Source organism: Corynebacterium sp. HMSC034H07, from assembly GCF_001815175.1.
Classification (GTDB): Bacteria; Actinomycetota; Actinomycetes; order Mycobacteriales; family Mycobacteriaceae; genus Corynebacterium; species Corynebacterium hiratae.
In genome coordinates this window covers 1-54937 of the sequence record NZ_KV819537.1, presented here as the reverse complement: position 1 = coordinate 54937, position 54937 = coordinate 1, and the positions used below count along the sequence as shown (strand labels likewise).

The window sequence follows — 54937 nt, the reverse complement described above, 5'->3', positions numbered from 1 at the left end:
GTACCACTGCGTGGTGATGGTGGCGGTGGAGCGCTGCGACTCATCGTAGGAGCCCATGACCGGGACCTTCGTGTAATCCAGGTTGAAGGGCAGGTGCATCTCGGAGCCGTTGACGCCCAAGGTTCCGCGCACGCCGCCGGCGGAAGAGTCGGTGACCTCGGTGGCCTTCTCCTCGCTCTCGGTGAGCTCCTTTTGCTCGTTAGAAGACGCAGAGGAATCACCGGTGGTGTTGGCAATGGCGCCTACCGACGCCGAGTTGAGGTTCTCCGGTTCAATATCCTCCTTGATCATGTTTGGGCCGAAGCCGAAATTGTCTTCCTTCGGATCCACCAGGGAATCTTTGAGTTCGCCTGTAACCGGAGTGAGGAAGGCATCGTTGGTGTTGGTTTCCACCAGCGTGGCATCCGCGAGCGAGCAGACATCGCCGCGTAGGGAGGCCAGGTTGCCCTTGCCCACGGAGTAAGAATCCGCCTGGGCCACGTAGCCCTTGGCAAAGGAGGCGCAGGAGAAGGCGACGATGAGGATGCAGGCCACTGCGATTGGTGCGGACATGGCGCCTGCCCAGCGGGACACCTCAGCCTTCCGGCTGTTGTGAGTAAGTGATTGATAGAGGCCAATCGCCAGCACCACCATGCCGATGGCGAGCACCACGGTATTGGCCTCAATAGCCTTGAATTGCACCGTGCGGTCCCACCACGGGATGCCGAAGGAAGACACGTACCACCAGGCGTTCCAGCCGCCCAGGGAGATGGCCATGAGGAAAATCACCGCGGCGATGGAGAAGGTGCGGGCGCGCGGGGAGCGCATGGCGATCTGGGAAAGGACCACCGAGCCGAGCGCGGCGATAACGCCGGCGACACCGGCGTAGATGCCGAAGTGGTGCGTCCACTTCGTCGGCGTGAACATGAGGAAGAAGGCCGACAGCGCCATGATGGCTAGCAGGCGCTTGGTGGGATCTGCCTCCGCGCCCACGACGCGGTGGTCCTTAATGAAAGCGTAGATAATGAGCGCCAGGCAGAAGAGCATGGTGAACATGGCGAAGCGGCGCGTCAGGGAGCCATCCACGGAGGGCTCAAACAGCGTGGAGTAGCGCACGAACTCCGAGTACCACGGCAGGGACGGGCCGACCGCGGAACGAACGCGAGTGGACTCGAGCACGGACGCTAACGTTTGATCCCCGAAGGCGGCAACCATGACCGCAGTGCCGCAGGCCAGGAACGGGGCGATGAGAGCTGTCCAGCCGACCTGGGAAGCGCGCGTGCCCATGATGCGGAACAGCGAGGGCAGGCAGACCAGGAAGATGCCCACCGCGGTAAGACCAGTGGGGCCTGCGGCCAGGGTAATGGCGGCGATGATGGTGCCTACGGCCGCTGGTAGGAGGCGCTGGTTGGAGATGGCGCGCTCAAAGGAGGCCCACGTCAGCATGACGCCGAGGGCCACGATGGGTTCCGGGCGGATGCCGTTGTTATACGGCAGCCAGAAAGCCAAGAACATGAAGGCCGCGGTCCAGTGCGCCAAGCGGCGCTCGTTGACGCGGGCACCGAAGCGCGGGAGCATCTCGCGCGACAACACGAACCAGATGATGAGCGCCGAGATGAGGGAGGGCAGGCGCACGATGATGGAGGCGCTGGAGAACTGCGCCAGCCATGCTACGAGGTCGTAGTAGGGAGCACCGAACGGGGCCTCGGGGACGCCGTACCAGCGGTAGTAGTTCGCCATGTAGGTCGCGTGATCGGAAACGCGGCCCATGGTGAGGATGAAGCCATCATCGGAGGTGTTGGCGCCGAAGATATACCACCAGCCGAGTACGGCAGCCACGACGCCATCGAGCGGGCGGATCTGCTTCCAGGTCTCGGGCATGAAGCCGAAACGTTTGCCATCGAGGCGGTCAATTCGCCACAAACACACCAGGCTGATGACCACCATGGCCAAGCCCAGCCACATGGCGATGAGCTTGAGCGGTGTCGGGGAGGAGGTGAAGCGCGAGTTGATCTCGACGTGGATACGGAGGTCATCGCCCAGCTCTGTGAGGTTTTCTGGGGTGTCGTCGATTTCGGTGTAGACGCCGGTGACCTGCGGGCGCAGATCCTCATCGGAAGTTTTCTTGTGCTTGCCCAGGGTCACCGTGGTGCCGTCACCGGTGGACTGGATGCGGAGGGTGGCGTCGTCAGGCAGCTTCGCCACTTGCTCGGCCGTGAGCGAGAAAATGACCTCATCGAGGCTGGTGACCGAGAGACCACCCTCGCCGGCACGGACAAACATGCCGCGGTTGGAGGCCTTCTTGGACTCCGGGGGCACGGTGCCGTAGAGCAGGTCCTGGCCATCGCGCAGCTTGTCGACGGCGCTCAGGGGGATCTCTGCATCAATTTCTTCCGGCGCCACCGAGATGAGCGGGGCGTTGATGGACTGCAGGGAGCCCTGCTGGGGCCAATCGAAGGAGGACTGGGTTTGGTTCACCGGCAGCAGCGGCGTGGCCACAAAGCAGAGGAACCCGATGAGTCCAGCGATGATGGCGGTGAGCCGCAGGGACTGCGGTGCACGTAATGAAGAGGTTTTCCGATCTGACACGGCGATCAGTGTACGTCACCGACGTGCCTTTTTAAGATCTGGCCGCGACGACGAAGGGGCCGATTTGTTTGACTTCCCAGCCCTTCTCAAAGACTTCCGGGTTGAAGAACACCGCGCGGTAGCGCACGTTGGGCTGGTTGGGGTAGATGTCCTCCGCCAAGTGAGTCTTGTAACCGTCACCGGGTTCTTCCATGTCGCCGCGGAAGATGAGAACGTCGGGCCCGCGCCACGGCGCGGACTCGAGGGACTGCGCGAACTCCTCCGGAGTCTGTTCCCAGGACTTCGAGGCCCACTCCTCGATTTGCAGGTTGCGGGTGCTGAACTCTCCCAGCGGGTTGGCGTAGTTGCTGGTGAAGGCGTTGAACCCGTAGTAGGGGTTATACGCCATGAAGAGCTTTTCATCCGTCAGGACAACTGTGTCGGTGGCGTCGTAGCCCTGGGAGTCGATGAACTCACGGATCTTGGCGTAGTTGGCGGAGGAATCGCTGGTGTAGCGGTCCGCGCGCTCACCGTAGCCGTCGGTATCGGTATAGGCGTGGTCCAGGGCGGTCACGTTCGTCGCCGGGATCTGCTGGGCATAGTAAATACCACCAAGGCCCATGATGATGGCGAATACCAAGGTTATGCGCTTGCTCGTGGTCTCGGTGAAGCGCGCCGGGTAGAGCGTGGGAAGGCCCATGAGGCGGACGTCGGCCAGCGCGAGAATGCCAGCAGTGGCGAAGAGCACCGCGACGATCAGCTCGAGGCGGAAGCCCAGCAGCGTGCTGCCGGCGAGGGTCATGACCATAGAAGCCAAGATCCACAGGTAGGTGCCGACGATCGCGGTGCCCATTGACCTGATGTCGGGCTCGTCGATGCGTAGGACGAGGTAGATCAAGCCGATGAGGCTGAGAATGCCGATGACGGACAAGGAGAGGAAGGGGGCCGGGATCTGGGTGCCCTCCTCCGGCAGGTAATGCTGCGCGGTGGATTCCAGCGGGGCGGTGGCATGCAGAACCGCGTGCAGGTATGGCGCCCAGGCGATCGCGGCGATGGCCAGAGAACCGGCCGCGATAGTAGCGAGGTGTATCAGGGGAGTCCATGTACGTTCGGCCACGCAGGTGACGAGCGCAATGAGGCTGACGATGGTCAATGCCACGGCACCGGTATAGAGCGTGTAGAAGCAGGCGGAAACCCCCAGGTAGATGGCAATTCCGGCGGTGGAGAACCAGGAAGAATTATGGAAAGCATGCGAGCACAGCACGGCCACGGCCGGCACGCCCATAGCGATGACCGCGGAATAGGGCTCCTCAGCGCCGATGGCCAACGTCACCGCTGTGGTGGTGAGGGCAATGGCGGTGGCAACCGGCAGGGAACCGGACAGCCGTTGCCACAGGGGAACCAGGATGCACCCGGATACGGCCAGGGAGATGAGGCTCCACGGTTGGTATACCTCCCAGCCGGGCATGTTGAGGAGGTTTGCGAGGCGCCCGCCCATCCAGAACCAGCCCAGTGGGTAGAAGGTGGGCAGGCCCTCGTAGTTCATGTCCGCATAGGAACCGGCTTCCGTGGCGCGGGTCAGGAATTGGGTGCGGAAAACCTGGTCTACCTGGACGCCGTCGAGCCACAGGCGGGAGGCCGAAAGGGGGAGGCCGATACTGGTCAGCGTGAGCAGCGCTGGGGAGATATAACACACAGCGGTGGTGAGCCACGACCGCCAGCGGGGGCGCGGGGAGGCGCCAATCACCCACCACACGCATAACGCGCCCACTAGGAGAACGGTGAGCGCAGTTCCCGCAGTGCTCAATGCGCGGGTCACCATCGACGTGCTGAACGCCGGAAGGGAGACCGTCTTGAAGGCGAAGAAACCAATGAGCGTGATAAGGCCGCCACCTACAGCGGCGGCGGCCATTCCCACGAGAGTGGCGCGACGCGTCAAGCGGTCGACGTTATATTCCACGGTGGGGGACATAGACGACGTGGCGGGAGACTCAGTCATGCACTTAGTCTCCCACACGCCGTGGACATAGCGGAACTTTAGAAAGGCAGCTTCCGGAAGATGGCCTGCGGGATGAACTTGAATCCCAAGGACACGTACTCAAAGAGCGGGTGCACGAAGATGGACTGCTTGCCGTCGAGCACTGCCTTGACGGTGGCCTTGGCCACGTCGGAGACGTTAACGGTCAGCGGTGCCTCGCCGGCCTCCGCCGACATCTTGGTGCGCACCTGACCCGGGCGAACCACCAGCACCTTGGCGCCGGAGCCGCGCAGGGCTTCGCCGAGGTTGATGAAGAAGCCGTCCACGCCGGCCTTGGAGGCGCCGTAGACGAAGTTGGAGCGGCGCACGCGCATGCCGGCGACAGACGAGAGCGCCACGATGGTGCCGTGGCCCTGCTGCTGGAACTTCTGGCCGAGTAAGACTCCGAGGGAGACCGGTGCGGTGAAGTTGGTCTGGGCCGAGGCAACTGCCTTAGCCTGGTCCTGCCAGAGTTCCTCCTGGTCACCGAGGGTGCCGAAGGCGATGATGGCGACGTCGACATCGCCACGTTCAAACGCGCGCTGGACGACGTCCGGGTGGCCCTCGAAGTCAGTCGCGTCAAAGTCCAGGACCTCGACGTCGCCACCGCGGGACTCGATGGTGGCGCGGGCCTCCGCGATACGCGGGGAGTCGGCACGAGCAGCCAAAGTGACCTTGGCCGGGCCGCGCTCGAGGAATTCCTCGACGATGCCGAGGCCGATCTCGGAGGTGCCGCCGAGAAGGAGGATGTGTTGTGCTTGGCCTACTGCATTCAGCATGAGGTTAATCCTTTCTAGTGCAGCTCGAGGCGGCGGGACATATCGGAGGCGAAGACGCCGGTCGGGTCGATGTTGTTGCGGGTCTTGAGCCATCCCTCGAGGCCCGGGTACATCTTGTGGAAGTTCTCCGCCGAGGTGCGGGACTCCTTGGCCAGGTAGAGGCGGCCACCAAATTCCATGACGCGCTTGTCCAGATCGTCGAGGAAGGTGCCCAGGCCCGGCTTGATGGGGAAGTCTACGCAGACATTCCAGCCCGGCATCGGGTAGGACAGCGGGGCCTTGTTACCCGGGCCGAAGAGCTTGAACACGTTGAGCGCGGAGTAGTGGCCGGAGCGCTGCATGTCGCGGATGATGTCCTTGAAGGGCTCGACGGCATCAGTCGGCACCACGAACTGGTACTGCAGGAAGCCGTTGGAACCGTAGCCGCGGTTCCACTCGCCGATGAGATCCAGCGGCTGGTAGAACTGCGTGAGGTTCTTGACCTGGTTACGCGCCGGGGCGCCCATGAGGTAGTAGGCCTCACCGATAGCCATGAGGGACAGCTTGTTCATGGTGAAGTTCGGGAAGATATCCGGAACCGTCATCAGCTGCGGGGCATTGAACTTCAGCGGGTCCTTTGCCAGCTTCGGGGCGAGCTCCTCCAGCTGCTCCAGCGTGGCCAGGGAGCCGCGGGAAATGGTGGAGCGGCCCAGCTTCGGCTCCGGGGAGATGACGTCGAACCACGCGGAGGAATACGTGTAATTGTGCTCGGAGCCATCGGAGTGGAAGGCGATGGTTTCCTCGAGGTTATCCGTGCGGTCGGTATCCGCGATGAAGTAGGCGGTTTCCGTCTTCGTCATCTTGATCTTGGCGCGCAGGATGATGCCGGTCAGGCCCATGCCGCCGACGGTGGCCCAGAAAAGATCGCTGTGCTCTCCCTCCGGGGTCAGGTGCAGCACGCGGCCATCGGCGACGAGCAACTCCATGGAGGTGACGTGGTTACCAAAGGAACCGGCGGAGTGGTGGTTCTTGCCGTGGATATCCGGGCCGATAGCACCACCGATGGTGACCTGGCGGGTGCCCGGCAGAACCGGAACCCACAGGCCATAAGGCAGGGCGGCCTTCATGAGCTGGTCGAGGGTGACTCCACCGTCGACGTCGACGATGCCCGACTCTGGGTCGATGGAGTGGATGTTGTTGAGCGGTTGCATGTCGATGACGAGGCCGCCGGCGTTCTGCGCGGGGTCACCGTAGGAGCGGCCCATACCGCGGGCGATGACGCCGCGGCGCAGGTGGGAAGGCTTATCAGCGTTGTCCTCGGCCACCTGGGCGACGGCGGTCTTGATGACGTCGACGTCCGGGGTGGATAAAACATGGGCGGTTGTCGCCGCCGTGCGGCCCCAACCGTAGAGGGACTTCTCAGTAGTATGCAGTTCCATCTCTTACTCTTTAAATCGATGTGATGGGTCGGTTTTCTACACTACCTAGGCGGCAGTGGCTGTGGCGGGAGTGAAAACGTGAGATTAGGTACAAAAGCCAAGCAAACGGAACATTTGTGCCGTCCGGTTGTATGGTTTTCTATGGCTAGTACAGATCCATGATCTGCCGGATTTCCTCGGGAAGTTCATCCTGCGAGGTGATCTCAGGGCCTTCATAAGAACGCAGGATTTCATAGACACGGCCGCGCGAGGTGGAGTCAAGGATGGGCAGTTCCTCGGCGATGAGCCGCGTCATAAAACCATTGAGTGGCAGTGAGGTGTGCTCGGTGGCGAGGAAGTGACCGTGGCGCTTGTCGTCCTCGGCGCGCTCATCTTGCGCCGCGCGCTGTGCCGGAGTGAGGTGCTCTTTTTTGGAGGAGTACATGCACGGTAGCCTACCGCCCGCCTAAAGTGGTGCGGTATGACTTCTCCCAAGCAAGATAATTATGCGTTGGATGACACCCTCGCCGGACGTATCACCCAAGCTGCGGCCGTGGCGATCATGACTTCTTATCCAGATTGGATCAAGAACAAGACTGCGCTCGTGTCCGCCTATGTCCTGTCTTTCTTAGGCTTTGGTGCACTCGTGGCCATTACTAATGCCGAGAGCCACGAGGGGCAACCGGAGCCGGAGAAGCCGGAGGTGCCGCTGTGGGCGCTTCCGGTTGGCCTTGGTGCGCTCGTGGTTGGCGGCTGGTTGGGGATTAAGGCACAGCGGGGAATCGTTGGCTTTATCCGCCGCCGCGGCGTGGCAAAACCGTGGACGGTGTGGGGCGGAATCGGGGCCGCCATCGTGTTCATCCTCAGCGAGCTCGAAGCGCGCGAGAACGCCGCCCGCAACTAAAAGTGCGTATGGTGGGGCACATGAGCTCACAGGTCACAGATTTGGCGCAGGTCCGCGCCAAACGTGGTGATTCTGCTCGAACCCTGCTGTGCCAGGTGTCCAACGTCCGCGCGGAAGCCGAGGTGCACCGCCAGATTGGTTTCTCGGATGCACTCACGCTGGAAGAGCTTCACCATATTCTCGAGGTCTGCTTCGGCCTGCCTCAAGAGAATTCGCCGTGGCACTTTTTTGAACATACCGATGCCCGCGGCCAACGAATCGATCCGAGCCATACCGTGCGCGAATTCTTAAGCCGCGAAGGCGAGCAGATTGATTATGCCTGGGGGCTGTGGGATTTCGAGATAGTCGTGGTGGAGACCTATCCGCGCGATAACGGCACGCCGGAGGCTCTGTGCGTGGGTGGCTCCGGATCTTTTCAGACACCGTTTGATCTCACCGCCGTGAATGCTGAGCTCACAGGCCAGGAAACCATTGATGAAGTTCTGGATCTGGTGGTTAGTCCCGTCCGCGCGCTCATTGAACGAACCCGGCTCTATGACTTCGTTCCGCTCCTCCAAGCTTTGGATTTGAATCGCGAAGTCAACATTGATGCTCAGGCGTACCGCCAACTGCGTACCCTGCCGCGAGAAGTAACAAACGAAGGCAAGGACGCCTTTTGGTCGATGGCGCTGGCGCTGTCCTGCATGGGCGGGCGCGAGCTGACGGATTCCGTGGTGGAGACCGCCATGGCGGCGTTGGGCTGGGTCGACGATGACGGCGAGGAGCTTCGCGGTGCCGAGATTCGGGAGCTGTGCACGGCGTCGCTTAAGGTTTTGTCATCCCTCGGCGCCTATGGTGAAGACGCCGTCGCACCCGTGGATCGCCTGGACATTTACCGCGCCCTCATCCGCGGGTAGAGTATTCCGCCGTGACTGAACCTACTTCCACCCTGAAGACGCAGCTCGTGCGCTTTGTCTCCGTCGGTGTTTTCACCGCGGCCATCGACTATGGCCTCACCCTCTTCCTGACGTACCTGGGCCTGCACCGCTCCCTGGCCAAGGCGATAGGCTGGGTTTTCGGTACCATCGCCGCGTATGTAGCCAATGCTCGCTGGACTTTCGGTGCACAAGTATCTGGTCGTACCGCCGGTGCCGTGGGCATGCTGTACCTGTCTACCTTCGCCGTGCAGAACTTCCTGTATTGGGTGCTCAACGCTCCGCTGATCAGTCTGGGCTTCGAGGGCGCGCTGAAGGACACTATCGCTTTCGTCATTGCGCAGGGCGTGGCCACGGTGACTAACTTCGCCATTCAGCGCGTATTCATTTTTAAAGGCAAGTAACTATGGCTGGTCGCGCCGAACGCCTCTCACGATCGAATTCCCTGCACGCGCAGGGCGCGAAGTTCGCCATTACGGGAGCCATTGCCGCGCTTATCGACGTCTCCCTGACCTGGCTTTTTCAAATTGGTTTAGGGGTGTTCGGGGACGTGGGCTCCCGAACTGTCGGCTTTGCTGTGGGCACCTTCGTGGCTTATTTATTGAATCGGCGGTGGACCTTCAACGCTCGGGCATCGAAGCGCCGCTTTGCCGCGGTGTTTGCCACCTATGCCATGACCTATGCGATCAATATTTTGTTATACCGCTGGGCCTTCCCCTTTTTCGACCACAACCTGGAGTGGCCCTCGTCCTGGGCACTGGCGGTGGCGTTTGTGATTGCGCAAGGCACGGCAACACTCATCAACTTCTTCGTGCAGCGGTGGGTCATTTTCCGCAGCACGCGCAAGTCCTTTGAGGTTTAGGGCCTGCGGAAGTCTTCCTTGCGGCCACGGTTGTGCAGGCGCAGCCATTCCATGAATCCCTTCACGTCATGCTGCTGCACGATGAAGAACCAGCCGAAACGTGCGAATTCCTGCGGCAGCAGCTTGCGCATGCCGCGCTGCCATAGAAGGTAGCCGCGGTTGCGGTAGGTAAAGAAGCGCTTGAACTCGCCCTCCGGATACTGAGTATGCATTTTGCCGCCGAGGATGGGCTTGAACTCGTCGGAGCCATCCGGGTGCAGGTAGCTGGTGGTCAGCGCAGTGCCGAAGTTTAAGCCCGAGTTGACCAGGCGGCGGTGGTATTCCACCTCATCGCCACGGATGAACAGGCGGTAATCTGGCACGCCGATGATCTCCATGGCCTCGGCGGAGATGAGCGCGCCGTTAAAAAGCGAGGCGATACCAGGGAGGAAGTCGCCCTCTAATTCGCTCATGTAGCGCCGCCACACCAAGCCCTGGCGCAGCGGGAAGGCCAGCTTGGCGGGCTCGTTGATGTTGCACACGGCGGGGGAAACTTCGTGAAGGCTGTTGTTTTCCGCAACGCGGTAGAGCTCTTCCAGCACGTGGTGGTCGGCGGGGCGGCCGTCGTCATCGGCGCACCACACCGCGTCCGCGCCGAGGGCGAGTGCGGTGAGGAAGCCCAGCGCGAAGCCGCCGGCGCCGCCGAGGTTGGTTTCGGAAGGCACGTAGACGGCGCGCTCACCGGCCAGTTCGTGGAGGAGTTCCTCTACAGCTTGTTCTGTGCCGTTATCGACCACGATGACCCACTGCACTGGGTGCGTCTGGTTCACCACCTGCTCAAGGGAGGCGCGCAGCAGTTCCACGCGCTGGTGGGTGACGATCACAGCGGCCGTCGTACCGGCCTGGGACAGGGTGGCAGTCATGCGTTCCATTGTGCCACCCGTGATGAGTTATACGATGCTAGCCATGGCTGTAAAAGGTATTGAAGAGATGTGGGCTCCTTTTCGGATTTCCATCCAGGTGGGTGACCTGACCTTGCGGGTGCTGCGCGATAGCGACATTGCTGCCATCCACGGTGTTAGTGCGGCTGAGATTTTCGGTGAGCCGCTTCCGGAGTACACGTTCCCCTGGCTGAAAGAGAAGCCGGACCCGAGCTTCCGGTGGGCGCACCGCGCGCAGATGTCCCCGGAAGAATGGTCGCTCGACTTCGGAGTGCATCTTGATGGTGAGATCATCGGCTCGGTGGATCTGCGGGCGAAGAGTTTTCCCGATAACCATGAGGTCGTAACCGGATCGTGGATCTACCACCGCCTTCAGGGCCGCGGGATAGGGACGCAGGTTCGCCATGCCGCTGCGGTCTTCTGTTTTGATTACTTGGGGGCCCATCGGCTGCGCTCCGAGTGGGACCCCGGCAATGAAGCTTCCCAGGCTGTATCACGCAAGCTGGGCTACATCATCGAAGGCAACAAGGCCGTGCTGCGCAAAGAGGACTACCAGCCGGGGCCGGCAGTGACTGTCAGTGGCATGAGCGAGGAGTTGGGCGAGCTGCTTGGGGTGAGGTGCCCTAAGTGACGAAAGTATGACCGACCATTCGCTGGGGCCCGAAAAGTTTGGCAACTAGGGCAGTAGGAACAGCAAGGTTTCCGTGAAAACAAGTGAATTGTCGCCTGTTTTCACGGAAACTTAGGCGTTCTCCTCGTTGTCGAAGCGCTTGCGCAAATCGCGCACGTACTCGCCCACCTCGGGGCCTTCGTACTCGCCGACGACCTCGGAGACCTCGCCCACCGAGCGAATCTGGCCGTGGTCGATCCATAGGGCGGTATCGCACAGCTGGGCCAAGAAGTCATTGGAGTGGGAAGCAAAGACCAGGATGCCGGAGCGCTTCACCAAGTCCTGGAGGCGCACGCGGGCCTTGGCCATGAAGGCGGCGTCGACGGCGCCGATGCCTTCGTCGAGAAGCAGGATCTCCGGCTCGATGGAGGTCACCACACCCAGCGCTAGGCGAACGCGCATACCGGTGGAATAAGTGCGCAGCGGCATGGAGAGGTAATCACCCAGCTCAGAGAATTCCGCGATCTCATCCATCTTGGCTTTCATCTGCTTGATGGTCTGGCCCAAGAAGAGGCCGCGGATGATGATGTTGTCATAGCCGGAAACCTCCGGGTCCATGCCCACGCCGAGGTCGAAGACTGGGGCAACGCGCCCGCGGACGTCGGCAGCGCCGCGCGTAGGTTCGTAGATGCCGGACAGCAGGCGCAGCAGAGTGGTTTTGCCCGCGCCGTTGTGGCCGACGAGGCCCACACGGTCGCCCTCGCGCAGGTGGAGGTTGATGTCTTTGAGTGCCTCCACCATGACCACGTTCTGGTCATTTTTGCCAATGGAGCCACCGGCCGTGGAGAGCATCGCCTTCTTGAGTGAACGGGATTTGGCATCAAAGATGGGAAAGTCCACGCAAGCGTTATACGTATCAATGGAAACCATGGACGATCCTTTCTAGACCCAGTAGGAGACACGGAAGCGCCACTGGCGCATGGCCAGTCCGGCGATGAGCAGGCCGGCGACGGTGCAGCCGATGACGATAAGCCAGTGATAACCGGCAACGGGTTCACCAATCATGGGGGCGCGGATGATCTCCATGTAGTGATAGAGCGGATTGATCTCAGCGATGCGCGCGCGGCTGGCCACGGCACCTCCCTGTTCCTTCAGGGTGTTGGTCATCCACACGATAGGCGTGACGTAGAAGAGCAGCTGGGTTAGAGCCTCCAGCAGCGGGGCAACGTCACGGAAGCGGGTGGCGATGATGCCGAAGAACATGGCTACCCACACGCCGTTAACCAGGAAGAGTCCTAGCGCCGGGATGAACAGGAGGAACTCCCAGCCCAGGTGGCGCGGGAAGATAATGATGAGCAGCAGCCAGATGATGAGGTTGTGCCCCAAGAAGAGAGTTTGCCGCCAGACCAGGCGGTAGACGTGCACCGACAGTGGTGCGGGCAGCTGTTTAATCAAGCCCTCGTTGTCGATGAAGACCGTCGAGCCTTCCTTGATGGCGCCGGAAATGAAGTTCCACATGATAAGGCCCACGGTCACGTGGGGCAGGAACTCTGCCACGGGGATCTGGAAGAGCATGGAGTACAGCAGGCCAAGCGCCGCGGCCATCACACCGGTCGCGATGGTGATCCAGAAGGGACCCAATACCGAGCGGCGGTAGCGCTGCTTGATGTCTTGGATGCCCAGCTTGAACCACAGCTCGCGCTGGCGAGCGCCTTGCAACAGATCAGCGAAGGCCGCCGACATGGTCATGGAACGCGAGGCCGGCTCCTCGCCGGGTGCAGGCGCGGAGGTCATGCGGGCGACGTCGTCACGCAGGTTTTTCTTGTCTTGCACGCCATTCACCCTAGCGCGCACATCCGCTAAAAACCTACACACACGCCCTTAACCTGGGAAAACACGAGCGAGCTGGGAAAATCGAGGGTTAGGAAAGATTTACGTGGGGCGTATAGAGTAGGGAGTCGATCGGACGATTCGAGGAAGGGTTGAAGCATGACGGAACAGTATGACGTCGCCAGCGTGCGAGGTCTTTACACTGGTCTGTCCGATGGTTGGACCTACCTGAACGCGCACGCCGCGCCGCAGATTGCGGAACGCGTGGCCTCTGGGGTTGCCCGTTCTTTCCGCTTGTCCGCCACGGTGAAGCCGCTGGAGGATGCCGTGGGCGCGCACTCGGCGCATCACGACCCCGGGGAGCTCCACGCGGCGGACATGTATGACTCCGCGCGCCGGGCGGTGGCGGATCTCACGGGGGCGACAGCGCAGCGCGTCATCCTGGGCCCGTCGCTGCCGGTGCTGTACCAATCCTTGGGTGTCGCACTGCGCCCGCTCCTGCGCCGCCAGTCCTCGGTGGTGCTCTCCCGTTTTGATTCCCCGGAGTTTACGAGCGCGTTTGAGCACCTGGGTGCCGATATTCGGTGGTCGCAGCCGGACTTGGGAACTGGCGAGCTGCCGGCGTTCCAATATGCCGATCTGGTTGATGGTTCGACGCGTTTTGTCGCCTTTTCTGCCGCCCACGAGCTGCTGGGCACGGTCACGCCGGCCTCGGAGATTATTGATTCGGTCCATGAGCGTTCGCGCGCCTGGGTGCTTGTCGACGTTTCCGCTATCGCCCCCTACCGCCTCCTCGACTTTGACGCGATTGGGGCGGATATCCTCGGCGTGGATGTGGGCGCTCTTGGTGGTCCGCAGATGGCGGCGCTGGTCTTCCGCGACACCGCGATGTTCCGCCGCCTCGATGAGCTTGTTGTTGGCCCGGTCTCCGCGGGTTTGGCCGGTGGCGTTGGTCCCCTGGTGGATCATCTGGCAGAACTCGCCGGTGGGGAGCGCGGTTCGCGCCGCGTGCGCCTGACACGTTCGATGGAAGCCCTCTCCGGTTATATGGAGGATCTCACCGGGGATCTCTACAGCCTGTTGGGCACGCTGCCGGCCGTTCACGTCCTGGGAGTGACAGGGGAAGCGGCAGCCGACGCCTCCGATGACCGCCTCCCACGCCTCACCTTCGCTGTGCGGGACGTGCCTGCGGATGTGATTCACCGTCGCCTCTTTGACAATGGCCTGGTGACTACCATCGCCCCGCACACTCCACTGCTCACGGAGATGGGCGTGGAAGAAGTCGGCGGTGCTGTCACGGTCTCGCTGAGTCCGTTTAGCACGTACCACGACGTTGAGCACCTCACCCGCGTGGTCGCGTCATTGGCTTAGACCTCGAGGACGAGCTTGCCCGTGACCTCGCCGGAGTCGAGGGCTTTGTGGGCTTCGGCGGCGTCGGCAAGTGCGTAGGTAGCGTGCAGGTGGTGCTTGACGCTGCCCTCCTCCAGCCAAGGCCAGACGTTTGTAACGGTGTCCGCGACGATGGCGGCCTTACCCTCCAGCGAGCGGGAGCGCAGCGTGGTGCCCTGCAGCGTCAGGCGCTTGTTGAGGAGGATACCCATGTTGAGCTCGGCCTTTGTTCCGCCCTGCATGCCGATGGTGACCATGTGGCCGCCCTTGGCTAGCGCGATGAGGTTCTTCTTGAGGTACTTCGCACCCATGATGTCGAGGATGACATCGCACTGGTTCTTCAGTTCCTCGGCGAAGTCCTGCTCGTTGTAGTTGATGAGGATGTCCGCGCCGAGCTCCTTGCAGGTCTCGAGCTTTTCTGCGGATCCTGCCGTCACGGCGACGGTGGCGCCGAGTTGCTTCGCCACCTGGATGGCGAAGGTGCCGATGCCGCCCGCGCCGCCGTGGATGAGGATGGTCTGGCCTTCCGTGAGACCAGCCTCCATCGCGATGTTGGACCACACGGTGCAGGCCACCTCGATGACGGAGGCGGCCTCGGCAAAGGAATAGCCACGGGGGATGGGCAGCAGCTGGCCCTTGGGTACGGCGACGTATTCGGCATAGCCGCCGCCGGCCAGCAGTGCGCCGACCTTGGAGCCAACCTCGACGTCGGTGTTGCCTGCATCGACGACCTCGCCTGCGACTTCGAGGCCGATAATCTCCGATGCGCCCTGCGGCGGCGGGTAGTGTCCGCGGGCCTGGAGCAGGTCGGCGCGGTTTACGCCGGCGGCTTTGACCTTAACGAGGACTTCGCCGTCTTGGAGTTGTGGTTTATTGGTTTCCCCCAACTCCAGCGAGTGTGGGTCTTCCAGGTTGGTCTGAATGATGGCTTTCATGCCACACCACCGTACTTAAATCCAATCATCCTCGACGAGGAACGCATTGACCGTGATAGCAGCAGCATTGGCCTGGCCCATGGCCATCGCCACCTGTGCGCCTGGATTGACCACGTTGCCCACCGCCCAGACGCGCGGGTGGCTGGTGGCACCGGTGAGATCAGCCTCGATCAGGCTGCCGCCCATCGCCGGTGGCGGACTGTGGCGCTCGAGGTTGAGGTCAGCGAGGAACTCATCGTGGGGGCGGGGAATGGGCATGTAGAACAGCGCATCGACGGCATAGGTTGTACTCCCAACCAGGACTTTTCCGTCCTGGAAGGCGGTGACGGGGCCGTCGATAAGCGCAATGCCCCGCCGGGTCAGGTCCGCGCGCTGCTCGTCGGTGAACTCCATTCCGTTGGTGAAGAAGGTGATGTCCTTCGACCACTGGCGCAGCGTTGCCGCATGGTGGAAGGAGAACTCGCCGATGCAGAGCACGCCGAGCTTCTTGTCCGCTACCTCGTATCCGTGGCAGTACGGGCAGTGGAGGACCGTATCTCCCCAGTTTTCTTCGAGGCCCGGGATGTTGGGGTGCTCGTCGTCCACGCCGCTGGCGACGATGATGGAGCGGGCTGCGACGGTTTCGCCGTTGCTCAACGTGGCGGTGAGCGTGCGGTCATTATCGGTGACGGAATCTACGGTGGCGTTGAGGATCTGCGCGCCATAGCCGCGCAGCTGCTCCTTGCCGCGCTCCTGGAACTCAAGCGGTGGTGTGCCCTCGAGGGCAATGACTCCATGAATTTCATGGGCGAAACGGTTGCGGGGAGTGGCGGAATCAACAATGAGGACACTGCGGCGGGCGCGGACCATGACCAGTGCTGCCTGAAGGCCGGCCGCACCACCGCCGATGATGAGGGTATCTACTGTCTGCATGGCCGCGAGTAAACCAGAGGAGGGTTTATATGGCAATGGTTTTCATTAATTTGTGGCAGGCGTCACGCCCAACCCTGACTTGGCCAAGTTAGTGTCGAAGGGTTGGGGTGTGGTGGGAATTCGTCAACATGAGGCATCGGCCAGAATTGCGAATGCGGCCCGTCGAAGGATGGCGCCTTGTGTATCCTTTGGATGTCGTTGAGCTTTTAAGGAGCAAGAAAGTAGCATGACCTACCCCTCCACCGTCTCTAAGGTGGGCATCCGATCGCGTGCCCTGCGTTTCGCACCGCGCCGCTCGGACTGGTCCCGCGCGACGATCGGGCGCGACCTTTCGGCAGGCCTCATGGTGGCCCTCGTCGCACTGCCCCTCGCGCTCGGCTTCGGCGTTGCGTCCGGTGTTGGCGCCGCAGCCGGAATTACGACGGCCATCGTCGCGGGCATCTTGGCCGCGGTCTTCGGTGGTAGCAATGTTCAGGTAAGCGGCCCGACCGGCGCAATGACCGTCGTGTTAATCCCGATCGTGGCTGACCATGGTGCCGACGGAGTGCTCGTTGTCGGCGTGCTGTCGGGGCTCATGCTGCTCTTGCTGGCATTCACCGGCGCTGGCCGCGCGATGAAGTACATGCCGTTGCCTGTCGTCGAAGGTTTCACAGCCGGTATTGCGGTGATCATCGGCCTCCAGCAGCTGCCTGCTGCACTCGGTGTTGACGTGGACGGCGAGAAGGTCCTCGGCTTGGCGTGGGGCGCAATCAAAGCTTGGTTAGATGCGCCGGCATGGCAAGCACCCGTGATGACCCTCGCGGTGGCGGCCGGAATCGTGGTTGCGGCGCGCGTTCGTAGTGGCTTTCCCGCGGCGCTGGTGTTGGTAGCTGCCGCGACGGCCATCAACATGCTGGCAGACAGCGGTCTGAAGACTATCGGCTACATCCCGTCGACGTTGCCTGCCCCGCGCTTGCCGCAGATCCCGTGGGAGCACCTGGATTCCTTGCTGTTGGCGGCGGTCGCCGTCGCAGCGCTCGGTGCGTTGGAGTCCTTGCTGTCCGCGACGGTCGCTGACGCAATGACAGTCGGCGACCGGCACGATCCTGACCGCGAGCTCTTCGGGCAGGGCGTGGCCAATGTCGTCGCGCCTCTGTTTGGCGGGATTCCCGCGACCGCCGCGATCGCCCGAACTGCTGTCAACGTGCGGGCCGGCGCAGGTACGCGCCTGGCGGCGGTGTTCCATTCGCTGCTTTTGCTCGTCGCAGTGCTCGTCGCGGCCCGGTGGGTGGGCGAGATTCCTCTCGCTGCGCTTGCCGGCGTGCTTATCGCCACTGCGATCCAGATGATCCATCCGCGGAACCTCCGCTCGGTGATGCGCGCCACCAAGGGCGACGGGGTCACCCTGCTTATTACGGCTGCCGCCACCGTCGTGTTCGACCTTGTCGTCGCCGTGCTCATTGGCCTTGTAATAGCGGGCTTCTTCGCGCTGCGCGATACCGCCCGCACGGCGGTGTTAGAGGCCGCTCCACTGGAGACAGGAGACCACCGCGACAAGGAACGCGAACTCCTCGATGAGCACATCGCCGCCTTCCGCTTGGAAGGCCCACTCTTCTTTGGCGCAGCGCACGATTTCCTCCTCGATCTCGCTGATGCTTCGTCGGTCAAGGTTGTCGTGCTCCGCATGCGCTATGTCACGACGATTGACGCCACTGGCGCCCAGATGCTCGCTGACACGATCGGGCGCCTTGAACGTCACGGCACCCGGGTCCTACTCTCAGCCACGAAGCCCGAACATGTTCCGGTGTTGCGCGAACTCGGCGTATTTGACCAGCTTGCGCATGCGAATCACGTCTTTGACGACACTCTCGACGCCATCGCCCATGCCCGGCTGCATGTCTCACGCATTCAGCATGAGGAGTCTGATGGCGCACCCGCGGCGTCGCAAAGCAATCAGCAGGACGAGCAGCACTGACGAAGAACCAAAACCGCACCACTTCAGCACCGATGAAGTATTCGCTGAGCTCGACTCAGCGTCACTTGTCGAAAAGCAACTCGATCGGCTCCGTTTCCCGCGATTCGTGGTCCCAAACGTAGAAGCTGTCATCGCTTGGCAGGAGAACAATCGCGTTGCCTTCCTGATCCTCTGCGACGACGATGGCGTCCTGCGGGAATCCGTCGGCCTGGGAGCGCCACGTTTCGGTTTCCTTGACCACGTGATTCGCCGAGCGCGCGAGACGGCGGCGGTCAGAATCGTCGTACACTGGGTAGAGGAACCAGTATCCCTCGTCGGCATCGTCGATTTCGCCGCCGTTCTCCGACATCAGACGCTGCCGCAAGTCGTCCGGGAAGGTGCGGCCCAATGCTTCCTCAGCAGCGCGGATTCGTGATTCATCAACCGGGAATGCCATGCGAGCAGTGTATCTCGAAATCCCAGTCCTCCGCTACACACGTCCTACCGCAGGGCGGTCTTATTGCAACCGCCTGGCACCCCTATGCGAAGACACGTAAGCTGAGCGACAAATACGGCTTGCTACGGGCAAAGGGCACTGGCTTGGAGGCGTAGATGGAAAGGGTTTTCTCCAGAGAGACCACGCTCGTGGACAACCGGCTCACGCTCGCACTCGCGGCCGGACTGGAGCCTGATGGCCTTAACGCGGCCCCCAGTTTCTTCCACGGATTCGCAACCCACCCGCAGGTGCTCGCACGCGGGCTCGTAACACTCGCCGACATCACCGCTACCCGCTATTACAACTTCACCCCGATGCCGGAGCGCGACCCGATCCTTTCCGCACACGGCGATCGCCTGCGGGCCGAGTGCTTCTCGGGGTGCAACGCCGTCTACGCGTGCTTCGAGGTAATGGGTTCGGGCCTTGATGGTGGTGACATCGGACGTGGCACCACCAACGTCGACATCGGCCCAAAGTCCAGAGTGATGCTGTCCAATCTGCCGCGCCATGAACTCCTGCATCTCGACGTCGGCGTAGAGGGCCTGCGGGCGGCGACGCTGACGACGTCCACGATTGAGCGCCCCGTAACCATGCCATCACGCTGGGTGCCCGCGCTGGGCAACGCGGCGCAGTCACAACAAGGTTTCGTCGAGGCGTTCCGAGTGCCGGCCTCGGGTGCACGCCGATTCCTTGCCGGATTGCCGCCCGCGAGTGCGTCCGGGCATTCAGCCTGGCTGTCCTCATCCCGTGGCGCGATAAAGGTCAGTGCGGTGGCGACGCCGGGAGCGGTGCTGGTCAGCGGCCTGCAGCGGCTAAGCGCCTTGAAACGGCTATTGCCCCACGCACAAGGACTCATCGTCCACGGCCCCGCCGACGAGCACACCGTTGGAGCAATGATCACGCTGCTGCTCCCGGACGCCCGGCTCACCTTGGGGCTCACCGACAAGGAATGGCGCGGCTACTCCGGCGAAGGCTCCCTACTGGCCTCCCTAGCCGAACCGAACGTCGCGGAAGACGCCGACTTAGTGAGCGCGATCTTGGCTTTTGAACCGATCATTGACGTGCACCGCCTTACCAAGGACACCGCGCTTCCCAAGGCCCGGGTGAAGGCCGCGCTGGCGGTGCTCGCGGCCTCTGGCCGCGTGGGCTGGGACGTCAACGACCAAGCCTATTTCCACCGCGAGCTGCCCGACACTCCCGAACGTGTGGGAAAAGACAACCCACGGTTGACTGCAGCACAGAAGCTCGTGTCCGCCGGTGCCGTGCGCAGCGCCGGGTCGGATGCTTGGATCGTCGCATCCGGCGACGCCGAATACGGCGTGCGGCTCGGCCCCGATCCTGATGTGCCCGAGAAGGGTGCCACCTGCAGTTGCACCTGGTATCTCTCACATGCTGGCGACCGTGGGCCGTGCAAGCACGTTCTCGCCGTCATGTTGACACATAAATCGGCCAGCCCCACCGAACGACAGGGACTCGAATGGCAGTGAATCCGAGGCTGAATGAGGCCGTTGAAATCTTCCGCGAATTAGGTTGGGACAAGGCTGATGTCGCCGATGCACCAACACTGCCACTAGGCACGCAAGAACAACAGAAAGCGGCCCTCGCCGGACTAAAAACCGGCGACTGGGGTGAGTACGGGAGAATCCGATCAAACTATATCGGCTGGATCAGCGCGGTGGACGGCAACGAAACCATGCTCGCTCTGTTCGCGTTGCGCCTCGGCGTAATCCCACCCAGAGCAGTATCGCTACTGCAGTACACCGACGATGTTGTTTTGGCTAGATGTGTTGCCCAACGCGGCGAGGCTTACGCCGTCACATTCATCGATGAGGTGTGCATCCCTCGCCTGAGGGTGTCTGAGCACTCCCTGTCCGCACATGGTGAGGCAGCCGTCCGATTGGTATGCGAGATGAGGTTATCCGTCCCAAACAAGGTCGGCTACCTCCAAGACTGGTCCATCGTTGCGCTCGCGGCACTTACTGGTGACGTTGACAACATCACGTTTCCTGAAAAACATGTGCTCCCGACTTTTGAAGAACTGCGTCCTTCGTTTGAGGAGCACTGGCAGGCCACGCTGCGTTCGGGAGCACCGATGACGGGGACCTTCGGCAAGCTGCTTGCGGCTGCGGTCAAGGCAGGGCTGATCGAGCGCGACGCGGGAATAGAGCAGCTTTTCATGTCTTTGGACGCGGCGGCGCGCCCTAGTGACCGTAAAGAACTCACGTCGTTGATCGTGAACGACATAGCGGTGACCGACGATGAACTGGTCGCCCGCACCGACGCGCTGATCCCCGTCCTAAGTCATGGTGAAGGGCCGGTCGTCGAGGGCTTCGCTCCTCGACTGATTGCGAATGTGGCCGACGATCTGGTGGGCGAAGTAGCTCTGGCTTGTCTTTATGCGAAGACGAAGAAGGCAGTGCGACAAGTGTTGACTGCTTTGAAGCAGCGAGACTTTCCCGGGCAGACCAGCGCTGAGCTACTGTACGAGAGGCTAAGTGAACTCGCCCAGTCCTCCGACACGGCCACGGTCAAGTTGGCCGAGGCGGTGCTGACAAAGTGGAACATGAGCCCCGCAGCCCCAAGCGACGAGCCCGAGGTCACCGGGCTGTGGCAGCCCACTCCAGAGCTGTGGAGCGTCCCACGATTTGAGGTGGGTGAGGTCACCCCGGAGGCGTTGACCGAAGCGCTTCGCGTGTTGACATCTCGCGGTGACGTTGCTGCGTTCGGCTTGGAGGCAGACCGATTCCTGGCGCTGGCGGTCGCGCTGGCTAACCACAGCATGGACGACACCCGCAGGGCGCTGCATGGTATCTCGTCGGTGTACTGGGCAGACGCCGTCCACAACTGGTTGGCGGGCAAGCCGGCGCGGCCCTGGTGGCAAACAGAATTTACCCTGTGGGACGTGCATCTTCAGAGCACATTGGACCACCTCGGGCAGATCCCGTGCCTGCTGTCACAGCCATCGCGGGTGGATCTGAGTGTCGAGTTCGAGGATCTGGTTGCATCCCTGGAAAAGTATGCGTCCGCGGGCGTCCCAGTGCTGCAAGCTGACCTGGTTTTGGCGCTAGCTCGCCTGGATGTGACGAAAGCGGACGCTAACCCGGACCTGCCCGAGGTCCGGGTGAAGTTGATGGACGGCAAACAGCTGGTTCGCAGCGCGGACCGAGTAATCACGTCCTACCTGAAGAGACCATTCGTCATTCCGGATGCGCCTTCTACCCTGTCAGATCACGATGACAGCTTTGTCTGGCCCAAGTCATTGGTCGGGTTGAACCGCAAGATGTACCTCGAAACCCGGATCGGCACCTACTTCGGGGTGTTCCCCAACTGGGGTGATGCCCTGAACGTTTACCTTCATCGGCGCGATCCGCACGTGGCGTCAGTCATGGCTCGGCAGCTGGCTCTTAGCGCCAAGCCACTGGGGCCCGGCGCGGCGGTGAATCTGCTTGCGGTCCAGCGTCACGGACGCCCGGAGCATGCCACCGAGTCAGCGTTGGCGCTGCAAGAAGCCTGGGAGCGTGGGCTGTTAGTGCCCGGCGTGGCCGACATCGACTACCTCGACTGGGACGGGCAGCTGCGCAACATCGGATCATTCGTCGAGTCATTGCGTGAGGCAGCGGATCGCGGCATGTTGTCAGTTGTCTGGCCACTTTTGGACGACGTGCTCGTCGCCTCTGCCAAAACCCCGCGGATGTTGGCGGGCACCGCCGAGGCGGCTCAGGCGATGCAGGACTACGTCGGCGAGGTGCTGGCTGCGGTCACTGAGGGTGTTGCACCGGCGTCAGCGCTGGACGTGCCGGGGGTACGCGCGCTCGCGGCTCGGAAAGGTACTTCAAAGGCGGTTGACGCGGCCAGGGGCGTCGTCAAGCACCTGCCCGACCAGCAGGCAGAACCCCAGCAGCTTGCTGCGCCTGCCCTCGACACGGCGCTTTTCAAAAAGATCTGGCCGGCAGCGGCCGGGACCAAGCCGAACATCCCGGATGGGGTGACGTACTCGCTGCGCGAGGCAGGTTCGAACACAAAGCAGCCCCACCTGCAACTCGACATGGTTGTTCCCAGCTACCCGGCGTCCGTATTCGAGATTAAAAGCCCGACCAGAGAGTTCCTTGAGATCCGGGAAAAGGGGCAGGCCATTTCCAAGCGCGTGAGCCAGGACGAGCCGGAAGGCACGGAAAGCTGGCTCTATTGGGACGGCACAGCCTTGGTCGCAGGGCGCCGAAAGAGCGGGGATAAGCCTGAGCTTTCCGACGCACTGGTTGCGGTATTGGTCGCTTACCTGGCGGTCCGCGCCAACGACGTCCACCAGAAGCGGGAATGGGCAGCGGAACGGCTACAAGAATTGGCCGAAAAGGAGGCCTACGGCTCCGCTGCTGTGAAGGCCGCCACGATCGGTTTGCTGCCGTACCACGAGGTGTGGAGCCCGGCGCGGGTGGTGCACACCCTGGAAAAACAGCCTGAGCTGCTGCCGTTCCTGTGGCCAACGTTGAGCGAACCCCTGCGGTTTGCCGGGAACCTGGACACGGTACCGAAGTGGGTGAACCGAGTCCTCGACGTTGTGACGTTGCACGCCGAGATCCTGCTCGAAGCCACCCGCCGCGGCTACATACCGGCTGACGCGTGGGACGGCCTCGACGCGCTGGCAGCGAAGAAAGGTTCGTCTGCAGCACTGAAGAAAGCCCGAGTGCTGGCCAAGTCCTTCGAGACAGTCACGTCCCTGGGGTGACTGGAAACGTCCTTTCAGCACCACCGCTCCCGAGAACCCCGATACTTCCGTTTTGGTTGATGCCGTCGAAGACGCCCACACCCGCGCACTTGCCACAGGCGTCAACATCGCGCCTGCGCTAATGGCCGTGAGCTGAGACCAAGGTGCAATCATTCAAAATAGTTGAAGGGATACCTCTCACTCAGTTGCGGATCGATGCTGTTCAGAAGGTCCGAAACTTCCTGCTCGTGGTCATCGATCTCCTGTCCCTCGGCAAGCTTCTCCTCCAGCTCCGACAACAGGAACCCCATCCTGAGAAAACCAGTGAAATCGATCTTCAAATCGAGGAAGCTCTCTGGCCCTCCGTATTCCCCCTGGTCGTGGTCGAAGAAGAACACTGTCTTGCGCCGTGCACTCAAGAACCACTCATCGCCCTGCCCCGACTGCCCGATAAGCCACAGATCTTCGGGCAAGCCGTCGCCACGTGCTCGCCGATTCCACTCGAGGACCTTCTGATAGCCATACAGAACAATGTCCGGCGTGATACTTACCCCGTCATATCGATGAATGAACTCGGTGTACGTTGCATCGATGTCAGGGATCTTGCCTTTGTTTTTGATGGCGGGATCAAGCTGCTCAAGAGAACTGAAAACCTCGTTGGTCTCAATCAACCTCATAATTTTCCCCTACTCATCCGTGACTGGAGACTGGTCGACGAAAACCACCTCGACGAGCTGAACCTCAGTGAGTTCGCAGTTCCAAAGTTGGACGGCATCGTCGCCCGCCAGCATAACAAGGGCGGTGCCGGACAGAGCTTCCTCGGAGGCGCGGATGCGATTGCCATCGGCAAGGAAGGCCATGCCGGCAGAAAAACCCGAGCCGTCCAATTCCTCCTTCCATCCGAGCCATGCACACCACCTGTCACTCATGCCAACCGGCTCCCCCCACACGAAAAGGGCGGCCCCGGCGAACTCCGGGGCCGCCCTCAAGCGGCCATTCAGCCGATCAGCCAGAGGCTGAACGACGCACTCGGCTACACGTTGAACTTGAACTCCACCACGTTCCGTAGCTGAATAACTTCTTGACTGGCACTCCTCCAGCTGGAAGCGTGAAGGCATGAACATCGAACGCATCGTCCCCAACCTCACGGTGGCAGATCTCCGCAGAAGCGTCGACGAACACGCTGCGGTCCTCGGTCTCGAGGTGGTGATGGATCACGGCTGGATCGTCACACTCGCCGATTCCAGAGGCTGTCAGCTGAATCTCCTCACGAGAGATGCCACAGCCCGCGAGAATCCCGATGTCTCAATCTTCGTCGATGATGTCGAAGCCGCCTACTGTCGCGCTGTCGAGGCAGGTCGCGAGATCGTGCACCCTCTCACGACCGAAGAGTAGGGCGTTACGCGCTTCTTCTACCGCGACGGATCAGGCAACGTCATCAACGTCGGCATGCATTCTCGGTGAGCGCCCCAGAAGCAGGGCGGTGATGGACCGCTAGCCGTGCACCATCTCTTTGCTCGGCCGCTGAGGCACACCGATCGGCACCGCGAGCTTGTTCTGCGTGATGCTGAACCCCTCGATGGAGTCCTCCATGAGGACCTCCCCCGGGTGCACTGGCGGAAGCTTGTTAGTGGTAGTCAACGATTTCACCCTCCTCTGGCTCCGTGATGGTGTAGTCACGCTGAATATGCGCTGTTGCCTGACCCCACTCGCTCGCTTTAACGGACCTACCCCCATAACGCTAAGCATCAAGTTTGAACTCCATAGCTTGGCCATTGCTCAACGAGATGAGCCGAATTCTTCTCCCGCGCCGGAGTCTAGTACTCTGAACGTGTTGCGCGCGGTGCATGCTGACGCGTGACGAGGAGGCGTGGCAGAGCGGCCGAATGCACTGGTCTTGAAAACCAGCGTGGGGAAACTCACCGCGGGTTCAAATCCCGCCGCCTCCGCCAATTGTTTTGGTGATTACACCAAAATCTTGCGTATATTGAGCAGTGGCACTGGGCTATTCTAGTTCCATGGCCAATCGGCAAATATTCCTCCGCCCAGAGTACAGTCACCCAAGCTCGCTGTGGCCGTCTAAAGAACTCATAGTTTCTGGGGCTAATAGAATCGGATTCTATCTTCCTGAAGACTTAGGAATTGAGTCCGATCTGGGACGCGAAATCCTTGAGTGGACGGAGGAGTTTCAGCAGAATTTCCTCGAGATACCCGATAGCTTTCGCCAGCGTCCGCGTTGGAAGGACCAATTCGATAGATTTCGATGGTACGACGCGGGATGGCGTATTACTCACCAATTAAGGGAGCTTTTTCCATCGGTACAGATTGTTCCCCAGTTCGCTCAATTCGTTTTCTCCGTTAATGAGCGAAGAGAAAATGCAGGGAAGAAGCCCTTATGCCTCCCCGGAGAACAACTCACAGGGTTTGTATGCATTAGGGATGTGAGGAATGACGATTAAGGGAAGTTATCGCTCTACGGCGTCAGGCATTGTCTCCGTTGTTCATCGCTGCAGTCACCCAGCTCAGAACGCATCCCACTAGTAGGAACCCGCTAATTTGCAGGTGGGTGGCCCAGTTTCCGCCGCCGCCAGGCAAGGCGAGAAAAATTGAAAATGCAACTGCGGCAAGGCAGTGGAGGGTCAACCGGCTATGTGCGCCTAGACGTCGTTGTGGCCAGGCTTTTTCGATGGCCCAGCTCACTGCTGTGAGAATGGCATAAAAGACGATTCCCGCTAAGGCTCCTGGAACAAGGTAGAGCATGGATTCATCTCCTCTCGAGGGGCGGAATGACTGGCCGGTTTAGTTTATCTGAGAGGAATTTTGCCTATTTCCGGTAAACATCTCGTCGGTGAGCAACGCGCAGGACGAGGACTACGAGCTTTCCGTCTAGGATTTCATAAACCACGCGATAGTGTCCGACTCGAATTCTATACAGGTCGTCCGAGGCTTTTAACTTCTTTACTCCATCCGGGCGAGGGGTAACGGCCAAGTCTTCGATTGCAGCAAGTAGTCGCCTCTGTGTCGGCCTGTCGAGCTTGCGTAGCTCCTTGGCTGCGGATGCCTTATAGGTGATGCGATAAGTGGAGTTAGCCATAGAAGGCGATTAGGTGAGTCCGAGTTCTTTTTTGAGGTCTTCGTGTGAAATCTCTACGGACTCTTCTCGGGCAATCTCTGCGGCCTGAACATCCTCACGATCTTCCAGTGCTTCGACTGCGCGGGCGAAAAATGAAGGAGAGACGACAAAAGCGCGAATCCGGCTTCCACGACTAGTGATGGCGACGGGTGTGTGCTGTGCCTCTTCAAGAATTTGGCTTTGGGATTGGCGGAATTGGCTGGATGCCACTGACATCGTTTTCATACTGCAAATGTACATCTTGTACATTTCGGTGGGCAAGGGCCGCGGGATATCGGGTTGCTGTTTATCCGATTCGCCCCGCCAGGATCCGAGGCAGCGCCTCCGCTGCGGTGGCGGTGACCACCACGCTGGCAAGCGGCGAGAGGTCCGTGGGCTGCGGGGTGATTTCCACGATGGGGATGCCGCGCGCATGGGCAATCTGTGGCAGTCCGGCGGCAGGGTAGACCACGCCGGAGGTGCCCACGATGAGCAGCGCGTCCGCGGTGGACATGCGGCGCTCGGCCTCGGCCCATTCGTCGTCGGGCAGGGCCTCACCGAACCACACCACGCCCGGGCGCACGAGTCCGCCGCACACGGGGCATTCGGGTGGGGTGATGCTCTCGACCGGTTCGTTCGGCAGTGCAATGTCCTCGTCATACGGCGTATCGCAGTCGGTGCAGCGGAAGGCGAACAAGGAGCCGTGTAGGTGAACCACGTCTTGGCTTCCGGCGCGCTCGTGCAGGTTATCGATGTTTTGCGTGGTCACCGTCATGCCGCGTGCTGCAGCAATTGCGCGGTGCCCGGCGTTGGGCTGGGCCCGCTGCGCCAGCTGTGCGCGCCACAGGTACCAGGCGAACATAGGCTTAGGTTCATTGCGCCATGCGCTTATCGACGCCATCGCCACCGGATCCACATTCTCCCAGATGCCCGTCTGCGCATCGCGGTACGTGGCGATGCCGCTGTCCGCGCTCATGCCCGCGCCGGTGAAAACCTCAACGTGGGTGGCATCAGAAAGAATCGACTGTGCGCGCTCAAACAGGTGCTCCATGCATCTAGAGTACGGCGATGAGCACGCAGAATGCTATGGATGCGCTAAGCGCGATTCCCATGCGCCACAGGTAGCGCCGGCCCGGTTCGTGCGCGGTGTTGATCTGCAGCTTCGAAGAATTCGTGGAAAAGACTGCCATGCACATGGGGTCGGTGGGCTCGTTGTAGATGCCCATGCTGCCGGCAAAGCGGAGCGCTTCGTTGCGAACTTGTTCTTCATGGTCGGCGGGTATGGATTGCACGGCCTTCGGGGATGTCAGCGTTAATCGGACGCCCTGAATCATGACGAACACGGTGAAGGCTATCCACGCGGCCACGAGCAGAAAGCCGGAGAAGGGGATATCCGGAATGACGGTGCAGACCGCAGTGAGGCACACGCAGGCCGTCATGGTGAGGACTGTCTGGGCAATGAACGTGGAGGTCTTTCCAGTGAGCAGCTCCGCGCGCTGGGCGGTGGCCTCGGAGAACGGAAGAGCTGACTCTGCCGGTACATCCATTGTTTTTCGAGCCAGCGAGATCGGCGGCACGCACAGCGGCAGTGCAATGGCGAACACAACGCCGATCCACACGAGGACCGTTGCGTTGAGGAAAGATTTGGGCTCGAAGCGGTCCGGGGTGCCCGAGCCATCGATGTGGACCGGGATGGGATCGGGCACCGAGTCCCAGCGCAGCAGCATGTACACCAGCGTGAGAGCACACACCACAGCGGTAGCGACGTAATACTGGCGGGGCTTCATGGCAGGGAGCTTACAAAGGGGGTGTCTGGTTGGGGGCGTTGCAGGAGTCGTTCTCGTACATGGTTCCAGTCATAAGGTTCGCTTGGGGGCAAGTAAACCATCTGCACCTAGGTAGATGGTTCGTTTGGGTGCAAACAAACCATCTGACTAGAACCATGTGAGGGGAACCCTTTGTGGGGCAAGTAGTACGGACTCTTGGGGGCTGATTGGTCGATGAAGGGGAGCTGTAAATGGTCCCTTCAAATTGGTCTCTTTACTTTGGTCCTTTCACTGGGTAAAGGTACCATCCTGGCGCAGGAAACTGGCTGTAAATGGTCCCTTTGCAATGAGTAGGGACCAGAGTATGGGGACCAAACTAAAGGGACCATGTAGCCAAGGTGATGTCGAGAAGGTGGAGCCGCCAGCTGAGGGGTAGAGAATCTCACGGCCAGTGGCGTGAAGCTAGTCGGCCACGCCCTGCTCGGCCTCTAGGTCATCGAGAGAAATGGTCTCTAGCTCGCCTCGGTGGGCGGCGTCGGCTTCGGCCTCGAGCTCGGAGATGTGCTCTTGCCAGGCGTCGATGCCGCCGCGCAGCGAGTAGACGTTGCTGAAGCCGCGGGCGCGCAGGGCCTCGACGGCCTGGGCGGAGCGCAGGCCGCTGGCGCAGTAGAGGACGGCGAGGTCGGCGAGGTCTATGGGCGGGTTGTGGCCAGCGAGGATGTCATCGAGCGGGAGGTGCTGCGAGCCGGGGATGAGGGAGGCGGCGCGCTCGGGGGAGGTGCGGACGTCGATAAGCGTGGCGTCCTCCGGGATGACGCGGATGTCCGTGGGGTTGTCGGGGCGCGCCGGGATGGCGCCGTTCGCGCGCACGGGGATGTATTCCCAGGTCCCGGCGAGGGAATCGTAGTAGCCCAGCGTGCCGATGAGCGGGGTGCCGATGCCCGTGAGGAGCTTGAGCGCCTCGACGGCTAGGGCGGAGCCGGCCACGCCGACGACCGGTCCCATCACGCCGGCCTGCGAGCAGGAGGGCACCTGCGGGTCGGTGGGGAAGAGGTCCTCGTAGACTGGGCCGTGACCGGAATGGAAGACGGTGAGCTGCGCGTCGTAGCCCAGAAGCGAGGCCCACACGTGCGGAATGCCCAGCTCATGGGCGGCCCAGGAGGCTAGGTGGCGGGAGTAGAAGTTATCGGTTCCGTCGATGATGAGGTCAGCGCCGCTCAGCTGGTCTAAGGCGGTATCGGGCGTGAGGCGCGAGAACTGCTCGACGGTGCACTCCGGGTTGAGGGCGTTCAAGGCCGAAGCGGCGGATTCGGTTTTGGGCTGGCCTACGGTCGCCGTGCTGTGGATGACCTGGCGGTGCAGGTTGGAGAGGGAGACGGTGTCGTCGTCGAAAAGCAGGATGCGCCCCACGCCCGCGCCTGCCAGGTAGAGCAGGGCAGGCGAGCCCAGGCCACCGGCGCCGATGACGGCGACGGTAGAAGAGCGAAGCTGTTCCTGTGTGGAGCTTCCCCAGAGGGTTTCCTGGCGTGCATAACGTGAGCTCATTCCAGGCCTACCCAGGTGGTGGTGTCATCGGTGTGGAGCTGTTCTTTCCAGATGGGGACTTCCGCCTTGACGCGGTCGGCGCAGGTCGACGCTGCTTCGAAGGCGTCCTTGCGATGTGCGGAGGCAGCTGCAACGATGAAGGCGGATTCGCCGATTTCTAGTGGTCCAGTGCGGTGCGCGCACCAGAGGCGGACGGCAGGGAAGGCGGCGGCGACCTCGTCGGCGACGCGCTCGATTTCCTGTTGGGCGGTTGGGTGCGCGGTGTAGGTAAGGAGTTTCACACCCCGGCCGGAGTCGTGGTTGCGTACGATGCCGTCGAATAAAACGACAGCACCCGTTTCCGGGGTAGCGATGTCGGGGGCCGTGATGGGCTCGGCGCTGATATGCGCGCCGAGCAGGCCGTAGTTAGTGCTCATTGATGCCTTCCAGCTGGTTGATGATGTGGTGAAGAACTGGTTCGAGGACCGCGCAGCCGTCTTTGGCCGCACCCGTAGAGCCGGGGAGGGCCATGGCGAAAGTCCGACCAGAAACGCCCGCAACGGTACGCGAGAGTGCCGCGGTGGGGATGGCCGCTGAGTGCGCGTAGAAGGCGTGGGCCAGGCCGGGCAGTTCGCGCTCCACGTGCGGGGTGAGTGCTTCGACGGTGCGGTCATCCGGCGTGATGCCGGTGCCGCCGGAGGTGAGGATTACGGAGGGCGCATCGGCGAAGGCAGTGGCGAGGGCTGAGTCGATATCGGCGTCCGCGACGACGACGGGAGCCGGGGTATCGAAGCCCTGCTCACGCAGGAAGTTCACCAAGATAGGGCCAGAGCGGTCCTCGTATTCACCGGCGGCGGCGCGGGGGGAGGCAACGATAACGAGTGCGCGGCGGGTCATGAGAGCGGGAACACCTCCACGAGGTCGCCGGCTGAAAGCTGCGTGTCGGCCGGAATGCGGATGAGTACGTTGGCGCCGATGGCCTGGGACATCAGGTGGGAGCTGGTGCCGCCGAGGAAGGAGGCTTCGGCGGTGCCGTCGGAGATGCTGATGGTTCCACGTCGGAATTGCTCGCGGCCGGTGAGGCCTTCGGCGGGCTCAGTAAGGTGTGCTCTAAATGGAGCGGGAGCGCGGCCGATAACGGGTGCCAAGTAGAGGCGAAAGCTCACCAGCGTGGAGATCGGGTTGCCGGGGAAGCAGACAACGGGAACCTCCCCCAAACGCGACAGGCCCTGCGGGCCGCCGGGCTGCTGCGCCACGTGGCCGAACCAGCCGTCCTCTTCGAAGATCTGGCGGATGACCTCAAACTTTCCGTGGGAGATGCCGCCGGAGGTGACGATGACATCGGGGCGGTGGGTGATGACCGCTTCGGTGAGGTCCGCGCGCAGGGCAGAAGGATCGTCATTCGTGCGCACGAAGCCGGCTACGTCGATGCCATACTGCGCAGCCAAGGCCGCGAGCATCGGTGCATTGGAATCGGGGATGGTGGCCTCGCCCGTGCCACCGATTTCCGCGCCGCCGGTGCAGATGAGGATGCGGGCGGGCGCGTATGTGAGGACCTCGGCCAGGCCCTGGGAGGCGAGGGTGGCGATGGAGGGGGCGTCGAGAAGCGCGTGCTCGTTGATGAGGGTCGTGCCGGCCTGGACATCGGAGCCGGCACGGCGGATGAACTGCTCGGGGGCTGCCGGCACGGTGACCGTGGCGCCCTCCTCGGGGAAGTGCGGGGGCTCGCAGTGCTCGACGGGGACGATGGTAGCGGTGCCTTCGGGGATTTTGGCGCCGGTCATGATGGGAAGGGCGGTGCCTTCGGTGAGGTCCACCGGAGGATCACCCGCCGCAATGGTGCGGCCGACGGTGAAGGCGCCGCCGTGTGTAGTCGGAAGAGCATAGCCATCCATCTGCGAATTATCGAAAGGTGGAAGGTTGTGTTCCGCGCGGTACGTGGCGGCGGCACGGCGTCCGAAGGCGCTGCTCAGGGGAGTGGAGACCGCGCGGGGTTGCGGAAGGGCCGCGCGGACGGCGGCAAGGTGTTCCTCATAGGTGCGCATCGGGTTCCTTCCTGTCACGGAGGCTGGCATAGTGGCAACCATGGTTGACATACACTACTTTGCCGCAGCCCGCGCTGCCGCGGGGCGCGCGCAAGACACGGCGCAGGCGGCGACCTTGGGGGAGTTGCTGGACGTGTTGCGTGCTCGGCATACTGGCAGCACCGAGGCCGGCATGAGCTTTGCGGAGGTGCTGGAGCGCTGCACCTTCCTGGTGGATGGCGCGAGCGCTACCGAGGACGCCGTGCTTGCCGACGCTTCCCGTGTCGACGTCCTCCCGCCTTTTGCTGGGGGTTAGTTGCGGACCCGCAGCGGGCTGGTGAAGAAGTTCACCACGCCGGAGACAACCGCAAGCACAATCGCGCCGATGATGGCGGCACCCCAACCGTCGATGACGAGCGAGTCCATGAGCGCGCTGACGAGGAGCAGGACCGCGCCGTTGATGACGAGCGCGAAGAGGCCCAGTGTGAGGCAGGTCAGCGGTGCGCCGAGGAAGCGAAGTACCGGGGTGACGACCTCGTTGACGATGATGAAGACCGCCGCGATGAGCAGGAAATTCTGGGTGGTCGCAGGAACGATGTCGATTCCAGGGACAATCGCCACTACTGCCCAGAAGGCCACCGCGACGGCAATGACGTTGAGTGCAAAATTGATAAATGTCTTCACAACTGCACTCTAACGCGGAAACTAACCCTCTGCACCGAAGGCAGCGTCCCAGGCCTTAAGCAGGATTTCGGTTTCCTCCGCCGTGGTGACGGAAATGCGCACGCCCTCGGGGAAGGCGCGGACCAGGACGTCATTCTCCGCGAGTTTTGCGGCGACGTCCTGCGGGGAGCCCAGCTTCGCGATGCTGTCGGCGGCAAACCAGATGTGGTTGGCCTGGGACTCCGGAACCCCAAAGTCCGCGAAGTGCGTGACCAGGCGGTCGCGCTGCTCAACGGTCTCATCGGTGCGCTCGCGTAGCTCGTTCTGGGCGGCCAACGAGGCCACCGCACCCGCCTGCGCTACCGAGTTCACGGAGAAAGGAATGGCCACCTTGCTTAAGGCCTCGATGATCTCGGCGTTGCCGAAGGCATAGCCCAAACGGACACCGGCCAGGCCATAGGCCTTGGAGAAGGTGCGCAGGCCAATGACGTTGTCGTGGGTGTGGACATAGTCGGTGGCCAGCGGGACGGCGTCGTTGCGGTTGTACTCGATGTAGGCCTCATCGAGCGCCACGATGACGTCCTTCGGGACCTTGGCCAGGAAGGCGTCGAACTCCTCCTTGGTGATGATGGAGCCGGTGGGGTTATTCGGGTTGCACACGAAGATCAGGCGAGTCTTGTCCGTGATGGCAGCCGCCATGGCGTCCAAGTCCACGCGGTGATCCGCGGTGAGCGGAACCTTGACCGGGGTAGCGCCCACGACCTGCGCGAAGATGGGATAAGCCTCGAAGGAGCGCCAGGGGAAGACAATCTCATCACCGGGCACGGAGGTGATCTGCACCAGCTGCTGGCAGATGGCGGAGGACCCCGCACCGGTGGTGACCTGCTCCGGAGTGACGCCGAGGTTTTCGGCGAGTGCCTTGCGGATTTCCACCGCACCCATGTCCGGGTAGCGGTTAACGTGCGCGACGGCAGTCTCCATGGCCTTGAGCGCGCCGGGCAGCGGCTCCTGGGTTGCCTCGTTGGAGGAGAGCTTCAAGGCGTGCTCGGCATTCTTGCCGGGGACATAGACGGGCAGGGAGGAAAGGTCTGGTCGAATCATGTTCTCCACCTTAGGCGTTGCGGGGGCCGCGGGGCCCGAAGTCGAATTCTGCAGTTTGCGGGCCGAAGGCCTGAAGTCCCTTCGGCGCATCGAAAGCGTCGAGGCGCACCTCGAGGAAGGCGCCGCGCTCCGGGTGGGCGGCGATGTCCTCTAGGGCCTTCGCTAGTTCGCCTTCGGTCGAGGCCACGTAGGACTCCATCGTGGTGTCCTTCATGAACACCTTCGGCAGAGCCGTGTAGTCCCACATCTGGATCTCGTTGTACTCGCGCTCCATGCCCAGGATGTAGCGCTCGATGGTGTAGCCATCGTTGTTGACCAGCACGATGATGGGCTTGAGGTCCTGGCGCACGATGGTGGAGAGCTCCTGGGCGGTGAGCTGGAAGGAGCCATCACCGATGAAGAGGACGTGGCGACGCTCCGGGTTAGCCAGCTGCGAACCGAGCACGCACGGCAGGGTAAAGCCGATGGAACCCCAGATGGTGGAGTTGATGTACTGCACGCCCTCGGGCATGCGCTGCTGGCCCAGCCCGATATTGGAGGTGCCGGCCTCGGCGATGACCACGTCATCTTCCTGGATGAAGCCGAGCATCTGCGGCCAGATGCGTTCCTGGGTCAGCGGGGCATCCGGGTTCGGCTCGAAGGGCTCGGGTTCGAAAGCCGCGCTTGTCGATGCCCCGGCTTCCGGGATGCGGTCGAGGAGGACGTCGAGAAGCTCCAGCGTATTGATGCCCACGAAGTACTCGCCGTCGGCGTTGAGGTGCTGGTCGCCGAAGTTGTAGACGCGGGCATCGGCCAGGTTGTGGGTGAAGGAGCCGGAGTTGACCTCGATGAAGCGCGGGTTCGTGGTGACCAGGAAGTCGGATTTTTCGATGCGCTCCTGCACGCCCGGGGCAGAGGCCGCGCCGTTGTAGGTGCCGATGAAGAGCGGGTGGCGCTCAGACAGGATGGCCTTGCCGGAGGAGAGCTGGGAGTAGGGCAGCTGGGCCTTGTCGATGATGGCGCGGAATTTCTCCGTGAAACCGTGGCGGTTGGTGTCCTGGTCGATGAGGATGATCGCGTCCTTGGCCTTAGCAAGGTGCTCTAACACGTAATCCGCAGCGGCGTTGAGGCGCTCCGGATCGGAGGGAGCCAGCTCGGTGGAGAATGGCTCGTCAGGGACCTCGATGGTCAAGTGCGTGATATCGGACGGGATCTGGATGTGCACCGGGCGCTTCTCGCGCAGGCAGGTGTGCAGGGCGCGGTCGAATTCCTCGACCACGTTCATGGGGGACACGCGTGTGGCCACTTCGGTGAAGGGCGCGAAGGAATCCAGCATGTTGGCATAGTCGCCGTCGGCAAGCGAGTGGTGCAGGTTCCAGCGGAACTCCGTGGCGTACTGCGGCGGCGCGCCTGCCAGCGACACCAGCGGGACGTGCTCAGCGCGGGCACCAGCGATGCCGTTGAGTGCGGAAAGCTCGCCCACGCCATAGGTGGTGAGCAGGCAGCCCACGCCCTTCTGGCGGGCATAGCCGTCGGCAGCATAGGCGGCGTTGAGCTCGTTGCAGGCGCCGACGAAGCGGATGCCCTCGGAAGCTTCAATCTGCTCGAGGAAGCTCAGGTTGAAGTCACCGGGTACGCCGATGATTTCAGTAATGCCGATGGCCTTGAGGCGGTCCAGGATGAAATCACCAATGGTGGTCTGCATGAGAGGGTCCTTTCTATTTGTTTCGGGCGTCGTGGCGCTTCTTGCCCAGCCAGATGAGGGCCAAGGTCACAATCCAACAGGGTAGGACAATGGCGCCGGTGCGGTAGTCGGGCAGCATGAACATCAAAACAATGACGAGTGCGAAGAAGGCCAAGCACAGGTAGTTGGCAAAGGGGTAGAGGGGCGCGCGGAAGGCCGCGTCCGGGCAGCGCTTGCGGAAATTCAGGTGTGCAAGGGCGATGGCGGACCAGGAGATGAGCTCCGCACCAACGATGATGGCGAGGAGAACAATCAGGATCTTGCCCTCGAAGAGGAAGTTAAGTAGCACGGCCGAGCCCATGAGTAAAGAGTTGAAGAGCAAGGCGCGAACCGGCACGCCCTTGGCGCTGACGGAATTGAAGAAGGGTGGGGCTTGGCCGCCGCGGGAGAGGTCCCGCAGCATGCGCGCGCCGGAGAAGGTCATGGTGTTGAACACGGAGACGGCGGCGACCAGCACGATGAGGTTAAGGCCCGTGGCGGCGGCCGTAATGCCCAGGGTGCTCAGTGCGCGCACGAAGGGTGAGGTGGAAGTATCGAGTTCATTCCACGGGGCGAGCAGCACGATGATGCTGATGCCGCCGACGTAGAAGAGGAGGATGCGCCAGATGACGTTGTTGATGGCCTTGGGCAGGCTCTTGGCGGGATCCTGCGCCTCGCCTGCGGCGGTGCCGATGGAGATGATGCCGCCGAAGGAGAAAATCACCGCGACGAGGGAGAAGAGCATGCCGGTAGCGCCGTTGGGGAAGAAGCCACCGTGCTCGGTGATATTGCTTAAGCCCAGGGCGGGCTCCGGGGTGAGGCCAAAGACGATGGCCGCGCCGACGATGATCATGAGGATGAGCGCGGCGACCTTGATGAGGGAGAGCCAGAACTCTGCCTCGGCGAAGGCACCGACGTGCACCAGGTTGATGGCGGTGACGATGACGAGCGCGACGAGGGCGGTGAGCCAGTGGGGGATCCCGGGGAACCAGAAATCCATGATGGTGCCGGCGGCGGTGAGCTCCAGCATGCCGACGACGATGGTGGTAAACCACCAGTTCCAACCGGTGACAAAACCGGCGATGGGCCCGATGTACTCGCGGGCATAAGCACTGAAGGAGCCTGCGACGGGGTGCTCCACGGCCATCTCACCAAGCATGCGCATGATGAGGAAGATGATGAAGCCGCCGATGGCGTAGGCGGCGATAACGCCGGGACCGGCCTCCTGGATGGAGGCGCCGGAGCCTAAGAAGAGGCCCGTGCCGATGCACGAGCCAAAAGCGATCATCTGCAGGTGGCGCGACTTCATGCCGCGCTGCAGGCCGTCGTCTGCACTCGTGTTGTCGCTGGCGACAACGTCCTGTGCTTTGACGGAATTATTGGTTGTGGTCATAAAGACGCCCTTCATGAACGTATATGTGTGACATGGGTCATTTAGCTGTAGGAGATTATTGCGCAGCACAGTTTTGTTTGTCACTAGACAATATTCTTAAGTATCTTTGACATATGTCAAAAGTGCCGCCCCCGCAGCTGATGAACATTCAAGACATCGTCGACGATTGTGCCCAGATCCTGCAGCGTTCCGTTGAGGTGACTACCCCCGCCATCGCGGTGATCGCGGCTAGTGCGCAAATCGGTGCCATCGATAAGAACCGGGCGGCCTCTATTCTTAATCGCACCCCGCCCCCGGAGCCGATTCCGTGGATGCTGAGTTTCGGTATTCAAGAGGCGGTTCTGCCGGTTCGCCTGCCCGCCAACCCGCGCTATGACATGCTGCCTCGCGTGGTCATCCCCCTGCGTCATGAGGATCGGCTCGTGGGCTATCTGTGGATTATTGATGAGCCCGCGCTGGGTGATGCCCCCTTGGTCCGCCTCGGTTCTTTAACGGCTCCGCTAGCCAGGCTTATCGACGAACGCGATGCGCCCCTCGCCGCCCGCGCCCAACAGCTCGGCGAGCTGGCGCGCGAGGTGCTCGCCGGTGATCCAGCCGCGCTGGCCGGGGCGCGTGAGCGCGATCTTTTGCCTTCCGATGGCGAGCTGACCGTGCATCGCGTGCTGGTGGAAGGCGATCAGCGCGCGGTGGCCGTGGAGCTTGCCCGCCCGCTGGTGCGCCGTCCTTTCCTGGTTGCGGATTCTCACGATTCCCTCGTGCTCATTGAGTGCCGTCGCGATGACAAGGACACCGAGGCCCTCATGGAGGAGCTACAGAGTGCCGCGCTTGTCGCCGGCGCTGAGGTAGTGGCGCGCGGCTCGGCGCCGACGGCCCCGCAGGCGCGACTCATGGCGGACGTGGCCAAGCTCTGCGGCCAGGATTCGCTGCGCTGGGAGGAGGCCGGCGCGTGGCGCCTGCTGCGCGGGTGGGAGCTGACCCCGGCAACCGTGGTGGAGATGAGCCCCGATGCCGCCGTGCTTCTCGACGACCCCCGCAATTCCTACTGGCATACCCTGCTGACCTACTTTGAGCATTCCCGCAACGTCTCTGCGACCGCCGCTGCGCTCTACATTCACCGCGCTACACTGCACTACCGCCTAGACCGCGTGCGTGAGATTCTCGGGCCCGGCGTGCTGGATGATGGCTGGCGCTGCGCGGCTCTCTACGTGGCCCTCAAGCTGCATGCGGCGCTTCAGGGAAAGAATAGGGAAGCCCCATTTTGTCCCTAGGGGAAGCGCTCAGGTAGAGTGATGGACGATTCATTGCGAATCGCTGGAGACGTGCCAGAGCGGCCGAATGGGGCTCCCTGCTAAGGAGTTGACTTACTTGCGTAGGTCCGGAGGTTCAAATCCTCTCGTCTCCGCAAACTGCAGAACCCGAGTCATCGTTTCACCGGTGGCTCGGGATTTTATGTTTCAGTCGCTTTGTATGTCAGCCGCCCGTGAGCAGAGAACTTAGAATGAAGGCGCTGAGCTTAATCTATGCTGGCTGGGAGCGTCGTGGAGTTACTAAAAGGGCCAATTTGGGATGTGGAAAGTAACGCGAACATCGATCCCGATGAGAGCTTTGTTCGAATTAGGTTGCATGAAGAAAGCGTTGTAGCTGAATTTACTATTTCCGAGCTGTGTAGCTTCTTTGGAATTAATGGTTTTGATTGCCTGCAACGCCAATTCAAGGCTTGGTATGATTTGAACGCTTTCGCGTGGGATTCAAAAGGTAGAGTCCATTGTGAACAGATCCCTTTCTCCGAATATTTTGTTCTTTCGAAAATTCATGAGTGCTATTCCCCGCAGCCACTTCCCGAAGCAACGAACGGCGTAGTGAGGTGGGGGATGAAAAAGAAGTAATTATCTGGCGAATGTGCTTGATGGAGAAATGAGGGCAGGGTGGTTCCGAAGAATTTTCGGTCTCCTAACTCAGCACTAGAGTCAGGATCAACACACAGGTTGAGAGCGCGAGCATGCCTAAGCAGTTGATCCAGAATTCACTGCCGAGGAAGTGGGCGCGTACATGGGCTGCTGCGGCTGCGCAGAAAAATGCGATGACTCAAAGCATGGCTGCGATTCCTACGCTTGGGAACCAGAATCCGGCGATGACTCCTGTGGCTGCGCGGCACTTGATGACAATGAGCGCCCACCAGTCTTTGGGGCGCTGGTTAACCCGAGTCTCAAAAGACTAGTGTTTGCGGGGAAGGGGAGAGATTATATTCCTTCTTGTGCGCCCTCGCAACAAATCTTGAGGAAGTTTATACGATAGTCTACATTTTTCATCTTTTGCTTCCAATTATCCCTACTGGATGTAACTCTAGGGGGTGTCCGATTTTCAGCCATCTTTTCTAGAAAGGATTATGGACATGTATCGTCTCAAGAAATCTACGCGTTTAGTGGTGCTGGTTGCGGCAGCAACAGTTTTTGCACCAGTCAATGCTAGTGCCGGTACTGAGACTGACCTCGCTGAGTCGACTCAGAATAATGCCTCTCAGTCTTCTGTTTCCTCAGAAGTTGCGGAAAAAGCAGATTCCTATGTTTTCCTTCAGGGAGACCAATTCGCGATTGCTAGAGAGGCAGAAAGCGCTCTTTCGCAAAAGGAACTGCAAGAAATCAAAAATGAAGTAGAGACTCAGAACGAAAGGATCAGCGAGGCCAAGGCTGATAGTAACCTTGAGATGAAGGTGGCGGGAGACTCGATAACTTTCTGGGAAAAAGGGCCGAAGATTTCGAGCGCTGATGATGATGACATTGATCCATACTTTCAAGAGGGTCGGAATGGAATTGAATTCCATGGGACTTATGTGAGGGTGCTACTGTCTAAAACGACGATTAACCGGGTGGGTGGCGGTGTCACAATCGCTGGAGTCTGGATTCCCGAGCCAGTTCTTTCCAAAATCCTAGCTACTGGAGGGGCTATTGCTGGTCTTGCGCCCGGTGGTATGTATGCAGACTATGGCATTGGTTCGATTGTGGCTGGCGCTTTCACACATAATGCATATCCTCAGCGGGTTGGTTTTCAATAAATTATCCTTCCTCTAAACAGAAAGGGGTTTAGGGAAAGGTAATTGGAATTTTGCCATATGGATGTTTCTGCATTGTTCAGATAACAGTCCAAGAGAATCTGCCGCCTGGCAAGAATAGAAATGGTTCTGGAGAGTAAAATATGTGGAAAAAGATATTGGCCACTGTGGGCGTTTTATTGATGATGCTTTCCGCTCAACTTCAGTGGCCGTATGGGGTCACGATTGCTCTAGCAATTTTGGTCATTTTCCTTGTGTTTGTTCCATCTGGGAAGAAGTAAATATCTGAGCAGAGGTGGGTATTTTAGCGGGCCTGCCTCTGTTTTAGATTGATTATTTATTAAGTTATGAAACAAAATACTATTTCTATAGTAGGCAGGCTAGCTCTTTTCTTTCTGGCTAGCGTATCTTTTGGGGCCACGGCTTCATCAATATCTACTGCTCAACAGAGGAATTTCGATCCTCTTTCATATATTGAAAGTGGAGATGAGGTGCAGGTGGGTCCTCCCCGAGGGGCGGTGACGTGTTCTGTGACTATCATTTCCCAGCAGCGGGCCTTGACTGCCGGTCATTGTGGTGAAAGTGCGGATGAAGTGTATTCGAAAGGTAGGCGTATTGGAAGTATTGGTGAAAACTACTTGTGGAGTAACCAAGGGATAGATGTTTCAGAAATACTTCTTGATCCTCCGGTAGATTACGTTCTTCGGGCTGATAAAATTAGTGATAAAAGTATCGAAATACCTTCAGCTATTTTTGCAAAAACCTTTCTCGGAGGGAGAATTGATGGGGTTGTCAACGACAAGAACTTATATTGTGAGGCATTTTCCATCAATGGGAGAGAATATCAGGCGCGAACTCTAAAGGCTCAAATGACTTCAAAACCTGGGGATTCAGGCGCCCCTGTCTATAATCCTGCAGGAGAATTGGTGGCCCTCATTGAAGGCGGCAATGGGAAAGGGGATACTACTATCACGCCGCTTTCTTTCCTGGAGGAAAAACTCTCTGAAGACTCTTCTTCTAATGAGTGTAAAGGAAATGGTTAAATTACACAGCCTGTTTGCTAGGAGATTTTCCGCTTTATCTAACGACTAGTTGCAGCTGCTACGCAAAAGAGGAGGCGGAATCTGCTCAACGACTTCCTGCGCTAGCGACGAGTCGGATTTGGACGGTGTTGGTTGTTGCCGAGTGTATTTTGTTAGTCGGCGGACGTAGCGCCATCGGCAGATGCCTCAATACTAGTCCTTGTCCTAACATCGAGAAGTTTTAGAGTGCGTTAATTTTGTCGCTTTAGTCGAGGGCTTGTCGGTTTATTGATTGCTTGATTTCGCTGCTTCAACTTATAGAACCCTAGTCATCGTTCACCGGTGGCTCGGGATCTGCGTTTGTTGTTGTCATTCTAGAAGCGGGTGCCAGCGCAGCTCTCGGAAGCGGGCAAAGCTCTGATCTTGGCTCAGTAAGGTTGCTTCTTCTTCTATTACGGACGCGGCTATCCAGGCATCAGGGATGTCGCTGGCTTTAAGCTTGTGCAAGCGCACCAGTTCAGTGAAGGTTGTCCAGGTCCCTGGGCTGGAGCTCAAAAGAGTGCCCGTTTGGGGCCGCTAGAATGGTATTGAGTGCAGTCAGTGCTTGCTGGGCGGTTAGTGGTTTGTGGAATAGCTTGTGGTTGGTCATAACTCGAACAAGGCCCGTTGCCACAACATCCAGGAGCCCAATTGTTTCATGCCGATTCAGCGCACCACTTAACCACTGCTGAGCGGGTTTATGTTGTGGTGCTGCGGAGTGGAAGGTATAAACGAGAATGTTGACATCAGGAATGATCATCGAGCACCGCCCATACGGCTTCTTTGTCGCTGAGATCAACTAGAGCTGGTCCGCCGCAATCGAAGGAGGGGAGGTTTATCCTGGTGTGCATACCTTTAGGGTAGAAAGCATCAAGTCATCAATCAATAGGTGCGATGATGCATCTTCCTTCTGGAAGCCGTGAATGGTTGACTGGTGTCTTAAGTCAGTGCGAGCGTCAGGATCGGTACTCCGATGGAGAATGCGAGCATGCCTAAGCAGTTGATCCAGAATGCGCTACCGAGGAAGTGGGCGCGGACATGGGCTGCTGCGGCCGCGCAGAAATAGGCGATGACTCCAATCATGGCTGTGATTCCTACGCCGGGGAACCAGAGGCCGGCAATGAGTCCTACGGCGGCGAGGCACTTGATGACAATGAGCGCCCACCACCAGTCCTTGGGGAGTTTGACGCCGCTGAGGCAGGCTTCGATGAAGGGGACTGGTTTGAGGGAGAGGGCGGCGTCGCCAAGCAGAATGGCTGCTAGTAGAAGGGAGGGCCAGGCTGGGGAAGATTCTAGGATCATTGGGTTACTCCGAATGCGGTGTTGAGGCGTTCGATCGATGAGGCGGCTTGGGATGTGAGGTGCTCGGTGTCGTAGATTCCGGCGGCCCAGCCGATGAGTAAGCCGAGGTAGACGTTGTACAGCAGGTCGGCGTACTCGGCCGCATCGGCGCTGCTGAGCCTGGTGCCGAGTCGCAGGGTGATTTCATCGGTCAGGAGCGTTTTGAGTGCGGTGAGCGCTTCGCCTTGATTGCCTTGTTGGATGAGTGCTGCGCCAAAGGCGCGGGAGAGCTCTTCGTGGCCGGTAAACATCTGGAGGAAAGGTCTCAGGACATCGAGAAGGCTATCGGATTGTCCCCGGATGTCATCGTGGAGTTCTGAAATGTGTTGGCCAATGGTGCGGATGAGCAGCGTTTGTTTGTCGCCGACTCCCATGACGGTTCCCACGCTAACGCCAGCTTCGGATGCGATAGTCCGGATGCTGGTGGTGGCGTAGCCCTGAGTGAGGAAGAGTTCGTAGGCGGTGGCTAGGACCTTGCTGACGGTGCCAGCTTTGGCGGCCGAGCGCGATGAGTGAACGTGTTCAGTGAACATGTTCAAAAGGGTAGCTCTTGATGGTTTCGAGGTCAATGACGCCGAAGTGTTGACAGTTGGCGCTAGGCCAGCGTGGGGAAGACGCGGTCGCGCAGCAGGTGTGCAAGCTCGCGGTCGGGGGCTGCTGGGTTGACCCAGGCGGTGTCCCCGATTTCGGCGGCGGCGTGGGGTTCGTCGGTGGTGACGGTGCGGGTGTAGGTGAAGATGGTGCCGACGACGACCTCGCCCGGTTCGTTGGCGGCGGGAGCGTCGAAGGTGCCGAGTTTGTTGAGGCTCTCGGCGTCGAGGGTGAGGCCTACTTCTTCGGCAACTTCGCGCAGGGCGGCGTCGACAAGCGCCTCGCCCGCCTCGGGCTTGCCGCCGGGCAGTTGGTACTTGGTGGAGGACTTCTTGCGCACGGTAAGCACGTGGCCTTGTGGGTTGCGGATGACGACGGCTGCTACTTCAATCATGGCTGCTGATTGTAGTGGGTAGTGAAAGTGCTAGAAAAATTTGTTTATCAATACAAGTTGGCGGGGTGTGGGCAAGGGTTTTGTTTTAGCAAACCATATCAACCTTTAATTGTTAATCATGGAAATTACGTTATGGGTTTCGGCAGGTTAGAGACTCGAAGCTTCAACGGGTACACTGCCTTCAGTGCGCCAAAGTTGGAAGATTTTTATCAGAGATGTAGCCAGGCTTGGCCGCGTCCCCAGGGCGTGGATCATCCTCATCGGGCTCATCATCACCCCCGCGTTGTATTCATGGGTGAACATCGCGGCTTTTCGTGACCCTTATGGCCATACCAACAACATCAAGGTGGCCGTGGTCAACGAGGATAAGGGTGCTAACAATGAGCTCACTGGGGACATTGATGTCGGCAGCGAGGTCATTGAAAAGCTGAAAAAGAATGACCAGTTAGGCTGGCAATTCCTTGAGCGCGACGAAGCCGAGAAAGCCCTTTTAGAGGGGGACGTGTATGCCTCGGTGACGATTCCTGAGGACTTTAGCGAGAACCTCGTGAGCATGCTCGACGGGAAGTTCACGCAGCCGCAACTGGTCTACCGCGTCAACGAGAAAAACAACGCCATCGCCGTGAAGATTACGGATACTGGTGCCAAAGGTCTGGACAAGCAGATCACGGCGGCCTTCAAGGAGCAGGTGGCCACGGTCGCGGCGGAAAACGTCAAGGACACTGGTACCGAATTTGAGCGAAAAGTCACGCGCGCGATGAACAACACCAGCTCCGCGTTCGGGGAGACCGCGCAGGAGATCGACGGCAACCGCGAGAACCTTGCGCGGATCCAGGGAAAGCTTGACGCCGCTGCTGATTCCACGGTGGGCGCCAAGTCTACGGTGGCTGATGTGAGTGCTGCGCTGGGCGACGCCCAAACAGCCCTCGCCGAGGTCTCATCCCTAGTCGAGCAAGCTCAAGGAGGCATCGGTGATTTCACCGACCAGACCACAGGTGCCTTCGTCAGTGGCGCAAGTGCGGTGGCGGACGGTACTGCCCAGGCGCAGGAATCTATTGCGGATGTCACTGCGGGCCTGAACCAGGCTGGTGACCGCTTCGATTACGCCACGCAGCGAGCGAACACTGCTATTGACGCGAGTGCGGAATCGATTGCGCAGCTTAAAGCCCTGCGCGATTCCGCAACGCTCTCACCGCAGGTGGCCAAGGAAATTGATGACGCCATCCAGCGCCTCGATGAGGGCAATGAATCCAACCGTCAGCTGGTGGGGAACCTGACTGCGCTGAGCAAGGATACCCAGGCCGCAGCGGACAACGTGCAGGCTAGCGCGGAGGCCATCAACCAGGCAGCGGCCGATACCAAGGCCACGTCGCAGACGCTGCGCGATACCGTGACCACCGCCGTGCCGGAAATCAACCGTGCCATGAGCAATCTGAGCTCCATGGCGAGTGCTTTGAGCTCCACCCTGGAAGCTCAGAAGGGAACCATGCAGGAGGCCAATGGTCTCCTGGACGGCGTGGCCCAGCAGCTGCGCGCCACGAAGGACACCTTGTCCGATTTCGATACCAACCTCCTGGCCCTGCAGGACAGCCTGCGCGCTATGCAGGGCGATGTGGGTTCGCTGCGGGCTGCGATGAACTCCAAAGTTGTTCAAAATGTCACCGGGCTGGACGCGGAAGAAATCGGTAAATTCTTTGCGGAGCCCATCGAGCTGAAGACCGAAACCGTGTACCCGGTGGACAGCTACGGCTCCGCCATGGCGGCGCTGTTTACTAACCTCTCTCTGTGGATTGGTGCCTTCGTCCTCATGGTGATCTTCCGGGTTGAGGTCGATAAGGAGGGCTTCGACCGCATCACGGTGGGCCAGGCCTACTTGGGCCGCTTCCTCCTCATGGCCCTGATGGTCATCATCCAGGCCGTCACGGTGACCGTGGGTGATCTGCTCATCGGCGTGCAGACCGTGAACGCGCCTGTCTTCATCCTGACGGGCGTGCTCGTGGGACTGGCCTACTTGAGCATTATCTATGGGTTGTCGACGTCCCTGGGTCACCTCGGCCGCGGCCTCTGCGTGGTCTTTGCCATCATTCAGATTCCAGGTGCGTCGGGCCTGTACCCGATTGAGCTGCTGCCCAGCTTCTTCCACACCATTTACCCATTGCTGCCCTTCACCTACGGCATCGACGCCATGCGCGAAACCATCGGCGGGTTCTACGGCAACCACTATGTCAAGAACATGGGCGTGCTCGCTTTCATGTTCATTCTGTTCTTTGTCTTCGGCCTTCTACTGCGCAAGGCGTTGGCGCACTTCAACGTCATCTTCAACCGCGAGCTGAAGGACACCGAGCTCTTCGACTATGAAAACGTGCAGGTTGTGGGCTCCGGCTACCGCATCGCGGACGTCATCCAGGCGCTGGATAGCCGCAGTGGCCTCAAGAGGGATTTGGACCGCCGCGCTCATAACTGGGGCTACTGGCTCAAGCTGGTGGCCATCGCGGGCGTTGTCGGCGCGGTCATCCTCATCGTCGTCTCGGGCCTCTTGCCCGACCAGAAGCCGTTGCTCTTGGGCATTTGGACGGCGTGGTGCTTCCTTATTATTGTCGCCGCGGTCACCCTGGAATACCTGCGCATTAGCCTGAAGCAGTCCGCGGAGCTCGTGACGCTGGATGAAGATGACATCAAACACCCGGCTCGCGCCGGCGCGGATTCCACGGAGGGGGATAATTAATGCGTGGAACACTCGATCTTTTCCTCAATGACATGCGCACCGCATGCCGCAACGTGATGAGCGCGGTGATGCTCGTGGGTCTCGTCGTCATTCCGATGCTGTTCACGTGGTTTAACGTGTTGGCTAGCTGGGATCCCTTTGATAACACCAGCCAGCTCAAGGTGGCGGTGGCCAGCAAGGACACCGGCTATGAGAGCGATCTGTTGCCGGTGCCCATCAACGTCGGCGATCAAGTACTCAATGAGCTGCGCGCGAACGAGCAGCTGGATTGGGTTGTGACCACCTCCGATGAGGCGATTGAAGGTACCAAGTCCGGTGAGTATTACGCAGCCATCGTGCTTCCGGAAGATTTCAGTACCGACATGATGAACTTCTACACGGATGGTTCCCAGCCCGCGGATTTGTCCTTCTACATGAATGAGAAGAAGAACGCGCTGGCTCCGAAGATCACTGGCCAAGGTGCAGAGGGTGTGTCGGCCCAGGTTGCCGAGGCTTTCACGACGACGGTCGGTGACGTGTCCTTCGATCTGGTCACTTCGCTCTCGGACTTCTTGAGCAAAGGCGATACCAAGGCTGTGTTGGACCGGATGCAGGCGCGCGCGGATGGCGTGCAGACTCAGCTGGATATGGCTGCCCGTACCGCGCGTTCCCTCGCTGGCCTCGTGGATACTGCGGTTCCGCTCATGGAAAGCGCCCAGCGCATTGCGGACTCGGCGGACCTGGAGCTTCCGGAGGTCCAGTCCTCCTCGCTCAACGTTTCCACGGACGCCCTGCAGCAATCCCTCGATGCCACCAGCGCTAGTTATGACGTGGTGCGCCAACGCATTGATGCGCTTTACGACGACGCCTCCGCCTCCCGCGCCGACCGCGTCGCCACGCTCAATACCTTGGCCGGCCAGGTGGAAGGCACCATTGCGCAATACCAGAACCTGCACGGCCACATCGAGGCCCTGCCGCTTCCTGCCGGGGATAAAGAGAAGGCGCTCAGCCGTATCGAGGAGGCCATCGACGCGCAGCGCACTCTCCACGCGCGACTTACAGCAGCCGCGAACGCTCCCGAGCCCACGAAGCCGGATCTCTCCAGCATCGACAATGCCAAGAAGGCAGTGGAGGGAATCTCCACCTCCGGTCTGCGTGAATCCCTGCGCGCGCTGCAGGACTCCCTGGGCCAGGTGAGCGCGGATCTGGATACCGCGAAGACTCCCGTCACGATTGATTCCTCTTCCTTGACGGATGCTCGGGATGCGGTACAGAAGCTCGCCTCTGGCCTGCAGGATAAGGCCAACAAGTTCGGCGACCTGCGGAAGGATATCGACTCCGCTGCGGCATCCGGGGATCTGAAGAAGCTGGCGGACCTCATCGGTTCCGATCCGGATGCTCTGGCGCACGCGATTGCGGCTCCGGTGGACGTCGACAGGCAAGCGGTCTACCCAGTCAAGAGCTTTGGTGCCGGCATGACACCCATGTACACGGCGCTGGCCCTGTGGGTCGGCGCGCTGCTGACTGCGGTGAGCGTGCGCACCGACGTGGTGGACAAGGACAAGTACTCGCCGATGCAGCGCTTCTTCGGCCGCTTTGGAATGTTCGTCGCGGTTGGTCTCATGCAGTCGACGATGCTCATCTTGGGCCTCATCTTCTTCGTGGGCATCGAGCCCGCGCACCCGATTCTCATGCTGCTGGCAGGCTGGGTTAGCTCGCTCATCTTTATGCTGATTTGCTACACCTTCGTGGTCTCCTTCGCCAACGCAGGCAAAGCCTTGGCGGTGCTCATGCTGGTGGTCCAAGTATCGTCGTCGGGCGGTGCCTACCCCTTGCAGGTGCTCCCGGACTGGTTCCAGAACATTAGCCCGTGGCTGCCGGCGACCTATACCATCCGTGCTTTCCGCGCGGCCATCGCCGGAACTTACCACGGTGATTACTGGCTCTCCCTGTTCGCCCTCTTGCTCTTTGCCGTACCGATGCTCATTCTGGGCGTGGTCTTCCACAAGCCGCTGGAGAAGTTCACCAACGGCTGGGTGGAGACCTTGGACAAGACCAAGCTGATGTAGCGGTTACTTCGCGGTGCCTTCGGGGTTATCGATTGTGATGATTCACATAATAAAATCGCAATATTCAAGGCTGAGGGGAGTGTCCATCGGAGGTAAATGGCAGTAAGCTGAAGCGCTGTGAAACGCGGTCATTTCCTGGGCCCGGCTCGGCTCACCGCCGTGGGCTTTATCCTGCTCATCCTCGTGGGAACGCTGCTGCTGATGCTGCCGATTTCCGCCAACGTTCCGCAGTGGACACCGTTCCTGCCGGCGCTGTTTACGGCTACCTCGGCGGTCTCTTTGACGGGCCTCGTGGTGGAGGACACCGGCACCTATTGGACGCCCTTCGGCCAAGCGGTCATCATCGCGCTCATCCAGCTGGGCGGCCTCGGCATTATGAGCCTGGCATCGCTGTCAGGCATGCTTCTGACCGGTCGCATCAGTTTCAAAGCCCGCCGGACCATGGCGGCAGAAGGTCGTGCTGTGGCTTCCGGAGGCATTCGGCATGCCCTGCTGCTCACCCTGATGATGACTCTGATCTGTGAGGCCATCGTCGCTGTGTTTATCGGCGTGCGCCTAGCCACCGAACACGGCGTGGCACCAGGGCGCGCGGTGTGGGAAGGTATCTTCCACGCCATTTCGGCCTTCAATAACGCTGGGTTTAGTACCTATTCAGACAGCGTCATTTCCTTCGCCGCCGATGGCTGGATTTTGATTCCTCTCGCCTTCGCCCTGATTGTCGGTGGCCTGGGCTATCCCATGTTGGCGGAGTTCGTGCGACGGGCCCGTGCACGGCTAACGCGCTGGCGCGGCGGCACGCCCCGCATTCACCGCATGTCCATGACCGCCCGGATGACGCTGGGCGCCACCGCGTTCTTGTTGCTGGGTGGCACCGTGGTCTTCTTCCTCTCCGAGGGTTCCGGTGTGCTGCATGGGATGCCGCTGGGCCAGAAGCTGATCAACGCCTTCTTCATGAGCGCTTCGCCCCGAACGGCCGGTTTCAACGCCATCGACTACGGGGAAGCGCACCCGTTGACGCTGATGGTTACGGACATCTTGATGTTCATCGGCGGCGGCTCCGCCGGTACGGCGGGTGGCATCAAGGTGACTACCGCATGCGTTCTGGGCGCGGCGATGATTTCTGAATTCTTGGGCAGGGAAGACACCTCCATCGGGCACCGTCGCCTGCCGCTGTCCACCTTCCGTCAGGCCCTCGCGCTGACGGCCGCCGGAATGATCGTCGTTGCCGTAGGTGTGGCGACGCTGCGCATCTGGGACCCCGAGTTCACCGCGGACCAGGTCACTTTCGAAGTCATGTCTGCCTTCGCCACCGTGGGTTTGTCCACGGGTATTACTGCAAGTTTGTCCGCACCATCGCAGCTCATGCTGTGTCTCATCATGTACGTTGGCCGCGTAGGCCCCACCACTTTCGTGGCGGCACTGGCCGCCCGGACCATCAGCCTGCGCTACCGCTACCCAGAAGAAAGGCCGTTCATTGGCTAACATGTTCAGCGCCCTGCGGCGCGAGAAGACGTCCATCAATATTCCACCGGTCGTCGTCATTGGTATGGGGCGGTTCGGTTCTTCCCTGGCCCGCGAGCTGATGGAGCACGGCGTGGAGGTTCTCGGCATCGACGCCGAGGAGAAGCACGTGCGCGAACACGCCGCGTACCTCACCGAAGCGGTGACCGCGGATACCACCGACGCCGAGGCCCTCCGCCAGCTGGGCGTTGATGAAGTAGAGCGCGTGGTCGTGGCCATCGGCTCCGATTTGGAGGATTCCATCCTTACGGCCTCCAACCTCGTGGAGCTCGGGGTAAGCGATATCTGGGCCAAGGCCGATTCAGATGCTCATGCCCGCATCCTGCGCCAACTGGGAGTGCACCACGTGATCCGCCCGGAGCGCGATACGGGTCGCCGCGTGGCGCACCTGTTGGGCGGGCGCTTCGAGGATTTTGCGGAAATCGCCACCGACTATGGCGTGACGGCGATGACCCCGCCGGCGTCGATAAGCAAGGGTCCTCTCAACCTCCATCAGGTATGGGAGGAGTACAACGTCCAGCTCATCTCCCGCTGTGAGGGGCCGGGCCAATGGCGCCCGCTTGTCGACGGCACCGAGCTCACCCACCGCGACCTCATCGTCGTCGCCGGTAGCCCTGCGGATCTGGAGGCCTTCTCGCAGTCCTAGTCGGCGCGCTCTGGGCGCCTCACACTGTGCAGTGAGGAGCGGGGCGCTACAGTAGCGCCTATGACGAAGGCACGTTTCCCGGGCTCGGTGTATGGAACAGGGGAGGAACCCGATCCGCGCTTCAGCATGGCTAATGAGCGCACGTTCCTGGCGTGGATCCGCACGTCCTTGGCCTTTATCGCCGGTGGTGTGGCCCTGGAGACCTTCGAGCTACCTCTGAACACCACGCTGACTCGCGTCGTCTCCATCATCATGCTGATCGTGGCCATCATCCTGCCGGCGGTGGCGTGGTTTCACTGGGGTGCCTCGGAGCGCGCGATGCGCCATGGGCGTCCGCTCCCGGCTAGCCCGGCGTTGGCGTTGATTGTTGGTGTGGTGATCATCATCGGCCTGATGATTCTGGTGGGCGAGCTGCTAGCGTGAGCGAGCTTTTTGATCCCGGCCTCCAACCCGAGCGCACCCGCTTAGCCTGGCAGCGCACGGGTCTCGCCGGCCTCATCGCGGGTTTGCTCGTCGTTCGTTCCGTTGCGCCATGGGCCGCACTGATTGTTGGGGTAGTGGTGGCCGTTGTGTTGTGGTTGGCCACCGCCAAGCTTCGCGACGCTGACGAGATCCTGGCCCGGGCCGAATCACCTGCCCTGCCCGGAGCTTCGGCGCTCGCCGCCGTTGCGCTGGGAACGATGCTTCTCGGCGCGGTTGCTTTCTTCGCGCTGTGGTAGCGCAAACCCCCAGACCTCGATCCCGAAACTCCCTGGTGGGCGGTGGGGCGTCGGCAAGCGCTTGGCGACGCCCACCTGCAGGTTGCGGGTTTCAGGTCTGGGGATCTAGCGGAAGTTTCGGGGGCCCGCAGCTAAGTGCCGTGCGATGGTGTTGATGAAGTCTTCTGGAGCTTCGCGCAATTCTTGGGGAGAGAAACGTAAGACGACAAAGCCCTGGTTGAGGAGTGCCTTTTGGCGTTGGTGCTCGGCCCGAATCACCTCATCCAGCTCGTTCTCGTATTTCACGTTGCCGTCGATCTCAATGAGGAGCCAGTCATTGATCGCGAGGTCGGCGTAGTACTGATTGACTCGGTATTGGGCGCGCAGGCTGCGAACCGCCGGAAGGTCCGCGTCAAGGATGAGCGCCCGCGCGTAGGACTCCCAGGGAGATTCGGAGCTGTTGACGCTATGTTCCACGGCCCGGCGTGCATCCGCGACTCCTTTCACGCGGCCCATGTCGCCGAGTACCCAGTTGAGAGTGTCCTTTGATACCCGTCGTGACCTTACGTAGTCTGCGGCGACGAGTCCTTCGACGAATCCATCGAATCGTGCGATATCAATCGCCGTACGCGCGAGAGAAGTGACCCGGATGCCGTGGACTTCTGTGACTTGATTGTTGAGTTTCGTTTGCTTGTAGCGGAAGTATTGGCGCTTGGATTTTTGGGGAACGGAGTTGGAGGGGACTGTCGCGAAATACTCGCTCGGCGTTGTGAGCGTAGGGATGCCGTGGATGCGAGCCGCCGCTTTGCCCAGGAGAGTTGCCCGCGGTGCGGCACGCGCATGGGCATAGACCTCTGCGGTTTCTCGCTCCCAGGGTTTCAAGTGCAGCCATCGGTGCAGGGGAATGGCATAGCACCACGCGAGCTTATGGAATTTCCTCGCGTGAATTTTGCCCCATCGGGGGTCGTCGTTGGTGAGCGTGCGCAGATCGACTATGTGGGTGTCTATGTAGTGAAAGATGCCTAGGTTGTTCATGGCTTACTTGTAGCGCATTGGCGTGGATCGCGCGCGGCGAGCGGTACGCAGCGCTAAACCCCCAGACCTCGATCCCGAAACTCCCGGGTGGGTGGTGGGGCGTCGGCAAGCGCTTGGCGACGCCCACCTGCAGGTTGCGGGATCGAGGTCTGGGGATCTACGGAGGCGGGGAATTGAGTAAGGAATGCCCACACATTGGTGAGCATTCTTTGCAGCTAATCTGCAAAAGATTTTGCTAACAGGGGTGAATCTTCGGCTTGAGTGGGGGTAATGGGGCGAAAGTGTTTGTTGGCTGTCTGTGGTCTCGATAGCCTGAACGTGTAGGCCCATTCAGTGATTTCAATAACTCTCTCAGCTGAATGGGGGCTGGTTAACCAGGAAAAGGAGGGGGCAGATGACTACCCCGCAAACTCACGTCTCAACTTCGCACACGGAGGGCGAGGACGACCGCGGCGTCGATACGCGCGAATGGCGCCGCATGGCCATTGGCCTCATCCTCGGTCTCGTTTTGGCCGCTCTTGTGTGGTTTCTCTTTCCCAGCAACGCCGTGGAAACGGTGTTGCAATCACCCGGCGCTAAGGAAGACGCCGAATACACCCAGGGTGCGCTGCGCGCCGTAGCCGCCGTGACGATTCTCATGGGTGTGTGGTGGATGACGGAGGCCATCCCGCTGGCCGCCACCGCGCTTTTGCCGCTGGTCATCTTCCCGCTGGCTGGCGTTGGCACCATTAAGGATGTGGGTGCGCCCTATGCCTCATCCACCATCTTCTTGTTCATGGGTGGCTTCCTCATCGCCCTGGCCCTGCAGCGCTGGAACTTGCACCGCCGCATGGCGCTGTTCGTGGTGAAGGTTGTTGGTACCTCGCCGAAGCAGCTGATCCTCGGCTTCATGCTGGCCACCGGCTTCTTGTCCATGTGGGTGTCCAACACCGCTACCGCAGTGGTCATGCTGCCGATTGGTATTTCGGTGCTTTCGCTGACTGCCGACGCCGTCGGTGGCATGGCTAACCAGAAGAAGTTTGCCACTGCGCTCATGCTCGGTATTGCGTATTCGGCGTCGATTGGCTCGCTGGGCACGCTCATCGGCACCCCGCCGAACACCCTGCTGTCGGGCTACATGAAGGAAACTCACGGCATCGTCCTCGGCTTTGGCAAGTGGATGATGGTGGGCATGCCGCTGGCATTCATCTTCCTGTTCATTGCCTGGTTCATGCTGATCACCGTGTTCAAGCCGGAGATGGACAAGATTCCAGGCGGCCGCGAGCTCATTGATTCCGAGATTGAAAAGCTTGGCCCATGGACCGGCCCGCAGATCATGACGGGCATTATCTTCCTGGGTGCGGCCCTGGCTTGGGTGATTATCCCCCTCCTGGTGGGCAAGGAGTCGAACTACGACGATGCCATCGTGGGTATCGCTGCTGGTCTGCTGCTGTTTACTATCCCGGCTGATGCCAAGACCGGTGTGCGCCTTCTGGACTGGAAGACTGCAAATGAAATGCCGTGGGATGTGCTCCTGCTCTTCGGTGGTGGCCTGTCCCTGTCTTCGATGTTCAACAAGTCCGGCCTGTCTCTGTGGATTGGTGAGATGGCCAAGGGGCTGGGTGGTCTGCCGACCATCCTGCTGATCGCTTCGGTGGCACTGCTCGTGCTCTTCCTGACGGAGATCACCTCCAACACCGCAACGGCTGCGACCTTCCTGCCGATTATGGGCGGTGTGGCCGTGGGCATCGGCCTGACCGAGAATGGCGACATCAACGTCCTGCTGCTCACCATCCCGGTGGCGCTGGCCGCAACCTGTGCCTTCATGCTGCCGGTGGCGACCCCGCCGAACGCTATCGCCTATGGCTCCGGCTACGTCAAGATTGGCGACATGATCAAGGGCGGCATCGGCCTCAACCTGATTGGCTGCGTGCTCATCACCATCACCGTTTACTTGCTTGCCGTTCCGGTCTTTGGGTTGGTCCTGTAGCCTACCGATAATGAAAAACGTTATCATTACGGGATGGCTACACCCGTTACTGTGCTGTCCGGATTCTTAGGCAGCGGAAAGACCACCCTTCTCAACCACCTGCTTGCTAACCGTGAGGGGCGCAAGCTGGCGGTTGTTGTCAATGACTTCTCCGAGGTCAACATGGATGCCGCCCTCGTCGCCGGCGAGGGCCATCTTGAGCGCGGCGAAGACCGCTTCGTTGAACTCTCCAACGGCTGCATTTGCTGCACGTTGCGCGAGGACTTGATTGAGTCCGTCGGCAAGCTGGCTCGTTCCGGCCGCTTCGATCAGATTGTCATCGAGTCCACCGGCATCTCCGAGCCCATGCCCGTTGCCGCCACTTTCGAGTGGGAGTTCGGGGACGGCACCACGCTTGCCGACGTCGCCCCTATCGACACCATGGTCTCCCTCGTCGATGCCTCCACGTTCCTGACTAATCTTCGCCGCGGCCGCAGCCTAGTCTCCGAGAACATTGAGGCCACGCCTGACGACGACCGCACCATCGCCGATCTCCTCGTGGATCAAGTTGAGTTCGCCGATCTCATCCTCATCACCAAGACGGACCTGGTGGAGGCCGCCGAAACCGAGCGCGTCATCGCCACCGTGCGTGCCATGAACCTCCGCGCCCGCGTCGTGCCGGTGACCAACGGGGTCATCGATCCCGCGCTGGTTCTCGACGCCCACCTTTACGACGCCGCCACCGCCGCGACCTACCACGGCTACGCCGAGGAGCTGGCGAACCCGCACGCCCCCGAAACCGAAGAGTATGGCATCTCTTCGGTGGTCTTCCGCGCTGACCGTCCTTTCAACCGCGAGCGCCTGCTCAAGGCCTTGCGTGCCAGCACAGGCCTGGTGCGCTCGAAGGGCTATTGCTGGATTGATACCGATCTGCGCGTGGCCCACGCCTGGCAACAGGCTGGTCCCAACCTGCAGATCATGCCGGCCTCCTTGTGGGCTGCCAACGGCGTCACTCCCGGCACAGAACTAGTGCTCATTGGCATCGACTTCGACCACGAGTCCACGCTTCAGTCCTTCCGTGACGCCGTGCTTTCCGACGCCGAAGTGGCCGCCCTCGTCTAGCCCCTTCTTAAGGTGAACACGGGGTGAATTTCTATGCCCATTTCTTGGGTTGAAAACATGCATTGACATCGGGATTTGTTAGTTCTCTGGAGTGTGGGTATAGTTATTCCTCGTTGCACAGCAGAGCACACACGCTCCGGCGTTAAGCACTGCGAACCAACGGACTGCGCCCGTAGCTCAACGGATAGAGCATCTGACTACGGATCAGAAGGTTGGGGGTTCGAATCCCTCCGGGCGCACCAAAACTCAGCCGCCTTCGGGCGGCTTTTCTCGTTTTCTACTCCGTGGGTTGGGCAAACCGGCTTAAGGGACATTTCGTGTGGATT

At 60.7% G+C, this 54937-nt stretch carries 53 protein-coding genes, 3 tRNA genes and 1 pseudogene (1 of these 57 cut by a window edge); 26 read left to right on the top strand and 31 right to left on the bottom strand.

Features of this window, described 5'->3' with window-relative positions; all coding sequences use genetic code 11:
- The 5 genes from HMPREF3009_RS09570 to HMPREF3009_RS09550 all read right to left on the bottom strand — a co-directional run.
- Positions 1 to 2568, bottom strand: the 5' portion of a protein-coding gene (locus HMPREF3009_RS09570; protein WP_070681595.1) for an arabinosyltransferase domain-containing protein. It extends 726 nt beyond the left edge of the window; the window shows 2568 of its 3294 coding nt (coding positions 1-2568); its start codon is at positions 2566 to 2568; its stop codon lies beyond the left edge, outside the window.
- 31 nt (positions 2569 to 2599) lie between these two features.
- Positions 2600 to 4546 (bottom strand): galactan 5-O-arabinofuranosyltransferase, encoded by a 1947-nt coding sequence (locus HMPREF3009_RS09565; RefSeq protein WP_070681592.1) that lies wholly within the window; start codon positions 4544 to 4546, stop codon positions 2600 to 2602.
- 38 nt (positions 4547 to 4584) lie between these two features.
- Entirely contained in the window at positions 4585 to 5343 is a 759-nt protein-coding gene (locus tag HMPREF3009_RS09560; protein WP_046647037.1) for a decaprenylphospho-beta-D-erythro-pentofuranosid-2-ulose 2-reductase, read from the bottom strand.
- A 14-nt stretch (positions 5344 to 5357) separates the two neighbouring features.
- Positions 5358 to 6761, bottom strand: a complete 1404-nt coding sequence (locus HMPREF3009_RS09555; RefSeq protein ID WP_070681590.1) for a decaprenylphosphoryl-beta-D-ribose oxidase — start codon at positions 6759 to 6761, stop codon at positions 5358 to 5360.
- A 145-nt stretch (positions 6762 to 6906) separates the two neighbouring features.
- Entirely contained in the window at positions 6907 to 7185 is a 279-nt protein-coding gene (locus HMPREF3009_RS09550) for a hypothetical protein (RefSeq protein ID WP_046647039.1), read from the bottom strand.
- A 36-nt stretch (positions 7186 to 7221) separates the two neighbouring features.
- Here HMPREF3009_RS09550 and HMPREF3009_RS09545 point away from each other — a divergent pair, with 36 nt between their 5' ends.
- The 4 genes from HMPREF3009_RS09545 to HMPREF3009_RS09530 are packed head-to-tail and all read left to right on the top strand — an operon-like array spanning position 7222 to position 9420.
- A complete protein-coding gene (locus HMPREF3009_RS09545) occupies positions 7222 to 7644 on the top strand; it encodes a hypothetical protein (RefSeq protein WP_046647040.1) in 423 nt (140 codons plus the stop codon).
- A gap of 20 nt (positions 7645 to 7664) precedes the next feature.
- The gene (locus tag HMPREF3009_RS09540) at positions 7665 to 8540 is read left to right on the top strand and encodes a plasmid pRiA4b ORF-3 family protein (protein WP_049156751.1); all 876 of its coding nucleotides are present in this window, start codon (positions 7665 to 7667) and stop codon (positions 8538 to 8540) included.
- A gap of 32 nt (positions 8541 to 8572) precedes the next feature.
- Positions 8573 to 8962, top strand: coding sequence for a GtrA family protein (locus HMPREF3009_RS09535; RefSeq protein WP_049156808.1), 390 nt, complete (start codon positions 8573 to 8575; stop codon positions 8960 to 8962).
- A 2-nt stretch (positions 8963 to 8964) separates the two neighbouring features.
- Positions 8965 to 9420 (top strand): GtrA family protein, encoded by a 456-nt coding sequence (locus HMPREF3009_RS09530; RefSeq protein WP_049156754.1) that lies wholly within the window; start codon positions 8965 to 8967, stop codon positions 9418 to 9420.
- On the opposite strand, the gene HMPREF3009_RS09525 is transcribed toward HMPREF3009_RS09530, so the two are convergent.
- Entirely contained in the window at positions 9417 to 10331 is a 915-nt protein-coding gene (locus HMPREF3009_RS09525; protein ID WP_198531134.1) for a galactofuranosyltransferase GlfT1, read from the bottom strand. The two genes, HMPREF3009_RS09530 and HMPREF3009_RS09525, sit on opposite strands and share 4 nt — an antisense overlap.
- Positions 10332 to 10365: 34 nt before the next feature.
- Between HMPREF3009_RS09525 and HMPREF3009_RS09520 the strand changes: the two genes are divergently transcribed.
- Positions 10366 to 10971: a GNAT family N-acetyltransferase gene (locus tag HMPREF3009_RS09520; RefSeq protein WP_083312735.1), complete on the top strand. Its 606-nt coding sequence runs from the start codon at positions 10366 to 10368 to the stop codon at positions 10969 to 10971.
- A 111-nt stretch (positions 10972 to 11082) separates the two neighbouring features.
- On the opposite strand, the gene HMPREF3009_RS09515 is transcribed toward HMPREF3009_RS09520, so the two are convergent.
- A complete protein-coding gene (locus HMPREF3009_RS09515; protein ID WP_070681585.1) occupies positions 11083 to 11880 on the bottom strand; it encodes a galactan export ABC transporter ATP-binding subunit Wzt/RfbE in 798 nt (265 codons plus the stop codon).
- Positions 11881 to 11892: 12 nt separating this feature from the next.
- Positions 11893 to 12744, bottom strand: a complete 852-nt coding sequence (locus HMPREF3009_RS09510; RefSeq protein ID WP_046647242.1) for a galactan export ABC transporter permease subunit Wzm/RfbD — start codon at positions 12742 to 12744, stop codon at positions 11893 to 11895.
- A gap of 195 nt (positions 12745 to 12939) precedes the next feature.
- Here HMPREF3009_RS09510 and HMPREF3009_RS09505 point away from each other — a divergent pair, with 195 nt between their 5' ends.
- Positions 12940 to 14151, top strand: a complete 1212-nt coding sequence (locus HMPREF3009_RS09505; protein WP_070510707.1) for an aminotransferase class V-fold PLP-dependent enzyme — start codon at positions 12940 to 12942, stop codon at positions 14149 to 14151.
- On the opposite strand, the gene HMPREF3009_RS09500 is transcribed toward HMPREF3009_RS09505, so the two are convergent.
- The gene (locus HMPREF3009_RS09500; protein ID WP_070681582.1) at positions 14148 to 15104 is read right to left on the bottom strand and encodes an NAD(P)H-quinone oxidoreductase; all 957 of its coding nucleotides are present in this window, start codon (positions 15102 to 15104) and stop codon (positions 14148 to 14150) included. The genes HMPREF3009_RS09505 and HMPREF3009_RS09500 overlap by 4 nt on opposite strands.
- Before the next feature lie 15 nt (positions 15105 to 15119).
- Entirely contained in the window at positions 15120 to 16016 is an 897-nt protein-coding gene (locus HMPREF3009_RS09495) for an NAD(P)/FAD-dependent oxidoreductase (RefSeq protein WP_070681579.1), read from the bottom strand.
- 226 nt (positions 16017 to 16242) lie between these two features.
- On the opposite strand from HMPREF3009_RS09495, the gene HMPREF3009_RS09490 reads away from it, so the two are divergent.
- Entirely contained in the window at positions 16243 to 17970 is a 1728-nt protein-coding gene (locus tag HMPREF3009_RS09490; RefSeq protein ID WP_070681576.1) for a SulP family inorganic anion transporter, read from the top strand.
- A gap of 61 nt (positions 17971 to 18031) precedes the next feature.
- Here the strand turns inward: HMPREF3009_RS09490 and HMPREF3009_RS09485 are convergent, their stop codons facing one another.
- Positions 18032 to 18406, bottom strand: coding sequence for an SMI1/KNR4 family protein (locus HMPREF3009_RS09485; RefSeq protein WP_049156773.1), 375 nt, complete (start codon positions 18404 to 18406; stop codon positions 18032 to 18034).
- A 155-nt stretch (positions 18407 to 18561) separates the two neighbouring features.
- Between HMPREF3009_RS09485 and HMPREF3009_RS09480 the strand changes: the two genes are divergently transcribed.
- Positions 18562 to 19932 (top strand): SWIM zinc finger family protein, encoded by a 1371-nt coding sequence (locus HMPREF3009_RS09480; RefSeq protein WP_049156776.1) that lies wholly within the window; start codon positions 18562 to 18564, stop codon positions 19930 to 19932.
- Positions 19923 to 23168, top strand: a complete 3246-nt coding sequence (locus tag HMPREF3009_RS09475; RefSeq protein ID WP_049156779.1) for a hypothetical protein — start codon at positions 19923 to 19925, stop codon at positions 23166 to 23168. The genes HMPREF3009_RS09480 and HMPREF3009_RS09475 overlap by 10 nt, the downstream gene beginning before the upstream one ends.
- 149 nt (positions 23169 to 23317) lie before the next feature.
- Here HMPREF3009_RS09475 and HMPREF3009_RS09470 read toward each other — a convergent pair whose 3' ends face one another.
- Entirely contained in the window at positions 23318 to 23824 is a 507-nt protein-coding gene (locus HMPREF3009_RS09470; RefSeq protein ID WP_049156784.1) for an SMI1/KNR4 family protein, read from the bottom strand.
- 9 nt (positions 23825 to 23833) lie between these two features.
- Positions 23834 to 24076 carry a hypothetical protein gene (locus HMPREF3009_RS09465; RefSeq protein WP_141756288.1) on the bottom strand — a complete coding sequence of 81 codons (243 nt, stop codon included), beginning with the start codon at positions 24074 to 24076 and terminating at the stop codon, positions 23834 to 23836.
- A 187-nt stretch (positions 24077 to 24263) separates the two neighbouring features.
- Here HMPREF3009_RS09465 and HMPREF3009_RS09460 point away from each other — a divergent pair, with 187 nt between their 5' ends.
- Positions 24264 to 24542, top strand: coding sequence for a VOC family protein (locus HMPREF3009_RS09460; RefSeq protein WP_308409928.1), 279 nt, complete (start codon positions 24264 to 24266; stop codon positions 24540 to 24542).
- Between the two features lie 102 nt (positions 24543 to 24644).
- Here HMPREF3009_RS09460 and HMPREF3009_RS09455 read toward each other — a convergent pair.
- Positions 24645 to 24740 (bottom strand): annotated as a pseudogene (locus HMPREF3009_RS09455) (addiction module antidote protein, HigA family); the annotation flags it as partial.
- A gap of 271 nt (positions 24741 to 25011) precedes the next feature.
- On the opposite strand from HMPREF3009_RS09455, the gene HMPREF3009_RS09450 reads away from it, so the two are divergent.
- Positions 25012 to 25099, top strand: a tRNA-Ser gene (locus tag HMPREF3009_RS09450).
- Between the two features lie 529 nt (positions 25100 to 25628).
- On the opposite strand, the gene HMPREF3009_RS13115 is transcribed toward HMPREF3009_RS09450, so the two are convergent.
- The 9 genes from HMPREF3009_RS13115 to HMPREF3009_RS09405 all read right to left on the bottom strand — a co-directional run bounded on the left by HMPREF3009_RS13115 (position 25629) and on the right by HMPREF3009_RS09405 (position 31594).
- Positions 25629 to 25907: a hypothetical protein gene (locus tag HMPREF3009_RS13115; RefSeq protein ID WP_080975121.1), complete on the bottom strand. Its 279-nt coding sequence runs from the start codon at positions 25905 to 25907 to the stop codon at positions 25629 to 25631.
- 64 nt (positions 25908 to 25971) lie between these two features.
- Positions 25972 to 26241: a type II toxin-antitoxin system RelE family toxin gene (locus tag HMPREF3009_RS09440; protein WP_070533429.1), complete on the bottom strand. Its 270-nt coding sequence runs from the start codon at positions 26239 to 26241 to the stop codon at positions 25972 to 25974.
- Positions 26242 to 26250: 9 nt separating this feature from the next.
- The gene (locus tag HMPREF3009_RS09435; RefSeq protein WP_369816114.1) at positions 26251 to 26505 is read right to left on the bottom strand and encodes a type II toxin-antitoxin system Phd/YefM family antitoxin; all 255 of its coding nucleotides are present in this window, start codon (positions 26503 to 26505) and stop codon (positions 26251 to 26253) included.
- A 61-nt stretch (positions 26506 to 26566) separates the two neighbouring features.
- Complete coding sequence (locus HMPREF3009_RS09430; protein ID WP_070681570.1) at positions 26567 to 27310, bottom strand: NAD-dependent deacylase; 744 nt, start codon at positions 27308 to 27310, stop codon at positions 26567 to 26569.
- Between the two features lie 4 nt (positions 27311 to 27314).
- Positions 27315 to 28046, bottom strand: a complete 732-nt coding sequence (locus HMPREF3009_RS09425) for a DUF1648 domain-containing protein (RefSeq protein ID WP_070681567.1) — start codon at positions 28044 to 28046, stop codon at positions 27315 to 27317.
- 441 nt (positions 28047 to 28487) lie between these two features.
- Positions 28488 to 29570: a ThiF family adenylyltransferase gene (locus HMPREF3009_RS09420; RefSeq protein WP_232761065.1), complete on the bottom strand. Its 1083-nt coding sequence runs from the start codon at positions 29568 to 29570 to the stop codon at positions 28488 to 28490.
- Positions 29567 to 29986, bottom strand: coding sequence for a molybdenum cofactor biosynthesis protein MoaE (locus HMPREF3009_RS09415; RefSeq protein ID WP_070681565.1), 420 nt, complete (start codon positions 29984 to 29986; stop codon positions 29567 to 29569). Before HMPREF3009_RS09415 ends, HMPREF3009_RS09420 begins: the two co-directional genes overlap by 4 nt.
- Positions 29976 to 30446: a MogA/MoaB family molybdenum cofactor biosynthesis protein gene (locus tag HMPREF3009_RS09410; RefSeq protein WP_070681562.1), complete on the bottom strand. Its 471-nt coding sequence runs from the start codon at positions 30444 to 30446 to the stop codon at positions 29976 to 29978. Before HMPREF3009_RS09410 ends, HMPREF3009_RS09415 begins: the two co-directional genes overlap by 11 nt.
- On the bottom strand, positions 30443 to 31594 hold the full coding sequence (locus HMPREF3009_RS09405) for a molybdopterin molybdotransferase MoeA (protein WP_070681559.1): 1152 nt from the start codon (positions 31592 to 31594) through the stop codon (positions 30443 to 30445). The genes HMPREF3009_RS09410 and HMPREF3009_RS09405 overlap by 4 nt, the downstream gene beginning before the upstream one ends.
- Before the next feature lie 40 nt (positions 31595 to 31634).
- Here HMPREF3009_RS09405 and HMPREF3009_RS09400 point away from each other — a divergent pair, with 40 nt between their 5' ends.
- Entirely contained in the window at positions 31635 to 31889 is a 255-nt protein-coding gene (locus tag HMPREF3009_RS09400; protein WP_010188351.1) for a MoaD/ThiS family protein, read from the top strand.
- Here the strand turns inward: HMPREF3009_RS09400 and HMPREF3009_RS09395 are convergent.
- From HMPREF3009_RS09395 to HMPREF3009_RS09380, 4 genes are read right to left on the bottom strand one after another with little or no spacing between them, the layout of a single operon-like run.
- Positions 31886 to 32257, bottom strand: coding sequence for a phage holin family protein (locus HMPREF3009_RS09395; protein ID WP_049157382.1), 372 nt, complete (start codon positions 32255 to 32257; stop codon positions 31886 to 31888). The two genes, HMPREF3009_RS09400 and HMPREF3009_RS09395, sit on opposite strands and share 4 nt — an antisense overlap.
- A 21-nt stretch (positions 32258 to 32278) precedes the next feature.
- A complete protein-coding gene (gene hisC / locus HMPREF3009_RS09390; RefSeq protein ID WP_070681557.1) occupies positions 32279 to 33337 on the bottom strand; it encodes a histidinol-phosphate transaminase in 1059 nt (352 codons plus the stop codon).
- 10 nt (positions 33338 to 33347) lie between these two features.
- Positions 33348 to 35021: an alpha-keto acid decarboxylase family protein gene (locus tag HMPREF3009_RS09385; RefSeq protein ID WP_070681554.1), complete on the bottom strand. Its 1674-nt coding sequence runs from the start codon at positions 35019 to 35021 to the stop codon at positions 33348 to 33350.
- Positions 35022 to 35034: 13 nt separating this feature from the next.
- Positions 35035 to 36432 (bottom strand): amino acid permease, encoded by a 1398-nt coding sequence (locus HMPREF3009_RS09380; protein WP_232761063.1) that lies wholly within the window; start codon positions 36430 to 36432, stop codon positions 35035 to 35037.
- 113 nt (positions 36433 to 36545) lie between these two features.
- Here HMPREF3009_RS09380 and HMPREF3009_RS09375 point away from each other — a divergent pair, with 113 nt between their 5' ends.
- The 5 genes from HMPREF3009_RS09375 (at position 36546) to HMPREF3009_RS13465 (ending at position 40524) form a co-directional block, all read left to right on the top strand.
- Entirely contained in the window at positions 36546 to 37700 is a 1155-nt protein-coding gene (locus HMPREF3009_RS09375) for a PucR family transcriptional regulator (RefSeq protein ID WP_070681551.1), read from the top strand.
- Between the two features lie 45 nt (positions 37701 to 37745).
- A tRNA-Ser gene (locus tag HMPREF3009_RS09370) sits at positions 37746 to 37834 on the top strand.
- Positions 37835 to 37970: 136 nt separating this feature from the next.
- Positions 37971 to 38318 carry a hypothetical protein gene (locus HMPREF3009_RS09365; protein WP_158010569.1) on the top strand — a complete coding sequence of 116 codons (348 nt, stop codon included), beginning with the start codon at positions 37971 to 37973 and terminating at the stop codon, positions 38316 to 38318.
- A gap of 506 nt (positions 38319 to 38824) precedes the next feature.
- A complete protein-coding gene (locus HMPREF3009_RS09360; protein ID WP_070510733.1) occupies positions 38825 to 39484 on the top strand; it encodes a hypothetical protein in 660 nt (219 codons plus the stop codon).
- Between the two features lie 344 nt (positions 39485 to 39828).
- Positions 39829 to 40524, top strand: a complete 696-nt coding sequence (locus HMPREF3009_RS13465) for a chymotrypsin family serine protease (protein WP_141745871.1) — start codon at positions 39829 to 39831, stop codon at positions 40522 to 40524.
- Between the two features lie 957 nt (positions 40525 to 41481).
- On the opposite strand, the gene HMPREF3009_RS09350 is transcribed toward HMPREF3009_RS13465, so the two are convergent.
- The 3 genes from HMPREF3009_RS09350 to HMPREF3009_RS09340 form a co-directional block, all read right to left on the bottom strand.
- Positions 41482 to 41844, bottom strand: coding sequence for a DoxX family protein (locus tag HMPREF3009_RS09350; protein ID WP_049157746.1), 363 nt, complete (start codon positions 41842 to 41844; stop codon positions 41482 to 41484).
- On the bottom strand, positions 41841 to 42416 hold the full coding sequence (locus tag HMPREF3009_RS09345; protein ID WP_005292598.1) for a TetR/AcrR family transcriptional regulator: 576 nt from the start codon (positions 42414 to 42416) through the stop codon (positions 41841 to 41843). The genes HMPREF3009_RS09350 and HMPREF3009_RS09345 overlap by 4 nt, the downstream gene beginning before the upstream one ends.
- A 62-nt stretch (positions 42417 to 42478) precedes the next feature.
- Positions 42479 to 42868: an NUDIX hydrolase gene (locus HMPREF3009_RS09340; RefSeq protein ID WP_070564201.1), complete on the bottom strand. Its 390-nt coding sequence runs from the start codon at positions 42866 to 42868 to the stop codon at positions 42479 to 42481.
- A gap of 184 nt (positions 42869 to 43052) precedes the next feature.
- Between HMPREF3009_RS09340 and HMPREF3009_RS09335 the strand changes: the two genes are divergently transcribed.
- The 6 genes from HMPREF3009_RS09335 (at position 43053) to HMPREF3009_RS09310 (ending at position 50527) form a co-directional block, all read left to right on the top strand.
- A complete protein-coding gene (locus HMPREF3009_RS09335) occupies positions 43053 to 45593 on the top strand; it encodes a YhgE/Pip domain-containing protein (protein WP_070681545.1) in 2541 nt (846 codons plus the stop codon).
- On the top strand, positions 45593 to 47641 hold the full coding sequence (locus tag HMPREF3009_RS09330) for a YhgE/Pip domain-containing protein (RefSeq protein ID WP_070681542.1): 2049 nt from the start codon (positions 45593 to 45595) through the stop codon (positions 47639 to 47641). The genes HMPREF3009_RS09335 and HMPREF3009_RS09330 overlap by 1 nt, the downstream gene beginning before the upstream one ends.
- 117 nt (positions 47642 to 47758) lie before the next feature.
- Positions 47759 to 49123 (top strand): TrkH family potassium uptake protein, encoded by a 1365-nt coding sequence (locus tag HMPREF3009_RS09325; protein ID WP_070681539.1) that lies wholly within the window; start codon positions 47759 to 47761, stop codon positions 49121 to 49123.
- Position 49124: 1 nt separating this feature from the next.
- Positions 49125 to 49808 carry a potassium channel family protein gene (locus HMPREF3009_RS09320; RefSeq protein ID WP_070516281.1) on the top strand — a complete coding sequence of 228 codons (684 nt, stop codon included), beginning with the start codon at positions 49125 to 49127 and terminating at the stop codon, positions 49806 to 49808.
- A gap of 60 nt (positions 49809 to 49868) precedes the next feature.
- Entirely contained in the window at positions 49869 to 50231 is a 363-nt protein-coding gene (locus HMPREF3009_RS09315) for a YidH family protein (protein WP_070516283.1), read from the top strand.
- Positions 50228 to 50527 carry a DUF202 domain-containing protein gene (locus HMPREF3009_RS09310; RefSeq protein ID WP_070516285.1) on the top strand — a complete coding sequence of 100 codons (300 nt, stop codon included), beginning with the start codon at positions 50228 to 50230 and terminating at the stop codon, positions 50525 to 50527. Before HMPREF3009_RS09315 ends, HMPREF3009_RS09310 begins: the two co-directional genes overlap by 4 nt.
- A 105-nt stretch (positions 50528 to 50632) precedes the next feature.
- On the opposite strand, the gene HMPREF3009_RS09305 is transcribed toward HMPREF3009_RS09310, so the two are convergent.
- On the bottom strand, positions 50633 to 51541 hold the full coding sequence (locus HMPREF3009_RS09305) for a DUF559 domain-containing protein (RefSeq protein ID WP_046648864.1): 909 nt from the start codon (positions 51539 to 51541) through the stop codon (positions 50633 to 50635).
- A 394-nt stretch (positions 51542 to 51935) separates the two neighbouring features.
- On the opposite strand from HMPREF3009_RS09305, the gene HMPREF3009_RS09300 reads away from it, so the two are divergent.
- The 3 genes from HMPREF3009_RS09300 (at position 51936) to HMPREF3009_RS09290 (ending at position 54853) form a co-directional block, all read left to right on the top strand.
- Complete coding sequence (locus tag HMPREF3009_RS09300; protein ID WP_070681536.1) at positions 51936 to 53510, top strand: SLC13 family permease; 1575 nt, start codon at positions 51936 to 51938, stop codon at positions 53508 to 53510.
- Between the two features lie 33 nt (positions 53511 to 53543).
- On the top strand, positions 53544 to 54611 hold the full coding sequence (locus HMPREF3009_RS09295; RefSeq protein WP_070681534.1) for a GTP-binding protein: 1068 nt from the start codon (positions 53544 to 53546) through the stop codon (positions 54609 to 54611).
- 166 nt (positions 54612 to 54777) lie between these two features.
- A tRNA-Arg gene (locus HMPREF3009_RS09290) sits at positions 54778 to 54853 on the top strand.
- Positions 54854 to 54937: the final 84 nt, after the last annotated feature.

Excerpts from the sequence above, each read along its gene's own strand:
- HMPREF3009_RS09565 (WP_070681592.1), bottom strand. The coding sequence starts at position 4,546 with ATGACTGAGTCTCCCGCCACGTCGTCTATGTCCCCCACCGTGGAATAT.
- HMPREF3009_RS09560 (WP_046647037.1), bottom strand. The coding sequence starts at position 5,343 with ATGCTGAATGCAGTAGGCCAAGCACAACACATCCTCCTTCTCGGCGGC.
- HMPREF3009_RS09555 (WP_070681590.1), bottom strand. The coding sequence starts at position 6,761 with ATGGAACTGCATACTACTGAGAAGTCCCTCTACGGTTGGGGCCGCACG.
- HMPREF3009_RS09550 (WP_046647039.1), bottom strand. The coding sequence starts at position 7,185 with ATGTACTCCTCCAAAAAAGAGCACCTCACTCCGGCACAGCGCGCGGCG.
- HMPREF3009_RS09545 (WP_046647040.1), top strand. The coding sequence starts at position 7,222 with ATGACTTCTCCCAAGCAAGATAATTATGCGTTGGATGACACCCTCGCC.
- HMPREF3009_RS09540 (WP_049156751.1), top strand. The coding sequence starts at position 7,665 with ATGAGCTCACAGGTCACAGATTTGGCGCAGGTCCGCGCCAAACGTGGT.
- HMPREF3009_RS09530 (WP_049156754.1), top strand. The coding sequence starts at position 8,965 with ATGGCTGGTCGCGCCGAACGCCTCTCACGATCGAATTCCCTGCACGCG.
- HMPREF3009_RS09525 (WP_198531134.1), bottom strand. The coding sequence starts at position 10,331 with ATGGAACGCATGACTGCCACCCTGTCCCAGGCCGGTACGACGGCCGCT.
- HMPREF3009_RS09520 (WP_083312735.1), top strand. The coding sequence starts at position 10,366 with ATGGCTGTAAAAGGTATTGAAGAGATGTGGGCTCCTTTTCGGATTTCC.
- HMPREF3009_RS09515 (WP_070681585.1), bottom strand. The coding sequence starts at position 11,880 with ATGGTTTCCATTGATACGTATAACGCTTGCGTGGACTTTCCCATCTTT.
- HMPREF3009_RS09510 (WP_046647242.1), bottom strand. The coding sequence starts at position 12,744 with ATGACCTCCGCGCCTGCACCCGGCGAGGAGCCGGCCTCGCGTTCCATG.
- HMPREF3009_RS09505 (WP_070510707.1), top strand. The coding sequence starts at position 12,940 with ATGACGGAACAGTATGACGTCGCCAGCGTGCGAGGTCTTTACACTGGT.
- HMPREF3009_RS09500 (WP_070681582.1), bottom strand. The coding sequence starts at position 15,104 with ATGAAAGCCATCATTCAGACCAACCTGGAAGACCCACACTCGCTGGAG.
- HMPREF3009_RS09495 (WP_070681579.1), bottom strand. The coding sequence starts at position 16,016 with ATGCAGACAGTAGATACCCTCATCATCGGCGGTGGTGCGGCCGGCCTT.
- HMPREF3009_RS09490 (WP_070681576.1), top strand. The coding sequence starts at position 16,243 with ATGACCTACCCCTCCACCGTCTCTAAGGTGGGCATCCGATCGCGTGCC.
- HMPREF3009_RS09485 (WP_049156773.1), bottom strand. The coding sequence starts at position 18,406 with ATGGCATTCCCGGTTGATGAATCACGAATCCGCGCTGCTGAGGAAGCA.
- HMPREF3009_RS09480 (WP_049156776.1), top strand. The coding sequence starts at position 18,562 with ATGGAAAGGGTTTTCTCCAGAGAGACCACGCTCGTGGACAACCGGCTC.
- HMPREF3009_RS09475 (WP_049156779.1), top strand. The coding sequence starts at position 19,923 with ATGGCAGTGAATCCGAGGCTGAATGAGGCCGTTGAAATCTTCCGCGAA.
- HMPREF3009_RS09470 (WP_049156784.1), bottom strand. The coding sequence starts at position 23,824 with ATGAGGTTGATTGAGACCAACGAGGTTTTCAGTTCTCTTGAGCAGCTT.
- HMPREF3009_RS09465 (WP_141756288.1), bottom strand. The coding sequence starts at position 24,076 with ATGAGTGACAGGTGGTGTGCATGGCTCGGATGGAAGGAGGAATTGGAC.
- HMPREF3009_RS09460 (WP_308409928.1), top strand. The coding sequence starts at position 24,264 with ATGAACATCGAACGCATCGTCCCCAACCTCACGGTGGCAGATCTCCGC.
- HMPREF3009_RS13115 (WP_080975121.1), bottom strand. The coding sequence starts at position 25,907 with ATGCTCTACCTTGTTCCAGGAGCCTTAGCGGGAATCGTCTTTTATGCC.
- HMPREF3009_RS09440 (WP_070533429.1), bottom strand. The coding sequence starts at position 26,241 with ATGGCTAACTCCACTTATCGCATCACCTATAAGGCATCCGCAGCCAAG.
- HMPREF3009_RS09435 (WP_369816114.1), bottom strand. The coding sequence starts at position 26,505 with ATGAAAACGATGTCAGTGGCATCCAGCCAATTCCGCCAATCCCAAAGC.
- HMPREF3009_RS09430 (WP_070681570.1), bottom strand. The coding sequence starts at position 27,310 with ATGGAGCACCTGTTTGAGCGCGCACAGTCGATTCTTTCTGATGCCACC.
- HMPREF3009_RS09425 (WP_070681567.1), bottom strand. The coding sequence starts at position 28,046 with ATGAAGCCCCGCCAGTATTACGTCGCTACCGCTGTGGTGTGTGCTCTC.
- HMPREF3009_RS09420 (WP_232761065.1), bottom strand. The coding sequence starts at position 29,570 with ATGAGCTCACGTTATGCACGCCAGGAAACCCTCTGGGGAAGCTCCACA.
- HMPREF3009_RS09415 (WP_070681565.1), bottom strand. The coding sequence starts at position 29,986 with ATGAGCACTAACTACGGCCTGCTCGGCGCGCATATCAGCGCCGAGCCC.
- HMPREF3009_RS09410 (WP_070681562.1), bottom strand. The coding sequence starts at position 30,446 with ATGACCCGCCGCGCACTCGTTATCGTTGCCTCCCCCCGCGCCGCCGCC.
- HMPREF3009_RS09405 (WP_070681559.1), bottom strand. The coding sequence starts at position 31,594 with ATGCGCACCTATGAGGAACACCTTGCCGCCGTCCGCGCGGCCCTTCCG.
- HMPREF3009_RS09400 (WP_010188351.1), top strand. The coding sequence starts at position 31,635 with ATGGTTGACATACACTACTTTGCCGCAGCCCGCGCTGCCGCGGGGCGC.
- hisC (WP_070681557.1), bottom strand. The coding sequence starts at position 33,337 with ATGATTCGACCAGACCTTTCCTCCCTGCCCGTCTATGTCCCCGGCAAG.
- HMPREF3009_RS09385 (WP_070681554.1), bottom strand. The coding sequence starts at position 35,021 with ATGCAGACCACCATTGGTGATTTCATCCTGGACCGCCTCAAGGCCATC.
- HMPREF3009_RS09380 (WP_232761063.1), bottom strand. The coding sequence starts at position 36,432 with ATGACCACAACCAATAATTCCGTCAAAGCACAGGACGTTGTCGCCAGC.
- HMPREF3009_RS09375 (WP_070681551.1), top strand. The coding sequence starts at position 36,546 with ATGTCAAAAGTGCCGCCCCCGCAGCTGATGAACATTCAAGACATCGTC.
- HMPREF3009_RS09360 (WP_070510733.1), top strand. The coding sequence starts at position 38,825 with ATGTATCGTCTCAAGAAATCTACGCGTTTAGTGGTGCTGGTTGCGGCA.
- HMPREF3009_RS13465 (WP_141745871.1), top strand. The coding sequence starts at position 39,829 with ATGAAACAAAATACTATTTCTATAGTAGGCAGGCTAGCTCTTTTCTTT.
- HMPREF3009_RS09350 (WP_049157746.1), bottom strand. The coding sequence starts at position 41,844 with ATGATCCTAGAATCTTCCCCAGCCTGGCCCTCCCTTCTACTAGCAGCC.
- HMPREF3009_RS09345 (WP_005292598.1), bottom strand. The coding sequence starts at position 42,416 with ATGTTCACTGAACACGTTCACTCATCGCGCTCGGCCGCCAAAGCTGGC.
- HMPREF3009_RS09340 (WP_070564201.1), bottom strand. The coding sequence starts at position 42,868 with ATGATTGAAGTAGCAGCCGTCGTCATCCGCAACCCACAAGGCCACGTG.
- HMPREF3009_RS09330 (WP_070681542.1), top strand. The coding sequence starts at position 45,593 with ATGCGTGGAACACTCGATCTTTTCCTCAATGACATGCGCACCGCATGC.
- HMPREF3009_RS09320 (WP_070516281.1), top strand. The coding sequence starts at position 49,125 with ATGTTCAGCGCCCTGCGGCGCGAGAAGACGTCCATCAATATTCCACCG.
- HMPREF3009_RS09315 (WP_070516283.1), top strand. The coding sequence starts at position 49,869 with ATGACGAAGGCACGTTTCCCGGGCTCGGTGTATGGAACAGGGGAGGAA.
- HMPREF3009_RS09305 (WP_046648864.1), bottom strand. The coding sequence starts at position 51,541 with ATGAACAACCTAGGCATCTTTCACTACATAGACACCCACATAGTCGAT.
- HMPREF3009_RS09300 (WP_070681536.1), top strand. The coding sequence starts at position 51,936 with ATGACTACCCCGCAAACTCACGTCTCAACTTCGCACACGGAGGGCGAG.
- HMPREF3009_RS09295 (WP_070681534.1), top strand. The coding sequence starts at position 53,544 with ATGGCTACACCCGTTACTGTGCTGTCCGGATTCTTAGGCAGCGGAAAG.